Source organism: Streptomyces sp. NPDC111628 (assembly GCF_055635195.1).
Genome location: NZ_JBVKBZ010000006.1, coordinates 386652 through 443831 on the forward strand (window position 1 = coordinate 386652; position 57180 = coordinate 443831).

52 protein-coding genes (1 of these 52 cut by a window edge) are annotated in these 57180 nt (G+C 72.2%); 27 read left to right on the forward strand and 25 right to left on the reverse strand.

Annotated elements, in window-relative coordinates:
- Positions 1-759: 759 nt before the first annotated feature.
- The 11 genes from ACZ7MF_RS31150 (at position 760) to ACZ7MF_RS31200 (ending at position 9692) form a co-directional block, all read left to right on the forward strand.
- Positions 760-1251 (forward strand): DUF2975 domain-containing protein, encoded by a 492-nt coding sequence (locus ACZ7MF_RS31150; RefSeq protein ID WP_471481601.1) that lies wholly within the window; start codon positions 760-762, stop codon positions 1249-1251.
- Positions 1251-1496 (forward strand): helix-turn-helix domain-containing protein, encoded by a 246-nt coding sequence (locus ACZ7MF_RS31155; RefSeq protein ID WP_471481602.1) that lies wholly within the window; start codon positions 1251-1253, stop codon positions 1494-1496. Before ACZ7MF_RS31150 ends, ACZ7MF_RS31155 begins: the two co-directional genes overlap by 1 nt.
- Positions 1493-2647, forward strand: a complete 1155-nt coding sequence (locus tag ACZ7MF_RS31160) for an FAD-dependent monooxygenase (protein WP_471481603.1) — start codon at positions 1493-1495, stop codon at positions 2645-2647. Before ACZ7MF_RS31155 ends, ACZ7MF_RS31160 begins: the two co-directional genes overlap by 4 nt.
- A 175-nt stretch (positions 2648-2822) precedes the next feature.
- The gene (locus ACZ7MF_RS31165) at positions 2823-3776 is read left to right on the forward strand and encodes an aldo/keto reductase (protein ID WP_471481604.1); all 954 of its coding nucleotides are present in this window, start codon (positions 2823-2825) and stop codon (positions 3774-3776) included.
- Between the two features lie 22 nt (positions 3777-3798).
- Positions 3799-4149: a MerR family transcriptional regulator gene (locus ACZ7MF_RS31170; protein WP_471481605.1), complete on the forward strand. Its 351-nt coding sequence runs from the start codon at positions 3799-3801 to the stop codon at positions 4147-4149.
- Between the two features lie 464 nt (positions 4150-4613).
- Complete coding sequence (locus tag ACZ7MF_RS31175; RefSeq protein WP_471481606.1) at positions 4614-5666, forward strand: hypothetical protein; 1053 nt, start codon at positions 4614-4616, stop codon at positions 5664-5666.
- Positions 5667-5756: 90 nt separating this feature from the next.
- Positions 5757-5921: a recombinase family protein gene (locus tag ACZ7MF_RS31180; RefSeq protein WP_471481607.1), complete on the forward strand. Its 165-nt coding sequence runs from the start codon at positions 5757-5759 to the stop codon at positions 5919-5921.
- A gap of 201 nt (positions 5922-6122) precedes the next feature.
- Complete coding sequence (locus ACZ7MF_RS31185; RefSeq protein WP_471481608.1) at positions 6123-7292, forward strand: ABC transporter ATP-binding protein; 1170 nt, start codon at positions 6123-6125, stop codon at positions 7290-7292.
- The gene (locus tag ACZ7MF_RS31190; RefSeq protein ID WP_471481609.1) at positions 7289-7993 is read left to right on the forward strand and encodes an ABC transporter permease; all 705 of its coding nucleotides are present in this window, start codon (positions 7289-7291) and stop codon (positions 7991-7993) included. Before ACZ7MF_RS31185 ends, ACZ7MF_RS31190 begins: the two co-directional genes overlap by 4 nt.
- Positions 7990-8655 carry an ABC transporter permease gene (locus ACZ7MF_RS31195; protein WP_356857040.1) on the forward strand — a complete coding sequence of 222 codons (666 nt, stop codon included), beginning with the start codon at positions 7990-7992 and terminating at the stop codon, positions 8653-8655. The genes ACZ7MF_RS31190 and ACZ7MF_RS31195 overlap by 4 nt, the downstream gene beginning before the upstream one ends.
- Before the next feature lie 74 nt (positions 8656-8729).
- Positions 8730-9692, forward strand: coding sequence for an ABC transporter substrate-binding protein (locus tag ACZ7MF_RS31200; protein ID WP_471481610.1), 963 nt, complete (start codon positions 8730-8732; stop codon positions 9690-9692).
- A gap of 52 nt (positions 9693-9744) precedes the next feature.
- Here the strand turns inward: ACZ7MF_RS31200 and ACZ7MF_RS31205 are convergent, their stop codons facing one another.
- From ACZ7MF_RS31205 to ACZ7MF_RS31225, 5 genes are all read right to left on the reverse strand, one after another.
- Positions 9745-10356: a GTP-binding protein gene (locus tag ACZ7MF_RS31205; protein ID WP_356857036.1), complete on the reverse strand. Its 612-nt coding sequence runs from the start codon at positions 10354-10356 to the stop codon at positions 9745-9747.
- Entirely contained in the window at positions 10343-10702 is a 360-nt protein-coding gene (locus ACZ7MF_RS31210) for a DUF742 domain-containing protein (protein WP_356857034.1), read from the reverse strand. The genes ACZ7MF_RS31205 and ACZ7MF_RS31210 overlap by 14 nt, the downstream gene beginning before the upstream one ends.
- Before the next feature lies 1 nt (position 10703).
- Positions 10704-11123, reverse strand: coding sequence for a roadblock/LC7 domain-containing protein (locus ACZ7MF_RS31215; protein ID WP_003972853.1), 420 nt, complete (start codon positions 11121-11123; stop codon positions 10704-10706).
- A complete protein-coding gene (locus ACZ7MF_RS31220) occupies positions 11120-13753 on the reverse strand; it encodes a sensor histidine kinase (protein WP_471481611.1) in 2634 nt (877 codons plus the stop codon). Before ACZ7MF_RS31220 ends, ACZ7MF_RS31215 begins: the two co-directional genes overlap by 4 nt.
- Before the next feature lie 68 nt (positions 13754-13821).
- The gene (locus ACZ7MF_RS31225; RefSeq protein ID WP_471481612.1) at positions 13822-14835 is read right to left on the reverse strand and encodes a substrate-binding domain-containing protein; all 1014 of its coding nucleotides are present in this window, start codon (positions 14833-14835) and stop codon (positions 13822-13824) included.
- A 345-nt stretch (positions 14836-15180) separates the two neighbouring features.
- On the opposite strand from ACZ7MF_RS31225, the gene cprB reads away from it, so the two are divergent.
- The 4 genes from cprB to ACZ7MF_RS31245 all read left to right on the forward strand — a co-directional run bounded on the left by cprB (position 15181) and on the right by ACZ7MF_RS31245 (position 20197).
- Complete coding sequence (cprB, locus tag ACZ7MF_RS31230) at positions 15181-15828, forward strand: transcriptional regulator CprB (RefSeq protein WP_361006637.1); 648 nt, start codon at positions 15181-15183, stop codon at positions 15826-15828.
- A gap of 169 nt (positions 15829-15997) precedes the next feature.
- Positions 15998-17215: a damage-control phosphatase ARMT1 family protein gene (locus ACZ7MF_RS31235; RefSeq protein WP_471481613.1), complete on the forward strand. Its 1218-nt coding sequence runs from the start codon at positions 15998-16000 to the stop codon at positions 17213-17215.
- Positions 17216-17320: 105 nt separating this feature from the next.
- Positions 17321-19543, forward strand: coding sequence for a germacradienol/geosmin synthase Cyc2 (cyc2, locus tag ACZ7MF_RS31240; protein ID WP_471481614.1), 2223 nt, complete (start codon positions 17321-17323; stop codon positions 19541-19543).
- 75 nt (positions 19544-19618) lie between these two features.
- Positions 19619-20197: a PDZ domain-containing protein gene (locus tag ACZ7MF_RS31245; RefSeq protein ID WP_471481615.1), complete on the forward strand. Its 579-nt coding sequence runs from the start codon at positions 19619-19621 to the stop codon at positions 20195-20197.
- Here the strand turns inward: ACZ7MF_RS31245 and ACZ7MF_RS31250 are convergent.
- Positions 20190-20945 (reverse strand): phosphodiesterase, encoded by a 756-nt coding sequence (locus ACZ7MF_RS31250; protein WP_471481616.1) that lies wholly within the window; start codon positions 20943-20945, stop codon positions 20190-20192. The genes ACZ7MF_RS31245 and ACZ7MF_RS31250 overlap by 8 nt on opposite strands.
- Before the next feature lie 184 nt (positions 20946-21129).
- On the opposite strand from ACZ7MF_RS31250, the gene ACZ7MF_RS31255 reads away from it, so the two are divergent.
- A complete protein-coding gene (locus ACZ7MF_RS31255; RefSeq protein ID WP_471481617.1) occupies positions 21130-22260 on the forward strand; it encodes a M24 family metallopeptidase in 1131 nt (376 codons plus the stop codon).
- A 56-nt stretch (positions 22261-22316) separates the two neighbouring features.
- Positions 22317-23261, forward strand: a complete 945-nt coding sequence (locus tag ACZ7MF_RS31260; protein ID WP_471481618.1) for an aminoglycoside phosphotransferase family protein — start codon at positions 22317-22319, stop codon at positions 23259-23261.
- Between the two features lie 18 nt (positions 23262-23279).
- Here the strand turns inward: ACZ7MF_RS31260 and treZ are convergent, their stop codons facing one another.
- Positions 23280-25025 carry a malto-oligosyltrehalose trehalohydrolase gene (gene treZ / locus ACZ7MF_RS31265; protein WP_471481619.1) on the reverse strand — a complete coding sequence of 582 codons (1746 nt, stop codon included), beginning with the start codon at positions 25023-25025 and terminating at the stop codon, positions 23280-23282.
- Between the two features lie 177 nt (positions 25026-25202).
- Between treZ and ACZ7MF_RS31270 the strand changes: the two genes are divergently transcribed.
- Both ACZ7MF_RS31270 and ACZ7MF_RS31275 read left to right on the forward strand, forming a co-directional pair.
- On the forward strand, positions 25203-25754 hold the full coding sequence (locus tag ACZ7MF_RS31270) for an FHA domain-containing protein (RefSeq protein WP_471481620.1): 552 nt from the start codon (positions 25203-25205) through the stop codon (positions 25752-25754).
- Positions 25755-25971: 217 nt separating this feature from the next.
- Positions 25972-27297: a M14 family zinc carboxypeptidase gene (locus ACZ7MF_RS31275; RefSeq protein ID WP_471481621.1), complete on the forward strand. Its 1326-nt coding sequence runs from the start codon at positions 25972-25974 to the stop codon at positions 27295-27297.
- Positions 27298-27304: 7 nt separating this feature from the next.
- On the opposite strand, the gene treY is transcribed toward ACZ7MF_RS31275, so the two are convergent.
- Both treY and glgX read right to left on the reverse strand, forming a co-directional pair.
- Positions 27305-29725 carry a malto-oligosyltrehalose synthase gene (treY, locus tag ACZ7MF_RS31280; RefSeq protein WP_471481622.1) on the reverse strand — a complete coding sequence of 807 codons (2421 nt, stop codon included), beginning with the start codon at positions 29723-29725 and terminating at the stop codon, positions 27305-27307.
- A gap of 68 nt (positions 29726-29793) precedes the next feature.
- Entirely contained in the window at positions 29794-31902 is a 2109-nt protein-coding gene (glgX, locus tag ACZ7MF_RS31285; RefSeq protein ID WP_471481623.1) for a glycogen debranching protein GlgX, read from the reverse strand.
- Between the two features lie 365 nt (positions 31903-32267).
- Between glgX and ACZ7MF_RS31290 the strand changes: the two genes are divergently transcribed.
- Both ACZ7MF_RS31290 and ACZ7MF_RS31295 read left to right on the forward strand, forming a co-directional pair.
- Positions 32268-33515, forward strand: a complete 1248-nt coding sequence (locus ACZ7MF_RS31290; RefSeq protein ID WP_356857005.1) for an SAV2148 family HEPN domain-containing protein — start codon at positions 32268-32270, stop codon at positions 33513-33515.
- A gap of 114 nt (positions 33516-33629) precedes the next feature.
- Complete coding sequence (locus ACZ7MF_RS31295; RefSeq protein ID WP_471481624.1) at positions 33630-34364, forward strand: exonuclease domain-containing protein; 735 nt, start codon at positions 33630-33632, stop codon at positions 34362-34364.
- Between the two features lie 51 nt (positions 34365-34415).
- Here ACZ7MF_RS31295 and ACZ7MF_RS31300 read toward each other — a convergent pair whose 3' ends face one another.
- A complete protein-coding gene (locus ACZ7MF_RS31300) occupies positions 34416-35282 on the reverse strand; it encodes a phosphotransferase enzyme family protein (protein ID WP_471481625.1) in 867 nt (288 codons plus the stop codon).
- A gap of 161 nt (positions 35283-35443) precedes the next feature.
- On the opposite strand from ACZ7MF_RS31300, the gene ACZ7MF_RS31305 reads away from it, so the two are divergent.
- The 5 genes from ACZ7MF_RS31305 (at position 35444) to ACZ7MF_RS31325 (ending at position 40858) form a co-directional block, all read left to right on the forward strand.
- The gene (locus ACZ7MF_RS31305) at positions 35444-36391 is read left to right on the forward strand and encodes a carbohydrate ABC transporter permease (protein ID WP_471481626.1); all 948 of its coding nucleotides are present in this window, start codon (positions 35444-35446) and stop codon (positions 36389-36391) included.
- Positions 36388-37221 carry a carbohydrate ABC transporter permease gene (locus ACZ7MF_RS31310; protein ID WP_471481627.1) on the forward strand — a complete coding sequence of 278 codons (834 nt, stop codon included), beginning with the start codon at positions 36388-36390 and terminating at the stop codon, positions 37219-37221. The genes ACZ7MF_RS31305 and ACZ7MF_RS31310 overlap by 4 nt, the downstream gene beginning before the upstream one ends.
- Positions 37221-38513 (forward strand): ABC transporter substrate-binding protein, encoded by a 1293-nt coding sequence (locus ACZ7MF_RS31315; RefSeq protein ID WP_471481628.1) that lies wholly within the window; start codon positions 37221-37223, stop codon positions 38511-38513. Before ACZ7MF_RS31310 ends, ACZ7MF_RS31315 begins: the two co-directional genes overlap by 1 nt.
- Positions 38514-38822: 309 nt before the next feature.
- Positions 38823-39605, forward strand: a complete 783-nt coding sequence (erm(O), locus tag ACZ7MF_RS31320) for a 23S rRNA (adenine(2058)-N(6))-methyltransferase Erm(O) (RefSeq protein ID WP_471481629.1) — start codon at positions 38823-38825, stop codon at positions 39603-39605.
- The gene (locus ACZ7MF_RS31325; protein ID WP_471481630.1) at positions 39602-40858 is read left to right on the forward strand and encodes a glycosyltransferase; all 1257 of its coding nucleotides are present in this window, start codon (positions 39602-39604) and stop codon (positions 40856-40858) included. The genes erm(O) and ACZ7MF_RS31325 overlap by 4 nt, the downstream gene beginning before the upstream one ends.
- Before the next feature lie 80 nt (positions 40859-40938).
- Here ACZ7MF_RS31325 and ACZ7MF_RS31330 read toward each other — a convergent pair whose 3' ends face one another.
- The gene (locus tag ACZ7MF_RS31330) at positions 40939-43203 is read right to left on the reverse strand and encodes an MMPL family transporter (protein WP_471481631.1); all 2265 of its coding nucleotides are present in this window, start codon (positions 43201-43203) and stop codon (positions 40939-40941) included.
- Positions 43204-43552: 349 nt separating this feature from the next.
- On the opposite strand from ACZ7MF_RS31330, the gene ACZ7MF_RS31335 reads away from it, so the two are divergent.
- The gene (locus ACZ7MF_RS31335) at positions 43553-44101 is read left to right on the forward strand and encodes a DUF1697 domain-containing protein (protein ID WP_471481632.1); all 549 of its coding nucleotides are present in this window, start codon (positions 43553-43555) and stop codon (positions 44099-44101) included.
- Positions 44102-44145: 44 nt separating this feature from the next.
- On the opposite strand, the gene ACZ7MF_RS31340 is transcribed toward ACZ7MF_RS31335, so the two are convergent.
- From ACZ7MF_RS31340 to ACZ7MF_RS31405, 14 genes are all read right to left on the reverse strand, one after another.
- Positions 44146-44892 (reverse strand): sirohydrochlorin chelatase, encoded by a 747-nt coding sequence (locus ACZ7MF_RS31340; protein ID WP_471481633.1) that lies wholly within the window; start codon positions 44890-44892, stop codon positions 44146-44148.
- A gap of 8 nt (positions 44893-44900) precedes the next feature.
- Complete coding sequence (locus tag ACZ7MF_RS31345; protein WP_471481634.1) at positions 44901-45812, reverse strand: ABC transporter permease; 912 nt, start codon at positions 45810-45812, stop codon at positions 44901-44903.
- On the reverse strand, positions 45799-46593 hold the full coding sequence (locus ACZ7MF_RS31350) for an ABC transporter ATP-binding protein (protein ID WP_356856981.1): 795 nt from the start codon (positions 46591-46593) through the stop codon (positions 45799-45801). The genes ACZ7MF_RS31345 and ACZ7MF_RS31350 overlap by 14 nt, the downstream gene beginning before the upstream one ends.
- Positions 46594-46626: 33 nt before the next feature.
- Positions 46627-47730 (reverse strand): aliphatic sulfonate ABC transporter substrate-binding protein, encoded by a 1104-nt coding sequence (locus ACZ7MF_RS31355; protein ID WP_471481635.1) that lies wholly within the window; start codon positions 47728-47730, stop codon positions 46627-46629.
- A gap of 233 nt (positions 47731-47963) precedes the next feature.
- Complete coding sequence (locus ACZ7MF_RS31360; RefSeq protein WP_471481636.1) at positions 47964-49319, reverse strand: sulfate adenylyltransferase subunit 1; 1356 nt, start codon at positions 49317-49319, stop codon at positions 47964-47966.
- A gap of 2 nt (positions 49320-49321) precedes the next feature.
- Positions 49322-50260 carry a sulfate adenylyltransferase subunit CysD gene (gene cysD / locus ACZ7MF_RS31365; protein WP_356856975.1) on the reverse strand — a complete coding sequence of 313 codons (939 nt, stop codon included), beginning with the start codon at positions 50258-50260 and terminating at the stop codon, positions 49322-49324.
- Entirely contained in the window at positions 50257-50901 is a 645-nt protein-coding gene (gene cysC, locus ACZ7MF_RS31370; protein ID WP_471481637.1) for an adenylyl-sulfate kinase, read from the reverse strand. Before cysC ends, cysD begins: the two co-directional genes overlap by 4 nt.
- A 1-nt stretch (position 50902) precedes the next feature.
- The gene (locus ACZ7MF_RS31375) at positions 50903-51613 is read right to left on the reverse strand and encodes a phosphoadenylyl-sulfate reductase (protein WP_471481638.1); all 711 of its coding nucleotides are present in this window, start codon (positions 51611-51613) and stop codon (positions 50903-50905) included.
- Complete coding sequence (locus tag ACZ7MF_RS31380) at positions 51610-51789, reverse strand: hypothetical protein (protein WP_159328176.1); 180 nt, start codon at positions 51787-51789, stop codon at positions 51610-51612. The genes ACZ7MF_RS31375 and ACZ7MF_RS31380 overlap by 4 nt, the downstream gene beginning before the upstream one ends.
- Entirely contained in the window at positions 51786-53483 is a 1698-nt protein-coding gene (gene sirA / locus ACZ7MF_RS31385; protein WP_471481639.1) for a sulfite reductase SirA, read from the reverse strand. Before sirA ends, ACZ7MF_RS31380 begins: the two co-directional genes overlap by 4 nt.
- 150 nt (positions 53484-53633) lie before the next feature.
- Positions 53634-53798, reverse strand: a complete 165-nt coding sequence (locus ACZ7MF_RS31390; protein ID WP_471481640.1) for a putative leader peptide — start codon at positions 53796-53798, stop codon at positions 53634-53636.
- 68 nt (positions 53799-53866) lie between these two features.
- Complete coding sequence (locus tag ACZ7MF_RS31395) at positions 53867-54439, reverse strand: GNAT family N-acetyltransferase (protein WP_471481641.1); 573 nt, start codon at positions 54437-54439, stop codon at positions 53867-53869.
- 51 nt (positions 54440-54490) lie between these two features.
- Entirely contained in the window at positions 54491-55804 is a 1314-nt protein-coding gene (locus ACZ7MF_RS31400) for a hypothetical protein (protein WP_471481859.1), read from the reverse strand.
- 178 nt (positions 55805-55982) lie between these two features.
- On the reverse strand, positions 55983-57180 hold the 3' portion of the coding sequence (locus ACZ7MF_RS31405; RefSeq protein WP_471481642.1) for a GAF domain-containing protein. Its footprint extends 92 nt past the window's final position; 1198 of the gene's 1290 nt are visible here — the last part of the coding sequence; the start codon falls outside the window, past its right edge — the gene reads right to left on this strand; its stop codon occupies positions 55983-55985.

The following is a 57180-nucleotide window of genomic DNA, read 5'->3' on the forward strand; positions in this document are numbered from 1 at the left end:
TTGGTTGCGCTCACAAGGGGGGGAGAGAGAAGGGGCGAGAAGGGTGCGTCTTCGGCTTCTTCCTCTCCCTCCTTTCCCCCCCCCTCACCCCCCCTCTGGGCCCCTGGTGCCCACGATTTTCTCCCCCCCCCCCCCCTCCACAGTCACCCGCCCCGGCCGCCTGAAGGCGGCCATCACGGGCCCTGACCTGCCTCGGTCCGCTCCGCCTAGGACCGACAGTCCCTGTTGAGGCGTCCGTGGTGGCAGCGAATCGACCACATTGGACCCATGGCGCCCCGAAGCGCGAGCTCGCCGATGTCCTGCGCCGGGCCCGTCCGCCGTCGTCCTCGTCCAGCTCCGGCGCGTCCGGGTCGCGCAGCGGGCGCAGGGCGCCGGATGCCGGGGTGGAGGCCGTGAAGAAAGCCCTCGGCTGCCACGACGAGACCGCTGTCCGCCTCGTCACGGAGGCCGGCGGGACCTGGAGCCGATACTCCTCCCGCGGCCAAGGCCGTGATCGGCGGCCGGGGCCGGAAACGGTTCACGGGCGTGATGGCCGACCGTGCCTGGTCCGTCTCCCGCCTCAACCCCCGCCGTGTTGCCGTGAGGAGATCCCTCTCCCCGGGCCCACCGCTTGGCGCCGGGCTTCCGCCGGTCTCCGGTGCCTTCTTCCTGTTCCCCGGCCCTGGCTGCCACGGGTCCGGACCGGAAGGGGCCACCACACCTTGCCCCTCCTATCGAATATCGATAGATTATCATCGCGTTTCGATCGAAGGAGAGTTGATGGGAAAGATCACCGTGCTGGCGCTGCGTACCGTGCTCGTGGTGTTGCTCGCCGGTTCGCTGTTCGTGCAGACCGTGATGGTCGCGCTGCTGGCCGACGACATGGAGGGCGGGGTGCTCGCGGGCCGGCGCGTGCCGATCCTGCTGATCGTGGTCCTGGGCATCGGCACGGCCCAGACCGTCCTGGTCTGCGTATGGCGGCTGGTGAACATGATGCGACGTGGGAGCGTGTTCTCCGACGGCGCCTTCCGGTACGTGCACATCGTGATCGGCGCCTTCACCGCGGCGGCGCTCCTGGTCTTCGCACTGGGCGTCGTCCTGGCGCCGGGCGAGGCCGTGGCCCCGGGCGTCGTCCTGCTGCTCGGCGGCGTCTCCTTGGCGGTCTTCGCGGTCGCCCTGATCGTGCTCGTGCTGCGGATGCTGCTCGCCCAGGCGGTCGCCCGCGAGGCCGAGGCGACCCGGATGCAGACCGAGCTGGCCGGGGTGATCTGATGCCGATCGTCGTCGACATCGACGTGATGCTGGCCAGGCGCAAGATGTCCGTGGGCGAACTCGCCGACCGCATCGGCATCACCCCCGCGAACCTGGCGGTCCTCAAGAACGGCCGCGCCAAGGCGGTCCGGTTCACCACGCTGGCTGCGCTCTGCGAGATCCTGGACTGCCAGCCCGGAGACCTGCTGCGCTGGGAGGCCGAACGCCCGGCGGACGAGACCACGCCCGCGGAGCGTCGCCTGTGAGTACTCCGACCGGCACCGACTTCCTCGGGCCCACGGCCCGTACCGACGTCCTCGTGGTCGGCGCCGGACTGGCCGGCCTCCACACCGCTACGCTCCTCGCACGGCAGGGCCACGGCGTCCTCCTGATCGACCGGCGAACCAGCCTCGTCGGCGCGGTCCGCACCACGGGAATCTTCGTACGGAAGACGCTCGACGACTTTCCGCTGCCTCCCGAGCACCTCGGCCCACCGATTCGACGGGTCGTCCTCTACCCGCCCGACCTGCGCCGCCCCGTCGCCCTGGTCAGCGGCCGCGACGAGTACCGCGTAGGAGACATGGCGCCTCTCTACACGGCGGCTGCGGCCACCGCGACGACCGCCGGCGTGCGGATCGTCCTGGGCACGCGCTACGCCGGACGCCAGGGCGACACGTTCCACCTGCTCGGTCGCGACGGGCCGACGGCGGTCCGGGCTCGGTTCGTCGTCGGTGCCGACGGAGCCCGCTCCAGCGTCGCCCGCGACCTCGGCCTCGACCGCAACCACCACCTGCTGGTCGGAGCCGAGGAGGTCTTCGAGCTTGCCGGACACGAGGAGCCACCGACCTTCCACTGCGTGCTCGACCCCTCGCTCGCTCCCGGCTACCTGGCTTGGGTGGTCAACGACGGGCAGCACGCGCATGTGGGCGTCGCCGGCTATGCGGACCGCTTCCCGGACGGACTTCGCCGAGCACTGCAGCGGTTCAGCGCGTCAGCGCCCGGGCTGGCCGGCGTGGACCGTCCGGAAGCGGTGGAGCGGCGCGGCGGCCCGATTCCCGTCGGGGGCGTGCTGCGCCGGATCGGCTGCGCCGACGGCCTTCTGGTGGGGGACGCGGCCGGCGCGGTCTCCCCGCTCACCGCCGGAGGCCTGGATCCGTGCCTGCGACTGTCGGAGTTCGCGGCCGAAGTCCTGGACCACGCGCTGCGTACCAGGCGGCCGGATGCGCTGTCCGCCTACGACGGAGCCGCTCTGCGCGCCGCTTTCCGAGGCCGGCTGACCCTGCGCAGGGCACTGGCCCAGGTGCGCACACCGACCGTGGCCCAAACGGCTTTCACACTGCTCCGTACGCCGATCGGCCGGGCCGCGGCGGGCCGGGTCCTGTTCGGCGACAAGTCCTTCCCGACTCCTGCGTCATGAACTGGTACTCCCACTGCCCAAGCGCGTGTCACGCTCAATGGTGGCGAGCCGTGCTTGAGCCGGTAGCAGGCGCGTCTCTTTTGGATCTTGTAGCACATTGGACCCGGCTGCCGGGGCCGCGTTTCGAATCGTCTCCCCAAGCTCTCTTGACCTGGAGCGCGCTCCAGATCTGAGGATGAGGGGCATGGATGTCAACAACACCGACCCTCAGATCGTCCTCGGGACGATGGACTTCGGCACCCGCGTCGGCCAGGACGAGGCTTTCGCGATCCTCGACTCCTTCGTCGGCGAAGGCGGGGTCTGGCTCGACACCGCGAACTGCTACTCCTTCTGGGTCGATCCGAGTGGTCTCGGCGGTGCCAGCGAGCGAGTCATCGGCGCGTGGTTTCGAGCCCGCCCCGATGCGCGGGACGCGGTGCGGATCGCGACGAAGGTCCGGCAGAATCCACGCGTCCCGCACTCCTGGCCACAGAGCGCCGAAGGACTTTCCGCCCCGGCCGTACGCATTGGCGTCGAGGAGAGCTTGGGGCGTCTCGGAGTCGATCACGTCGATCTCCTCTGGGCTCACGCCGAGGACCGCACCGTGCCGCTGGAGGAGACCGTCGGGGTCTTCGGCGAGCTGGTCACGAAGGGAACCGCGCTGCGGATCGGGGCGGCGAATCACGCTGCCTGGCGCATCGAGCGCGCCCGGTCACTCGCCCGGGAGCAGGGCGTGGAACCGTGGACGGCCCTGCAACTGCGCCACTCACTTGTTCAGCCGCGCCCACTCACCCCCCTCGCGGAGGGCGGTCATCGCCTGCTCGCCGACGAGGACCTGGACCTCGCACAGTCGGAGGGGCTCACCGTGTGGTCGTACAGCTCGCTGATGTGGGGCTCCTACGTGCGCGCAGACAAGCCACTTCCGCAGACTTATGATCATCCGGGTACCGCCCGGGTGCTCTCGGTCCTGGACGACGTGGCCGGCGAGCTGGCGGCCACGAGGAACCAAGTCGTCCTCGCATGGCTGATGCGCAGGGGGATCGACCCCATCGTCGGCGTGAGCCGGACGGAGCAGATCGTGGAGGCACTCGCCGCACGCCGTGTGCGGCTCAGCGACGAGCACCTGGCCCGCTTCGCCGAAGCGCGGTAACAGAGACCGGACAAGGAACGCCGTGGCCACCCTCCTTACTCCAGCAGCAGCGTCCGACCGCACCGGTGTCTCTCTCGACACACTGCGCTACTACGAGCGTGAAGGGCTGATCGGACCGATCCGGCGTTCCCCAGGTGGGCGCCGGGAGTTCACCGAGGACGACGTCTTCTGGATCGGCCTGGTCACGTGCCTTCGTGACGCCGGCCTCGGCATCGCCGACCTGCGGGAATTCGTCGCCATTCTGCGCACCGAGCATTCCGTGCAGGACCGGGTTGCCTTCCTCCGCGAGCGTCGTGCCGCCCTGGAGCAGCGCGCGGCGGCGCTGTCCCGGGCCATGGAGGTCCTCGACGACAAGATCGCCTACTACAGCTGATGGTCCGGCCGTTGTAGTCCCGGGCGACACTGCGGAGACGACGACGAACCTGGCCGCTCCCGACATGACCGATGTCGAACACCGGCTGAGGCCGTTGGCCGAAGGCGACCTGTCCTGACGACTTGGCTGATCCTCGTCGGTGATTTCCCTGGCAGCAGGACTCGGCCGTGCGGTGCGCACCACCTTCGCGTGCGACTACCTCGCCAGTCCAGACCTGCGCGCCGACCGGCCCGGACAAGGTGAACACCAACTCGTACGGCCCGTTCCGCCTCGACATGGACAAGCGGCTCGACCTGGCGCTCCTGGCTGTTCCCCGGCCCGACGATCAAGTTCGTGCCGGGCTCGTGAAAGCAGCAGATCGCGCCACGCGCGCCTGGAGCCGTCGGCTTCTCCGGCGAAGCAGTCGCGGCGTGTCGCGAACATGGCGACAATGTCACGACTGAGATGACACACGGGGGTGTCGAGTGAACCAGAACGATCTGGCGGCAATGGCTGCACAGGCTCTGATCTCCGTCCTGGGGGGCGCGGCCAGCACGGCAACATCCCAGCTCATACAAGACAGGTTGAATCACTCCGCTCGCGGTCGTACCGCTCTGGACGGCTTGAGCGTGTCACCCGGCGACCCCGCTGCCCAGCAGGATGTTCAATCCGCTCTCACTGACGAAATCAGCGGCGACGCCGAGTTTGCTGATCGGCTGGCCTTTCTGCTTCACGCATCCACCCAGCAGACCGCCGGAAGCGTGGTCATTACGGGCAGTCGGCTAAAAAATAACCAGATAACGCTGGGCCCTCTGACGATCAACAACACGCCTGTCGGACGAATACTGCTCGCAGCGGCAATCGCATTGGCGCTCATCCTTCTGGCACTCGCCGCGTACGGCGGTGTGAGGTTGGTCAACACCGATGATATGCCGGATAGTCGGACGGCCACTCGGCACGACGCGAGTGATTCCAGCCCCAGTGCTACGACGTCGGCCGCGGGCACTGCCATGATCCGCAAGATGCTCCCCGCACGAAGCGACGTGGATGTAAAACTGTTCCCTGAAGCCGAAGCGCCTCAATTCAAGCCTGCCGCTCGCGTTCCTGCCTGCCAACTGGTGCCGGATTGTCGCAAAGCCACAGCTGCCGGTGGTGTCACGTACGATGGCGTCGAAGGTACCGGTGATTCCGCCGAGTTCCTCCTGTTCGCCTTCCCGGATGCCGAATCGGCCCATCTCGCATATGCGGGTCTCATAGTCAACAACCTCCACCCAAATCACCCGCCGGTGCAGGGGGCCAAGAGAGGTGAAGAGAGCCAGTTCTTCGACTATCAGGAACAGAGCTATTACCACCAGGACGGGAGTCCTGACACCAGATATCCACCGGACTTGATTGGCCGTTACGTCTGGTTCCGTCAGGGTCCCTTCGTCGCAGTTGTTCAGCAGTTGGGCGGCGGCACGGCGCTTCGAGGCTCGGCTCACCTCTTGGAACTGTCCGCAATGTTCGCCGGCCGGATCGCGAAATACCAGGGGCATTAAGGACGGGTGGGTAACGGTCGGCGGGGAGCGCGGGACAGCGCTGCACGTCATCGAGCAGGGCATCGACACCGCCACCGTGGAAGACGGGCCATGTTCGGGATGCTCAGCGTGCTCGCGGAGCTCCAGAAAGAGCTGATCGTGTCGAACACGAACGACGGGCTCGCCTCCGCGCGGGCCCGCGGCCGGGTCGGCGGGCGACGGTCCAAGCTCGAGGACCGAGACGGGTGCCGCCGTACCCGCGCGCCGTGGGGGTGAGTGCCGGATCCGCGACGAATCCCTGCCGCGTCGGCCGCCGTTGTCCCCGGATTCCCCGTGTGAATGCCCGAGCAGCGGGAAGGAGTCGCCCCGGAGCAACGGGGGCCCCGCGGACCAGGCGTCTACACTCGACCGGCGACGGCCCCACCGACCGCGGCCGGAGCGGGCAGCTTCTGCCAGACCCGAAGGGTATTCGGCGTTTTGATACGGATGGACTCAGTCACCAAGCGGTACCCGGACGGCACCGTGGCGGTCGACCGGCTGTCGCTGGAGATACCCGACCGCTCGATCACGGTGCTCGTCGGCCCCTCGGGCTGCGGCAAGACGACGACCCTGCGGATGATCAACAGAATGGTCGAGCCCACCGAGGGAACGATCCTGCTCGACGGTGAGGACCTCCAGCAGCAGCCCGTCACCGCACTGCGCCGGTCCATGGGATACGTCATCCAGAACGCCGGTCTCTTCCAGCACCGCACGATCCTCGACAACATCGCCACCGTGCCCCGCATGATCGGCTGGGGCAAGCAGAAGTCCCGCGAGCGGGCCGCGGAGCTGATGGAACGGGTGGGGCTCGACGCCTCCCTCGCCAAGCGGTACCCGTACCAGCTCTCCGGCGGTCAGCAGCAGCGCGTCGGCGTGGCCCGGGCGCTCGCCGCCGATCCGCCCGTGCTGCTCATGGACGAGCCCTTCTCCGCCGTCGACCCCGTGGTCCGCAAGGGACTCCAGGACGAACTTCTGCGCATTCAGGACGAACTGGGCAAGACCATCGTCTTCGTCACGCACGACATCGACGAGGCCATCAAACTGGGCACCATGGTCGCGGTGATGCGCACCGGCGGCCGGCTCGCCCAGTTCGCACCGCCCGCCGAGCTGCTGTCCGACCCCGCGGACGACTTCGTCGAGGACTTCCTCGGCGCCGACCGCGGCATCCGGCGGCTCTCCTTCTTCCCGTCCGCCGGCCTGGAGCTGACCACCGGCCCGGTCGTGCGCGCCGACGCGACCGCCGAACAGCTCGCCGCCGCCGGCGGCGCCCCCCACCTGCTGGTGACCGACGCGGACGACCGGCCGCTGGGCTGGGCCGAGCCGGGCGACCTGACGGCCGGGGACCTCGCGGCCGGGCGGCTGTTGTCCTACGGGCGGCCGTTCGTGCCCGGCACCGACTCGCTGCGGGCCGCCCTCGACTGCGCCGTGCTCTCGCCCACCGGCTGGGCCGTCGCCGTGGACGCCGACGGACGGGTGACCGGCGTCGTCTCCCAGCAGACCGTCGGCGCTGCGATCCGCTCCGCCCACGGCGCGGGGAGCCCCGGCGCGGTCACCCCCGGCGACGCGCGGGCCGAGGAGCCCGCCGACGTCACGAAGGTCGCCCCGTGAACGGCTTCTTCGACATACCGAGCGACCTCGACAACACCTACTTCGGCCTGATCGGCCTGCATCTGCGCGAGGCGCTGCTGCCGGTCCTGGCCGGGCTGCTCGCCGCCCTGCCGCTCGCCCAGCTGTGCGTGCGCTTTCGCTGGCTGTACCCGCCCGTGCTCGGCGTGACCACCGTCTTCTACGCCGTCCCGTCGCTGGCCGTCTTCGTGGTCCTCATCGACTACACCGGGCAGAGCGAACTGACCGTGATGATCCCGCTGGCCGTGTACAGCCTCGTGGTGCTCGTCCCGGCGATCGTCGACGGCGTGCGGTCGGTGCCCGAGGAGACGCTGGCCGCGTCCACCGCCATGGGCTTCGGGCCCGTACGGCGCTACCTCCAGGTGCAGTTGCCGATCGCCGTGCCCGCCATCCTCGCCGGGCTGCGGGTCGCCGTGTCGGCGAGCATCTCCCTGGTCAGCGTCGGCGCCCTCATCGGCAACCAGGGCGCCCTCGGCAACCTCCTCGCGGACGCCCAGAAGTACGGTCGGCCCGAGCTGGCGGTCAACTCGGTCCTGACCACCGCCGTACTGGCCGTCCTGTGCGACGCGCTGCTCGTCCTGGCCCGCAACCTGCTGACGCCGTGGATGCCGCGCGGCAAGGGCCGGCGCCGCCCGAAGGAGGCCGTCGAGCGGCCCGAACCGCAGGAGGCGGCGACCCGGTGAACGTCCTCGACTTCGTCAACGCGTTCTTCAGCGACAGCGCCCACTGGCACGGCTACGACGGCATCCCCACACGCCTGCTGGAACACGTCCAGTACACCCTGATGGCCCTCGGACTCGCCGCCGCCATCGGGCTGCCCGTCGGGCTGCTGACCGGGCACACCGGACGCGGCGGCAACGCCGTCGCCTTCGTCGCCACCGCCGCCCGCGCCCTGCCCAGCTTCGGTCTGCTGGTGCTCATCGCCGTCGGCATCGGCATCGGCCTGCTGCCCGTGATGGTCCCGCTCGTCGTGCTCGCGATCCCGCCCATCCTCGTGACCACCTACGAGGCGGTGCGCTCCGTCGACCCCTCCCCGGTGGACGCCGCCCGGGGCATGGGCATGCACGAGTCGAGCATCCTCTTCCGGGTCGAACTCCCGGTCGCCCTTCCGCTGGTCCTCAGCGGGCTGCGCTCGGCCGCCATCCAGGTCGTGTCGACGGCGACCATCGCCGCCTACGTCAGCCTCGGCGGCATCGGCCGCTACATCATCGACGGGCTCTACCAGCGCGACTACGAGAAGGTCGTCGGCGGCGCCACCCTGGTGGCCGTCCTGGCCCTGGTCACCCTCGCGGTCTTCTGGGCGGCGGGACGGTTCGTCGTGTCACCGGGGGTGCGCAGGCGTTGAGCGCCCGGGCCGGCGGAGAAACCGTAACCAGGCCGTACTTGACTCACCGGCAAGCGGATCGTTTGGATCGACGGATGACTTTCACCGCGAAGAGCAGCAGGTCCAGGACCAGGCACACCGGCGCGGCGGCCGTCGCGCTCACCGCCGCGGCGGCGCTGCTCGCGGGCTGTTCCTCCGACTCCGACGGCACCTCCGACAACCCCCTCGCGGGTGACAAGGCGGAGGCCGGCACCGTAGTCGTCGGCTCGAACAACTTCGCCGAGAGCACCCTGCTCGCCGACATCTACGGAGAGGCACTCAAGGCCAAGGGCCTCAAGGTCACCTACAAGCACAACATAGGCAGCCGGGAGACGACCTACGGCATGATGAAGAACGGCTCCGTCACGGTGCTGCCGGAGTACAACGGCTCGCTGCTCGCCTACCTCGACCCCGAGGCCCAGCAGAAGTCCGTCGAGGCGGTGAACGAGGCGGCGAAGGCCAAGCTGGACAAGAAGCTGACGCTGCTGGAGTCGTCACCGGCCGAGAACAAGGACTCGGTGAGCGTCAACGCCGAGACCGCCAAGAAGCACGGCCTCACCGCCGAGTCGACCCTCGCCGACCTCAAGGAGGTCGCACCGGACCTGGTGATCGGCGGCTCGCCCGAGTTCCAGACCCGGCAGCAGGGGCTCAAGGGCCTGGAGTCGGTGTACGGCCTGAAGTTCAAGTCCTTCAAGGCGCTCGACGCGGGCGGCCCGCTGACCCAGGCGGCGCTGACCAAGAACGACGTGCAGGCGGCGGACGTCTTCACCACCGACCCGACCATCATCAAGGAGAAGTTCGTCGTCCTGAAGGACCCGGAGAACCTCTTCGGCCACGCGAACGTGACCCCGCTGGTCACCAAGGACGGGCTGAACAAGGAGGGCGTGGCCACGCTCAACGCGGTCTCCGCCAAGCTGGACACCGAGACGCTCCTCGACCTGGACGCCAAGGTCCAGCTGGACAAGAAGGACCCGCTGGACGTGGCCAAGGAGTGGCTGAAGTCCGCGGGTCTCGTCTGACGGACGCCCGAAGACGCCTCGCCACGCCCCACTACGACCCGCTACGACCCCGCTACGACGCCGCGGCCCCGGTCGCGGCGTCGATCAGCTGGTCGATCAGGGCGATGAGGACGTCCCGGCTGGAGGTCCGCTCCCGTGCGTCGCACAGCAGCACCTGCACGTGCTCCGGCAGCGCGAGGGCCTCGCGGATCTCGGCCGCCGGGTACGGGTGCCGGCCGTGGAAGCCGTTGACGGCGACGACGAACGGAATGCCCCGACGCTCGAAGAAGTCGATCGCGGCGAAGCTCGACTCGGGCCTGCGGACGTCGACCAGGACGACCGCGCCGAGCGCCCCGATCGCCAGGTCGTTCCACATGAACCAGAACCGCTGCTGACCGGGCGTACCGAAGAGGTACAGCACCACGTCCCGGCCGATGGTGATCCGGCCGAAGTCCAGGGCCACCGTCGTGGCCCGCTTCTCCTCGATGCCGGCGAGGTCGTCGACGTCCAGGCCCGCCGCGGTCAGCGGTTCCTCGGTGCGCAGCGGGGCGATCTCGCTGACCGACCCGACCATGGTGGTCTTACCGACGCCGAAGCCGCCCGCGATCAGGATCTTCACCGCCTCGGGCGCGGTGGAGCGTGCGGATGCCGTGGGCGTCTCGGCGACGCGCTCAGAGCCGGCCAAGGCCGTCCCTCACTTTCTGCAGCAGGTCCAGGTCGTCGGTGGCGCGGGAGACCGGGTGCGGCGGCCGGGCGGTGATCCGGCCGGCCTCCAGCAGGTCCGAGAGCAGGATGACGACCACGCTCACCGGCAGGTCGAGACGGGCCGCGATCTCCGCCACGGCCATCGGCTCGGCGCACAGCCGCAGGATCCGCAGGTGTTCGGGCTGCGGCCGCGCCGCCCGGGCGGGCTGCGGGTCGATCGCGGTCACCGTCGTGATGAGGGTGAAGTCGGCGCGGCTGGGCCGGGTCCGGCCGCCGGTCAGGGTGAACGGCCGCACGAGCCGGCCCGCAGCGTCGCCTCCGGTCACGTCACTCGCCGGGGCCGGCGGTGGCCCGCGGTGCCGCGCTCAGGTGCTCGCCGATCTTCTTCACCAGCATGTTCATCTGGTACGCCACCACGCCGACGTCGGCGTTCGGTCCGGTGAGCACGACCAGGTGGGCGCCGGGGCCCGCGGAGGTGAGTATCAGGTAGCTGTTGGCCATCTCGATGAGCGCCTGGCGCACCGGGCCGCCCCGGAAGTCCATGCTGACGCCCTTGCTGAGGCTCATCAGGCCCGACGCGGTCGCCGCCAGCCGCTCGGCGTCGTCCCGCAGGAACCCGGTGGACTTGCTGACGACCAGTCCGTCCTCGGAGAGCACCACGGCCTGGTTCACGTCGGCGACCCGCTCCACGAGTCCGGTGAGCAACTGGTCCAGCTCGGTGTGCGTGGCGGGGGAGGGTCGGGTCATCGCGTGTCCTTCGTGGGCGGTCGGCGGTCGGCGGTCGGGGTCGAGTGGGCGGCGGAGGAGAGCGCGTGCCCGTCGGTGGCGCGGTCGTCCGCGCGACCGGCGTCTTCGTCCGCCTCGTGTGCTTCGTGTGCTTCGTGTGCCTCGTCTGTTTCGGCTGGTTCGTCGTTGGTCTGGGCCCGCAGCGTGCCGCGCTGGAAACCGGCGAGGGACGAGGCGGCGCGCTCGGCAGTGAAGTCGGCGTAGTCGTCGCCTGCCGCGTCGTCCGAGCCGTCCCGGCGGCCGCCCGGATCCTCGTCGCGCAGTTCGGCGGCGAGGCTGGTCTGCGGCACCCGGCGGGGCAGCGGCGCCAGTCCGCCGCGCCCGTCGGCGGAGCCGTGGGAGGAGTCGCCGAAGTAGCCGCCGGGAGAATCCGCCGCGGCTGCGGACGGGCTCGCGGGCGCCGGCCGGGACGACCGTACGGGCCGCACCGGCCCCGGGCCGCCGGCCGGGTCCCCGTCCGCTGCCGGGGCCGTGGCGGACCCTCCGGCCGTGGCGGGCCCTCCGGTCGAGGCGGTCGAGGCGCCCGGGTCGGCTGCGGTGGCCGGACCGGGCTCGGCGCCCGGGGCGGCCGGACCAGTGCCGGTGACCGGTCCGGCGACCCGGGGGCCCCGTGCGCCCGCCGCGGCGCCATCAGTGCCGTCCGCCCCGCCGACCGGCTCGCGCACCACGATGTCGTGCGGGATCAGCACGATCGCCGTGGTCCCGCCGTACGGCGAGGGGCGCAGCGTGACGGTGATGCCGTGCCGGTGCGCGAGGCGGGCGACGACGAACATGCCGAGCCGCAGGTCGTCGGCGAGTGCCACCACGTCGAACTGCGGCGCCACCGCCAACTGGGCGTTGAACGACGCGTAGTCCTCCTCCGACAGGCCGAGCCCGCGGTCCTCGATCTCGACGGCCAGGCCCTTGGCCACCAGCGCCGCCCGCACCCCGACCGGGTTGGGCGCGGGGGAGTACGCCGTCGCGTTGTCGATCAGCTCGGCCAGCAGGTGGATCACGTCGGCCACCGCGGGCGGGGCGAGGGCCACCTCCTCGTCGGCGTGCAGCTCCACCCGCTGGTACTCGGCGACCTCGCCGACGGCGCTGCGCAGGATGTCGACCAGCGACACGGGCTCGCGCCAGGTGCGCCGGGGCTGCTCACCGCTGATGATGACGAGGTTCTCCTCGTAGCGCCGCAGCTGACTGGCCGTGGAGTCCAGTTCGTACAGGCCCTTGAGGATCTCGGGGTCCGTGTGCTCGCGCTCCAGGGCGTCCAGCTTGCCGAGCTGCATGTTGACGAGGTTCTGGCTCTGCCGCGCGATGCCCAGGATGACCTTCTGGAAGCCGCGCCGGGTGTCGGCGAGTTCGACGGCGGTGTGCACGGCGGTGCGCTGCGCGGTGTTGAACGCCTGTGCGACCTGGCCGAGTTCGTCCCGTCCGTAGTCCAGCGGCGGCGTCGCGGACTCCACGTCGACCGTCTCGCCCCGCTCCAGGCGGGCCACCACGTCGGGCAGCCGCTCCTCGGCCAGGCTCAGGGTGGCCAGCCGCAGCCCGCGCAGCCGCCGGGACAGCGAGCGGGTGATGCGCCAGGACATCACGATGCAGAGCAGCAGCGCGATCAGGCCGCCCGCGCTGAGGACGCCGGCCTTGATCAGCAGGCCCCGGGCCTCCTCGGCGCTGCGGTCGAGGAGCCCGTCCGTCTGCTGCCGGATGAGCTGCCCGTACTGGGTGGAGATCTTCTCGAAGGCGGTGATCCAGCGCTGCCGTGCGTCCGGCAGGTCGATCCGGTCGTCCCCGCCCGCCGAACGGGCTTCGAGCACCTGGTCCTCGACGTCCTGCATGGACTTCCACTCGGAGCTGGCGAGGATCCGCTCGGTCTGGGTCTTCGCACTGCCGGTCAGCGAGGGGACGATCTGGTCCTGCACCAGCCAGCGGCGGGTGTGCACCAGCTGGGCGAACCGGGACCACTGCTCCTCCTGCATCCGGTCGGACGGCCAGGCCAGCGTGAGCCGGGCGTCCTCCTGGGAGACCAGCTCGGCGGCGTGCTCCAGGGCGACCAGCGGACCCGCCTGGGAGGTGAGGTCGCCGTCGTCGACCTGGGAGAGCTCCTGGAAGGCGTGGATCTGCTCGTCGACGATCGAGGTGTACTGGTCGAGCGCCTGCTCGGCGGTGATGTCGCTGGGGTCGTCCACCTGGTTGCGGTAGTACTCCAGGCTGCCCACCGAGCCGAGTACCGAGTACAGCCGGTCCGAGACCCGGGAGGGCGCGCTCTCGATCGCGTCGGACTGGCCGACCAACTGAGCGACCGCCTCGTCCGTCTTCTTCCGCTGTGCGTCCAGTTCGGTCCGGTCGCCGTCCGGTGCGGCCAGCCAGGCGGCCGACAGGCTGCGCTCCTTCTGCAGGGCCAGGGTGGCCTCGGTGCCCATGGCGCCGGTGTCGCGGCTCAGCTCCGTCTGCGCCCGTAGCCGCAGGCCCTCCGAGAACATCTGGATCGTCGTGACGCCCCACACGGCCGCGAGGGTGACGCCGGGGACCAGGGCCAGGAGGATCAGGGAGAGACGTATGGAGCCGAGGCGGCGCCGGGCACCCTTCTTCCGTGACTTCCGTGCAGGCATCGTCGTCCTAGGCGATCAGTGGGGCGGGGTGGCGGGGGTGCGGAGGTACCGGCGGCCGCGGGGCCCGGTCACCGGGTGCCGCCCGCGGCGAACTCGGCGACCGAGTCGGCGTTCGTCCGGGTCACGAACGCGGGGCCGGTCAGCACGGGGGCCACGCCGCCGCCGCTGACGTTGCCGTTGGTGCGGTACAGCCAGAGCGCGTCCACCGCGAGATAGCCCTGGAGATACGGCTGCTGGTCCACGGCGAACTGGACGTCCCCGCGTTTGACGGCGGCCACCAGGTCGTTGTCGAGGTCGAAGGTGGCGACGTGCGCGTCGCTGCCCGCCGCGTCGACCGACTCGACCGCGGTGAGGGCGAACGCCGCGCCGTTCATGACGACTTCGTCGATGCTCGGGTCCTGCCGCAGCCGGGCCGTGACGGCCGCACCGACCGCCTTCATGTCGGTGCCCTCGACGTAGAGCATCTCGGTCTCGCCGCCGAAGGTCTTCTTCACACCGGCGCAGCGGGCCTCCAGGGCGACGTTGCCGCGCTCGTGGATGACGCACAGGGCGTGCTTGGCCTTCAGGTCGTTCAGCTTGTCGCCGACGGCCCGGCCGGCGACGCTCTCGTCCTGCCCGAAGTACTCCAGGAGCCCGGTGGAACGCCAGGCGTCGATGCCGGAGTTGAGGCCGACCACCGCGATCCCGGCCGCCTTGGCCTCGGCGACCGGAGCCTTCATCGCCTGCGGCTTGGCCAGGGTCACGGCGATGCCGTCGGCCTTGTCACGGATGGCGTCCCGCACGAGGTCGGCCTGGTCGGCGGTGTCGGCGTCCCCGGCGTAGGTCAGGTCGACGCCGTCCTTGGCGGCCGCCGCCTCGGCGCCCTTGCGTACCCGGTCCCAGAAGGCGTCGCCCTCACCGCCGTGGGTGACCATGACGATCTTCATCCGGTCGCCGCCGGACCCGCGCGCGGCGTCCGCCGCCGAGCCGTCCTCGTCCCCGCCGAGGGCGGAGCAGCCGGCCACCAGCAGACAGACGGCCGCGGTGAGGGCCGCGGCGCGCAGGGGTCCGGGGGAGTGGGTGGGCGGGGGAGCTGTACTCATGGGGGCGGGGGCACCTCGCTGTGCGGCCGAGCAGGAGGAACGGGGCGGGACGGCCCGGAGCCGCGGGTCAGTGCGCCAACCGGGTGAAACTCGCCTGGCCGGAGCAAACCGTGTGTGACCGCTGGTAGTCAAGTGACCAGCCAACTCCTGTGAGTTGTCGGTGCCGCATCGTGATGAACGGAGGTGGCGAAAGCGGGCCGAAGCGGAATGCCGGGCGGTATGCCCGGCGGCGTGCCTCCTTGCGCAGGGTGGATCTGATGGTCAGTTAGGCCGTGAGTTATCGTGTACGGGGGGTTAAGACAGGCGGCACGGTCTGTTGAGTTCCAGCCCAGGAGAGTCCAGCCGATGGCGAGGCAGCTACGCGCCGAGCAGACCCGCGCGACGATCGTCGGTGCGGCGGCCGACCTGTTCGACCGCCGCGGCTACGAGTCGACCAGCCTGAGCGAGATCGTCGCCCACGCCGGGGTCACCAAGGGCGCCCTGTACTTCCACTTCGCGGCGAAGGAAGACCTCGCGCACGCCATCATGGAGATACAGTCCCGCACCTCCCGGCGGCTGGCGAAGGACCTGGACGGGCGGGGCTACTCCTCGCTGGAGGCGCTGATGCGCCTCACGTTCGGCATGGCCCGGCTCTGCGAGGAGGGGCCGGTGCTGCGGGCCGGGCTGCGGCTCGCCACCGCGGGCGTACCGGTACGGCCGCCGCTGCCGCACCCCTTCACCGAGTGGCGGGAGATCGCCACGTCCCGGCTGCTGAACGCGGTGCGGCAGTCCGACGTGCATCCGGACATCGACGTCGACTCCGTCGCCCACACCCTCGTCTGCTCCGTCGTCGGCACCCGCGTCGTGAGCAGCACGCTCGAACCGGCCGGGCGCCAGCCCCGTCGCCTCGCCGAGATGTGGTACATCCTGATCCGGGGCATGGTCCCGGTGACCCGGCGCGCCCGCTACCTCACCCTCGCGGCCCGCCTGGAACAGGAGACGGGCGCGGCCTGACCGCCCGGCACGGGATGCGCGGCCTGACCGTCCGGGCACGGGGGACGCGCGGGGTCCGACCGTCCGGCTCGGGGGACGCGCGGGTCCGACCGTCCGGGCACGGGGGACGCGCGCGGCCCGACCGTCCGGCACGGGGGACGCGCGCGGTCCGACCGGTACGGTGACGCGCATGTCCGACACCCCGTCCGCGACCGCCCCCGTCATCCTCGGCGACGAGCCCGGTTCCTTCCCGTACGGCGTGCTCGCCGAGCGGCACCCCGCCGTCGTGCGGCAGGTGCGGGACGCCTTCCCCTTCGACCCCGAACGGCGCCGCGCGCTCGACGCGTTGCTCGCGAGCTGCGCCGACGGCGTGGTCGAGCCGCTGCCCGCCGACGCCGACCCCACCGGCCGCGACCGGGACCGCTGGGCGCGGTGGGGCATGGACGCGTACGCCGGCCGCTCCTGGTACGACGTGCCCTGGCTGTGGGCCGAGAGCCACTTCTACCGTCGGCTCCTCGACGCCGTCGGCTACTTCGGCCCCGGCGTCTGGCAGGGCGTCGACCCCTTCCGTCCCGCCAAGCTGGCCGAACTCGACGCGCCGGAGACGGACGAGGAACTCGCCGCGCTCGACGGCCTCGACGAGTTGCCCGCCGAGGAGCGGACCCGGGCGCTGCTGCACGGCTCGCTGTGGGGCAACCGCGCCGACCTCGGCTTCCGCCTCTCCGACCGGGGCTCCGGCACCGAGGGCGCGGTGGAGGCACTCGTCGCCGACGACAGCGACACCCTCTGGTCCCTGCTCCCGGCCCCCGGAACGGGACCCACGGGCCGCGGTCCGGCCACGCTGTGTCTCGTCGCCGACAACGCGGGCCGCGAACTCGTCCCCGACCTGCTCCTCGTCTCGCACCTCCTCGCCGAGGGCCGGGTCGACCGGGCCGTCCTGCACGTCAAGCCGTACCCGTACTACGTCTCCGACGCCACGCCCACCGACCTGCTCGACGCCCTGCGGCGGCTGGTCGCGGCGGGCGGTGCGGCCGCGGCCCACGGCGAGCGGCTCTGGACCGCGCTGACCGACGGCCGCGTCACCGTCCGCGCCCACCCCTTCTCCTGTGCCCCGCTGCCGTACGCGGACATGCCCGACGACCTGCGCGCGGACTTCGCCGCGGCCACCGTCACCGTGCTCAAGGGCGATCTGAACTACCGGCGTCTGGTGGGCGACCGGTGGTGGCCGCCGACCACCTCCTTCGCGCGGGTCACCGCGTACTTCCCCGGCCCGGTCGCGGCGCTGCGCACCCTGAAGTCCGACGTGGTCACCGGGCTCGACGCGAAGACCGAGGCCGCGTTGGAGGCGAGCGGCGAGCGACGCTGGCGGACGAGCGGGACGCACGCCCTGATCCAGGTCAGGCGCTGAAGGAGAAGGAGGGAGAAGTTCCCGCATTCCGGGCTGATTCACGCGATGGTGTGATCATGTGCGGCCCGGCGGATGCGGCCGAAGGGCCGTGGGTAGGGCCGGGCCATGACGCAACAGCCCTTCCAACTCCCGCACTTCTACCTGCCGCACCCCGCACGGCTCAACCCGCATCTCGACGAGGCCCGCGCCCACTCGACGACGTGGGCGCGCGAGATGGGCATGCTGGAGGGCTCCGGGGTCTGGGAGCAGTCCGACCTCGAAGCCCATGACTACGGCCTGCTCTGCGCCTACACCCACCCCGACTGCGACGGGCCGGCGCTCTCCCTCATCACCGACTGGTACGTGTGGGTCTTCTTCTTCGACGACCACTTCCTGGAGAAGTTCAAACGCAGCCAGGACCGCCTCGCCGGCAAGGCCCACCTGGACCGGCTCCCGCTGTTCATGCCGCTCGACGACGCCGCCGCGATGCCCGAGCCGCAGAACCCGGTCGAGGCCGGCCTGGCCGACCTGTGGACCCGCACGGTGCCCGCGATGTCGGCCGACTGGCGCCGCCGCTTCGCCGTCGCCACCGAGCACCTGCTCAACGAGTCCATGTGGGAGCTGTCCAACATCAACGAGGGGCGCGTCGCCAACCCCGTCGAGTACATCGAGATGCGCCGCAAGGTCGGTGGTGCCCCGTGGTCGGCGGGGCTCGTGGAGTACGCGACCGCCGAGGTGCCCGCCGCCGTCGCCGGGTCGAGGCCGCTCAGGGTGCTGATGGAGACGTTCTCCGACGCCGTGCACCTGCGCAACGACCTCTTCTCCTACCAGCGGGAGGTCGAGGACGAGGGCGAGCTGAGCAACGGGGTGCTGGTGCTGGAGACCTTCTTCGGCTGCACCACCCAGGAGGCCGCCGAGTTGGTCAACGACGTCCTCACCTCGCGGCTGCACCAGTTCGAGCACACCGCGTTCACCGAGGTGCCCGCCGTCGCCCTGGAGAACGGCCTGACCCCGCCGGAGGTCGCCGCCGTCGGCGCGTACACGAAGGGGCTCCAGGACTGGCAGTCCGGCGGCCACGAGTGGCACATGCGTTCCAGCCGCTACATGAACAAGGGGGAGCGGCCCCTGGCCGGCTGGCAGGCGCTGACCGGCCCCGGCACCTCCGCCGCGGACGTCGGCGCGCTGCTCGCCGACGCGGTCGCCCGGCGCGCCCGCTCCTACAGGTACGTGCCGTTCCAGAAGGTCGGCCCGTCCGTCATCCCCGACATCCGCATGCCCTACCCGCTGGAGCTGAGCCCCGCGCTGGACGGTGCCCGGCGGCACCTGTCCCGGTGGTGCCGGGAGATGGGCATCCTCAGCGAGGGCGTCTGGGACGAGGACAAGCTGGAGAGCTGCGACCTCCCGCTGTGCGCCGCCGGACTCGACCCGGACGCCACCCAGGACCAGCTCGACCTCGCCTCCGGCTGGCTGGCCTTCGGCACCTACGGCGACGACTACTACCCGCTGGTCTACGGCCACCGCCGGGACCTCGCCGCCGCCCGGCTGACCACCGCCCGCCTGTCGGACTGCATGCCGCTCGACGGCGAGCCGGTCCCACCGCCCGGCAACGCCATGGAACGCTCCCTGATCGACCTGTGGGTGCGCACGACGGCCGGTATGACGCCCGAGGAGCGGCGCCCGCTGAAAAGTGCCGTCGACACGATGACCGAGGCCTGGGTGTGGGAGCTGTCCAACCAGATCCAGAACCGGGTCCCCGACCCCGTGGACTACCTGGAGATGCGCCGCGCCACCTTCGGTTCCGACCTCACCCTGGGCCTGTGCCGCGCCGGACACGGCCCGGCGGTGCCGCCCGAGGTCTACCGCAGCGGCCCCGTCCGCTCCCTGGAGAACGCGGCGATCGACTACGCCTGCCTGCTCAACGACGTCTTCTCCTACCAGAAGGAGATCGAGTACGAGGGCGAGATCCACAACGCGGTCCTCGTCGTGCAGAACTTCTTCGGCGTCGACTACCCGGCCGCCCTGGGCGTCGTGCAGGACCTGATGAACCAGCGCATGCGCCAGTTCGAACACGTCGTCGCGCACGAACTCCCCGTCGTCTACGACGACTTCCAGCTGTCCGAAGAGGCGCGGACCGTCATGCGCGGCTACGTCGCCGACCTGCAGAACTGGATGGCCGGCATCCTCAACTGGCACCGGAGCGTCCCGCGCTACAAGGCCGAGTACCTGGCGGGACGCACCCACGGCTTCCTCCCGGACCGGATCCCGACCGCGCCCGTGCCCACGCGGGGCGCCGCGCCGATCGCCGCGCCGATCGCCGCGCCGGGGAGCAGTCCCGCCCTGACGCACTGACCGACGTTCAGTCTCACTCTTTCGTGGCTCGTCACGCGCCGGTGCGCCGGGTAGAGCACCTGCCGGAGGCGATCCATGGAACAGACAGCGTTGCGTCCCAAGCCGATGCCCGGCCGGGACCCGGGGCCCGGCACCGAGCCCGACGGCGCCCGGCGCCCCCACGCCGGCCGTCGGCGCCGCCGGCGGCTCACCACCCTGCTCCTCGGCGTGCTCGCCGCGGCCGTCCTGCTCCTCGCGGGCGTGGGCCTCGGCACGGTGGGCGCCACGGTGATCGGCATGAGCAAGCTGGCGGAAGTGCAGCAAAAGGCCGCGGCGACGGGCACCCGTGGCGCCCCGGCGCAGCCGTCGGCCGGTCCGTCCGCCGGCCGGTCCCCCTCCCCGGCGCCGGCCGGCGCGACCCTCGGGGTGGAGGCCGTGGACGACGAGAAGCCCGGGGCCCGGGTCGTGGGCGTCCACGTGCCGGGCCCGGGGTACACGGCGGGCCTGGTACGGGGTGACGTACTGCTCGCCGTCGGCACGACCCGCGTCGACTCGGCGGCCGACCTCGCGCACGCCGTGGCCCGCGCCAGACCCGGCAAGGAGGTCAAGCTCACCGTGCGCCACCGCAGCGGCGGCTACCAGCAGCTGACGGCCGTACCCGGCGTCGTCACGTGACCGTGCGGAAGTGGCTGGTGAGCCGTCCGGCGTCGTCCAGCACGTGGAAGGCGAGCCCGACCGGCGCGTCCCGGTCCGCGACCTGCTCGCCCTCCCACGGCAGCCGCAGCGTCCACGTCACCCCGGGTCCCACCACCAGCGGCCGCCCGGCGAACACGGTGGCGGCGGGCGAGTGGGCGTGACCCGTGATCAGCCCGGCGATCCCGGGTCTGCGCTCCAGCAGTGCGGCCAGACGGTCGGGGTGGCGCAGCCGGTAGGAGTCGGGCAGGGGATGGTGCACGGCCGTGGGCGGGTGGTGGAAGGCGAGCAGGGCCGGAACGCCGTCGTCGAGTCCGTCGAGCGAGGCCTCGATCCAGTCGTACGTCTCCCCGTCCAGCTCCCCCTCGTCGCTGCCCTGGATGCTGGAGTCGCACATCAGGACCGCGCCGCCGTCGAAGACGTGCACGTCGTTGACCGGGCCGTCGGCGGCGGGGGCGCCGAGCAGGGCCTTGCGGTAGGGCGCACGGCTGTCGTGGTTGCCCGGGCAGGTGAGCACCGGGAACGGCGCGGAGCCGTCGCGCAGACCCAGGAGGCGGGCGGCCTCCTCGTACTCCGCCTCCGTGCCGTGGTCCGCGATGTCCCCGGTGACCAGCAGCGCGTCCACCCGCCCCGGCAGCCGCCACAGCCTCTCGCGCACCCGCTCGGCGCGCTCCGTCGCCCGCGGGCTTCCGTCCAGGTGCAGATCGCTGATGTGCGCGAGTACGAGCACGGTGTCGGCCTCCTCCGGGCGCCCGGACCGCGACGCCCCCGATGCTAATGCTAGAGGCGCATACAACCATTAGTCGTGAGGGTCGATCAATGCCAATCGGCTCGCGTCGCCCCCGTCCTGCGGGCAGGATGCTGCCCGTGGTCCCTTCACTCCTCAGCCCACTCTTCCGCCCCGGGAGGCCCGGATGACCGGCAGCAGCCCCGCCGCTTCCTTCACCGCCGACGACTACCGGGCCCGTATGGAGCGCGCCGCGCGTGCGGCCGCCGACGCCGGACTTGCCGGGCTGCTGGTGGCCCCGGGCCCGGACCTGGTGTGGCTGACCGGCTACGCGCCCACGGCGGACACCGAACGGCTCACCCTGCTCGTCCTCGCCCCGGACCGCGACCCCGTGCTCGTCGTCCCGACGCTCGAGGCCCCCGACGCGGCGAAGGCGGCGGGCGCCCCCGCCCTGACCCTGCGCGACTGGACCGACGGCAAGGACCCCTACGCGGCCACCGCCGCCCTCCTCGACGGATCCGGACGCTTCGGCATCAGCGACAACGCCTGGGCCATGCACCTGCTGGCCTTCCAGCGCACCCTGCCCGACACCTCGTACGCCTCCCTCACCGAGGCGCTGCCGATGCTCCGCGCGGTCAAGGACGCGGCCGAGCTGGAGCTGCTCGCGGCGGCGGGCGCGGCCGCGGACGCCGCCTTCGAGGAGATCCGGCGGGTCCGCTTCGGCGGGCGCCGGGAGTCCGAGGTCGCCGCCGACCTGGCCGGGTCGCTGCGCCGGTCGGGGCACTCCCAGGTCGACTTCACCATCGTCGCCTCGGGACCCAACGGCGCCAACCCGCACCACGAGGTCGGCGACCGCGTCATCGAGGACGGCGACATGATCGTCCTCGACTTCGGCGGCCTCAAGGACGGCTACGGCTCGGACACCTCCCGCACCGTCCACGTGGGCGAACCCACCGACGAGGAGCGCCGGGTGCACGACCTGGTCCGTGAGGCGCAGGAGGCCGGTTTCCGGGCGGTGCGGCCCGGCGCCGCCTGCCAGGACGTCGACCGGGCCGCCCGCGCGGTCATCGCCGACGCCGGGTACGGCGAGTACTTCATCCACCGCACCGGGCACGGCATCGGCGTCACCACGCACGAACCGCCGTACATGATCGAGGGCGAGGAGCAGCCCCTGGTGCCCGGCATGTGCTTCTCCGTCGAGCCCGGCGTCTATCTGCCCGGCCGGTTCGGGGTACGCATCGAGGACATCGTCACCGTCACCGACGACGGCGGCAGGCGGCTCAACGACACCACCCGGGAGATGGTCGTCGTCGAGTGACCGGTGACGGACCGACCCCGAACGCCCCGGCAGACCCTTCAGGACGACGGCGCGACATGACCCAGGCACCGACACCCACCGCGGACACCGTCCGCCGACTGGTCCGCTCCCTGCTGGGCGGGAGCACGGAACCCGACGTCCGGCCGGTCGCCGGGGGCACCGGACCCGGCACGTGGTGGGTCGGCCCCCGGCACGTACTGCGGCTGGCCCCCGACCGGGAGAGCGCGGTGCGCGGACGCCGCGAACTGCGCCTGCGCGAACTGGTCCGGCCGTACGTCCCGGTGGCGCTGCCGACCAGCGTGGCGCACGGGGAGTGGGCGCCAGGACTCGCGTACACGCTGGACGCCAAGGTGGCCGGCGGGTCGGGCGAGGACCACGACGTGTCGGCCCTGGGCGAGGCGGACCTCGCGGCGCTGCTCACCGGCCTGCGCGAGGTGCCGGTCCGGCAGGCCGAGACGCTCGGCGTACCGCGGGCGGCCCCGCGCTCCCTGGGGGCCCTGCGCCAGTCCGCCGAGCGTGCCGCCCACCGCCTCGCCGCGGCAGACGAGTTCGACACCGCGCGGCCGGAGCGGCTCACCCGGGAGGCGGCGGCCCAGCTCGGCGTCCAGCCGGGCGCGGCGGTCCTCGTCCACCACGGGCTGACCGGCGGGCACCTCGTGGTCAGCGCCGACGGCCGGGTGCGCGGCGTCCTCGGCTGGAGCGACGCGGTCCTCGGCGACCCGGCCGAGGACATCGCCGGGCTCGCCCTCTCCGTGGGTTCACCGGCCGCCGTCCGCGCGGCCACCCTCGCCGGCTACGGCGCCCGGCCCTGCCTGCGCGGCCTGTGGCTGGCCCGCTGCGACGCGGTCGTCCACCTCGCGGAGGCACTCGACGGCCACTCCGGCGGGCCGCTGCCCGCGGCCGTGCCGCTGCTCAGGACCCGGCTGCGACGCGCCTGGGAACCGATCCTCCTGGAACGCGTGACGGAGCTGCGCGACGACGGCCGGGACGACACCGGCTGACGGCCTCGAACCCCCTGCTCACTCCTGGACCAGCACCACGCTCGACTCGGCCGGTACCCGCAGTATTCCGTTCGCGCCCGGACCCTCCACCGGTTCCCACGCCGCCAGCACCCGGGCGGGCCGGTTGCCCAGCGGGATCGCCGCCGGTTCGGTACCCAGGTTGACGGCCACCCGGATGTCGCCGCGCCGGAAGGCCAGCCAGCGCCCCGTGCCGTCGTAGGCCACCCTGGTGTCGGCCAGGTCCGGGTCGGTCAGGTCCGGCTGCTCGGCGCGCAGGGCGATCAGCCGCCGGTACCAGTCCAGTACGCGCGCGTGCGGCTCGCGTTCCGGCTCCGACCAGTCGAGGCAGGAGCGCTCACGCGTCGCCGGGTCCTGCGGGTCGGGCACGTCCTCCTCCCGCCAGCCGTGCGCGGCGAACTCCCGCCGTCTGCCGCGCCGTACCGCCTCCGCCAGCTGCGGATCCGTGTGATCGGTGAAGAACTGCCACGGGGTGCCCGCCGCCCACTCCTCGCCCATGAACAGCATCGGCGTGAACGGCGCGGTCAGCGTCAGGGTGGCCGCGCAGGCGGCGAGGCCGGGGGAGACCAGGGACGCCAGACGGTCGCCCCGGGCCCGGTTGCCGACCTGGTCGTGGGTCTGGCTGTAGCCGGTCAGCCGGTGCGCGGCGACCCGGCCGCGATCCAGCGCACGGCCGTGCGAGCGACCCCGGAAGCCGGAGTACGTACCGTCGTGGAAGTAGCCCCGGGTCAGCGTCTTGGCGAGCGCCGCCAGCGGATCGCGGGCGAAGTCGGCGTAGTAGCCCTGCGACTCCCCGGTCAGCGCGGCGTGCAGAGCGTGGTGGAAGTCGTCGTTCCACTGGGCGTGCACGCCCAGACCGCCCTCCGCGCGCGGGGTGATGATCCGCGGGTCGTTCAGGTCGGACTCGGCGATCAGGAAGAGCGGCCGCTCCAGGGCGCCCGCGAGATCGTCCACGGCGGTCGACAACTGCTCCAGGAAGTGGCACGCGCGCGTGTCGGCCAGCGCGTGCACCGCGTCCAGGCGCAGCCCGTCGATCCGGTAGTCCCGCAGCCACGCCAGCGCGCTGTCCACCAGATACGCCCGCACCTCGTCGGAGCCGGGCGCGTCCAGGTTCACCGCCACGCCCCACGGTGTGTGGTGGGTGTCGGTGAAGTACGGGCCGAAGGCGGGCAGGTGGTTGCCGGACGGACCCAGGTGGTTGTGCACCACGTCCAGGACCACGCCGAGCCCGAGAGTGTGCGCCCGGTCGACGAACCGTTTCAGCGCCTCGGGCCCGCCGTACGGCTCGTGCACCGCCCACAGCGAGACCCCCTCGTAGCCCCAGCCGTGCCGCCCGGGGAAGGGGCACAGCGGCATCAGCTCGACGTGTGTGACGCCCAGTCCCGCCAGGTGTCCGAGGCGCTTGGCGGCGGCGTCGAGCGTCCCCTCGGGGGTGTACGTCCCCACGTGCAGCTCGTACAGGACGCCGCCGGGCAGCGGACGTCCGGCCCACGGAGCACGCCATGCGTACCGCCCGTGGTCGACCACCGCGCTGAGCCCGTCGGGACCGTCCGGCTGGCGGCGCGAGCGCGGGTCCGGCAGCACCGGACCGTCGTCCACCGCGAAGCCGTACCGCGAACCGTCCCGCGCCGGAGCCTCACCGCACCACCACCCCGGCCGCTCCGGATCGCGCTCCAGCGCGCGCGTGGCGCCGTCGCACTGCAATGTCACTCGGCCGGCCTGCGGTGCCCACACCTCGAACTGCACGGACGGTTCCCCTTCGTCTGCTCACCGTGATGTAGCGCGTCCATGTTCCAGCACGAGGGGATCATTCCGCTGAGGATTGCCCTCGCTCGCGGCGGGTGTCGTGACGCCCGCGCGCCGGGCGGGTGCCGTTTTCCCGTCTTCTGGACACTCCGGCTCCGCTGACCGACAATCAGCTGCGTGACGTCGTCCTTCGAGTTCCCCACGTACCCCGCGCGGTTGTCCGACGCGGAGCGCGACAAGGCGCTGAGCGTGCTCCGGGACGGCGTCGCCATGGGGCGCCTGTCGCACGACACGTACATCCGCCGGATGGAGCTGGCGCTCGCCGCCCGCCGCCTGGAGGAGCTGGCCGTGCTCACCGCCGACCTGCCCACCGAGAGCCGGCTGTCCCGGCTGGTGTTCGGCACCGTCGAGGCGGTGTCCGGATTCGGCGTACGACTCGGCCGGGCGTGGCGGGCCGAGCGCCTGCCCAAGCTGCTGCTGCCCCATCCCGGCGCCGGACATCCGCTGCGCATAGGGCGTGATCCGGCCAGCGGACTGCGGCTGAGCCACGAGACGGTCTCCCGGGTGCACGCGGAACTCATCCTTCAGGGCGGCATGTGGGTCCTGCGCGACCTGGGCTCCACGAACGGCACCACGGTCAACGGGCGGCGGGTCATCGGCGCGGCCGTCGTCCGCGAGGGCGATCAGATCGGCTTCGGCGGAATGTCCTTCCGCCTCGCCGCGAACTGACGCGACCCGGCGACCCGGCAGCGGCCCTCCGGGTAGATCCATGGCCTGCGCTTCACTCGCAGTCGTGACCGTCTCCGTGGCTCAAACCGCTTTGCTTTTCACGGTGTTGACGTACCCCGCAAGTCGTGACTGACTGTGCGTACACCGCGCACACCAGGTGAATCGACGGCTCGCTTCGTGGAGGTGTGCCCTGCCGCCCCTCCTGCGCTACCCGACCGTGGACGAGCTGGGCGCCCGGGCCGCCGCACTCGTCGCCCGGTACCCCCGACACGCCCGGCTGCGCCGCGTCGGCACCTCCCGCGCGGGCAGCCCGCTGCTGCTGCTCTCCGTCGGCCACGGCAGCCGCCAGGTCCTCGTCGTCGGCGGGCCGCACGCCAACGAGCCCGTGGGCGGCGCCACCGCCCTGCGGCTGGCCGAGCGGGCCGTGGCCGACCCCCGGCTCACCGAGGGCGCCGACGCCACCTGGAACCTGCTGCTCTGCATCGACCCCGACGGCCTGCGCCGCAACGAGGGCTGGCTCACCGGCCCCTACACCCTCGGCCGCTACGCCCGGAACTTCTTCCGCCCCGGCTTCCTGGAGCAGCCCGAGTGGCTGCCCGACGGCCCGGACCGCGCCACGCTGCCCGAGACCCGCACCCTGCTCGCGCTCCAGGACGAACTGCGGCCCTTCCTGCAGTGCTCCCTGCACGGCGTGGACGTCGGCGGCGGCTTCGTCGAGCTGACCCACGAGCTGCCGGGCCTCGCCCAGCGCATCTCCCACACCGCGGCCCGGCTCGGCATACCCCGCGAACTCGGCGCCTACGACACCCTGTACTGGCCCGACCTCGGACCCGCCGTCTACCGCATCCCGCCGCCCCGCCGCGGCGACCTCACCGCCGCCATCACCGAGGCCGCCGTGGACTCGACGTGGTGCCACCCCCGGCGCCACGGCACCGTCACCGCCGTCGTCGAGGCGCCCATGTGGGGCGTGGCGGCCGTGGCGGACGACTCGCCCCCGGTCGACCGCGACGGGGTGCTGCGCACCGTGAGCCGCACCCTGCGCCACGACACCCTCCGGCTGCGCCGCGTCCTCGCCCGGCTCAGGCCCCACCTCGCCGCCGTGCCCGAGGCGGCGCACCTGCTGGCACCGGTCGACGACTACCTGCTGGTCTGCCCCCGGCTGGCCGACGAGTGGGACCCCGACACCGACGACGGGACGGGCCGCTCACTGCCGCCGATGAACACGTCCCACCTCGTGGCGCTGCGGCTGGCCGGACGCCGCCTGTCGCTGCGCACCGCGGGACTGCTGCACCAGCTGGTCACCCGCACCGGGGGCGATCCGGCAGGCGTCCTGTCCGAGCTCGACCGGCTCGTCGACGAGGGCTGCGCCGACTACCGCGACGGCTGCGGGGCGCACTGGATACCGGTCGGGCGCCAGGTGGAGTACCAGACCCGGGTCGTGCTCGCCGCGTTCGAACTGGCCGGACGGCGTACCGGTGCGGGCGCCCGCCCGGGCGAGCCCGGCCGGGGATCCGAGGCCGCGGTGCCGATGCACCGCGACTGACCCGCGATCAGACTCCGTCCCCCCGTGTTCCGGCCGCCGCCTCCACCCGTTCCAGGAGCGCCACCGGCCGGTCCGCGAAAAGGTCCGCCACGCGCGCGTGGCCCGCGAACTCCCGTCCGGGCGCCAGCGCGTCGGCCCATCTGCCGGGCGGCAGCGGCAGCGTCGTGCCGCGCCAGCCTCCCGCCTCCGCCAGCCGCAGCGACAGCCGGGTCACGGCGGTCACGGCCCGACCGGAACGGACGAACGCCACGCAGTGTGCCGCCGCCGGGCCCTCGGCGGGCAGCGGCTCGTACGTTCCCGTGTCGCCGAAGACGCCGGGCCGCCGGGCCCGCAGCGCCAGCGCCGCCCGCGTCACGGCCGCCTTCGGTCCGGCGCCCCCGGCCCAGCCCTCGTCCCCGGCGGCGGGGAAGTCCACCGCGCGGCGGTTGTCCGGGTCCACCAGGGCCAGGTACTCGTGCTCGGTGCCCTGGTAGAGGTCCGGTACGCCCGGCATCGTCAGGTGGACCAGGGCCGTGCCGAGGACGTTGGCCCGGATGTGCGGCGCGAGCGCCTCGCGCAGGGCGGTCACCCGCGCGCCCGGCGCGCCGCCAGGACCCGCGGCCACGAACCGGGCCACCGCCTCCTCGTACGAGGGGTCCTGCTCCGTCCAGGTGGTGTGCGTGCCCGCCTCGCGCACGTGCTTCAGCAGCGCCTCCCGTACGCGTTCCCGGTCCGCCGGGCCCAGACCGAACACCGTCTGCCAGGCCGCCCACGCCAGCTGCCCGTCCGGCGGGCCCCCGTCCGTGCCGGTGGCCCCGGTGGCCCCGGTCAGGACGTCCGCCCACCGCTCGGGGCACTGGGTGAGCACCGCCAGCGCGGCGCGCACGTCGGCGCTGCGCTTGGTGTCATGGGTCGACACGACCGTGCCCGTGGCGGGCCAGTCGCGCTGCACGCGCGCGCAGTAGGCGTGGAACTCCGGCAGCGACACGGCCGGACGGCCCGGGTCGCCGCCCACCTCGGTCGCCGACAGCAGCGGCACCCAGCGGTAGAAGGCCGTGTCCTCGACGGACTTGGCGCGCAGCGCCGACGCGGTCTGCGCGAACCGCGTCCGGAACTCCACGTGGTCGGGACCGTCCCCGTAGCGCCCCAGCACCAGGCCCCGTACGACGTCCACCGCGCCGGCCTCCTCGGGCACCGTGAAGGCGAGCCGGGCCCCGGCCGCCGCCTCCTCGGTGACGACCGTCGCCGCGTCCACCGGGGTGTACGGCCGGTACACCTCCAGCCGCACCAGCAGCTCCACCAGCGCCGTGCGCAGCGCCCAGGGCGCCCGGTCGCGCAGCGCCGGGTCCGGCGCGGTGGTGCACAGGCGGTGCGCCACCCGGGTCAGCCGGTCCAGCTCGGTGGCCAGCTCGTGCGTGAGCACCTCGTACGCCGCCCGCCGCACCGTCGTCGCCCAGTCCCCGCCCAGGTCCCCCCGCGGGGCGGCGAACCGGCGGTACTCGTCGAGCAGCTGCCCGTACCCGGCGGGGTCCGTGAACAGCCCGTCGACGTGCCGCAGGGCGTCGTAGCCGGTCGTGCCCGCGACGGGCCAGGCGGCGGGCAGCCGCTCCCCGTCCGCGAGGATCTTCTCCACCACCGTCCACCGGCCGTCGCTCGCCCGGTGCAGCCGCTCCAGGTACGCGTCGGGGTCGGCGAGGCCGTCGGGATGGTCGACGCGCAGTCCGTCGACCACGCCCTCGTGCAGCAGCCGCAGGATCGTGCCGTGCGTCGCCTCGAACACCTCCGGGTCCTCGACGCGCACGCCGATCAGCTCCGAGATGCTGAAGAAGCGCCGGTAGTTCAGCTCGGTGCGGGCCAGCCGCCACCACACCGGGCGGTACCACTGCGCGTCCAGGAGCCGTGGCAGCGGCAGGTCCGCGGTGCCCTCCCGCAGCGGGAAGGCGTGCTCGTGGTAGCGCAGCACGTCGCCGTCGACCCGGAGGTCGTCCAGCACCTCGCCGACCGGGGCGCCCAGCACCGGCAGCAGCAGCCGGCCGTCCTGTGCCTGCCAGTCGATGTCGAACCACCGCGCGTACGGCGACTCCGGCCCCTCGCGCAGCACCTCCCACAGGGCGTGGTTGTGGCGCGGCGACATCGCCATGTGGTTGGGCACGATGTCCACCACCAGGCCCAGACCGTGCTCCCGCGCGGTGCGCGACAGCGCCCGCAGCCCCTCCTCGCCGCCCAGTTCCGCACGCACGCGCGCGTGGTCGACGACGTCGTAGCCGTGGAGCGAGCCCGGGACCGCCTCCAGGACGGGGGACAGGTGCAGGTGCGACACGCCGAGCGAGGCCAGATACGGCACGGCCGCCGCCGCGGCCTTGAACGGGAAGGACGGCTGCAGCTGGAGCCGGTAGGTCGCCGAGGGGACGGAGGCGGGGGAGGCGGGGCTGGGTCGCTCAGGTGTCATGGAACCCTACGTACCCGCCCCGCCGCCATTCCTGTCACCGTCCCCCGCACGGGTGCCGCGCGAGACCCCTACACCGGCCGCTGCAGCACCGTCAGGCTCCGGTCCACCAGGGTCAGCCGGTCCCCGGCCTGCACCTTCGGGCCCGTGCCCGCGGGCACCCCGGCCGTCAGGGCGGTGTCGACGACCACCTCCCACTGCCGGCCGTGGTCGACCGGCACCACGAAGTCCAGCGGCCTCGGCGCGGCGTTGAACATCAGCAGGAACGAATCGTCGGCGATGCGTTCCCCGCGGGTGCCGGGCTCGGAGATCGCGTTGCCGTTCAGGAACACCGTGAGCGCGGAGGCCCGTGCCGAGTTCCAGTCCCGCTGGGTCATCTCCGCGCCCTCCGGCGTGAACCAGGCGATGTCCGACAGCTCGTCGTGGGTGCCCTGCACCGGGCGCCCGTGGAAGAAGCGGCGCCTGCGGAAGACCGGGTGGTCCTTGCGCAGCCACACCATCGCGCGGGTGAACTCCAGGAGATCGTGGTCGTCCTCGGGCCAGGCCACCCACGCCAGCTCGTTGTCCTGGCAGTAGGCGTTGTTGTTGCCCCGCTGGGTGCGGGCGAACTCGTCCCCGTGGCTGAGCATCGGGACGCCCTGGGACAGCAGCAGCGTCGCGGCGAAGTTGCGCATCTGCCGCGCCCGCAGCTCCAGCACCGCGGGATCGTCGGTGTCGCCCTCGACGCCGCAGTTCCAGGAGCGGTTGTGGCTCTCGCCGTCCCGGTTGTCCTCGCCGTTGGCGTGGTTGTGCTTGTCGTTGTAGGCCACCATGTCGTGCAGGGTGAAGCCGTCGTGGCAGGTCACGAAGTTGATCGAGGCCAGCGGGCGGCGCCCGTCGTCCTGGTAGAGGTCGGACGACCCGGTCAGCCGGGACGCGAACTCCGCCAGCGTGCGCGGCTCGCCGCGCCACAGGTCCCGCACCGTGTCCCGGTACTTGCCGTTCCACTCGGTCCACAAGGGCGGGAAGTTGCCCACCTGGTAGCCGCCCTCGCCCACGTCCCAGGGCTCGGCGATCAGCTTCACCTGCGAGACCACGGGGTCCTGCTGCACCAGGTCGAAGAACGACGACAGCCGGTCCACCTCGTGGAACTGCCGGGCCAGGGTGGCCGCGAGGTCGAAGCGGAACCCGTCGACGTGCATCTCGGTGACCCAGTACCGCAGCGAGTCCATGATCATCTGGAGTACGTGCGGGGACCGCATGAGCAGCGAGTTCCCGGTCCCCGTGGTGTCCGTGTAGTAGCGCGGATCGTCGGCCAGCCGGTAGTACGAGGGGTTGTCCAGCCCCTTGAAGGACAGCGTCGGGCCCAGGTGGTTGCCCTCGGCGGTGTGGTTGTAGACCACGTCCAGGATCACCTCGATCCCGGCCTCGTGCAGCGCCTTGACCGCCGACTTGAACTCCAGCACCTGCTGGCCGCGGTCGCCCCAGGAGGCGTAGGCGTTGTGCGGGGCGAAGAAGCCGACCGTGTTGTAGCCCCAGTAGTTGTTGAGCCCCATGTCCACCAGCCGGTGGTCGTTGACGAACTGATGGACCGGCATCAGCTCCAGCGCGGTCACCCCGAGCCCCGTGAGGTGCTCGATGAGCGCCGGGTGCGCGAGGGCCGCGTAGGTGCCGCGCAGCTCCTCCGGCAGACCCGGGTGGCGCATGGTCAGGCCCTTCACATGGGCCTCGTAGATCACCGTGTGGTGGTACTCCGTCCGGGGGCGGCGGTCGTCGCCCCAGTCGAAGTACGGGTTGACCACGACCGACGTCATGGTGTGCGGGGCCGAGTCGAGGTCGTTGCGCCGTTCGGGTGCGCCGAAGTGGTAGCCGTACACCTCCTCGCCCCACTGGACCTCCCCGCTGATCGCACGTGCGTACGGATCGAGGAGCAGCTTGGCGCTGTTGCAGCGCAGTCCGCGCTCCGGGGCGTACGGGCCGTGCACGCGGTACCCGTACCGCTGCCCCGGCATCACGCCCGGCACGTACGCGTGCCGCACGAAGGCATCGCTCTCCCGCAGCTCGACCGCCGTCTCCGAACCGTCGTCGTGCAGCAGACACAGCTCTACTCGGTCGGCGGCCTCCGTGAAGACCGCGAAGTTGGTGCCGGCGCCGTCGTACGTGGCACCCAGTGGATACGCCTCTCCAGGCCAGACCTGCATGAACACGACTCTTTCAGGTGTGGGGCGCCGGTGCGGACGCCTTGGCTCCGAGTCCCCCGGAAGTCTCCCCGAAAGTGAGGCGACCACCTAGCACTCACGTCCTCCTACCCACCCGGGAGGCGTTCCCTCGGCTCGGCCCTCAACGCGGGCACGGGGCCACCCTTCCGGTACCCGGCCACGTCACCGCTATGAATCCGCTCACTCCCCGGTGTGAGCACGAGCGGAACGCGCCTGCGGATCAAGGAGGTTGGCAAAACCGGCCCGTCCATCGGGCTGCACCGCGGACCGCTACCGGAGTACCCTTCCTTGATCGTTGGGACGGGGTGTCCCCGGCAGTGTCCGGGGGAGCGGAAGGCGGTACTCGGGTGGGCTCGGGAGGGCTGGAGCTGCCTCCTGGTGACGACGGTCACCAGGGGAACTCCACGGACGTCCCGCCCGGTGCGGTGTCCCTGGCGCGGCCGATGAACGCGGGCGCGATCGGTCCGGAGCTGGACTGGGACGCGGGGGCCTGGCACGAGGTGCGCACGCGTGCGCAGCGGGCGGGCCGGGCCTACATCTGGCTCAACCTGGTCGAGCAGCGGCTGCGCGCGGTCGTGGCCGCCGTCCTGCGGCCGGTCTACGAACCGGTCCACGGCGACGACTGGGTGGTCGCCGCCGCCGGACCCGCCGGCCAGGAGTGGGTGCAGCGCGCGGTCGCGGTCCGCGAGGTCAGTCGGCGCAAGGGCTACCTGCTCGACCCGGCCGACGACAACGTCCTCAGCTTCCTCACCCTGCCGCAGCTGCGCGAGCTGATGGTGCAGCACTGGCCCTGCTTCGAGCCCTACGTGGACGAGCGCCGCGACGTCGAACTCGCCCTGGACGAGCTGGAGGTCACCCGCAACGTCGTCTCCCGCAACCGGGCCCTGTCCGAGGCGGTCCTGAACCAGGCCGAGCGGGCCTCGGCGCGGCTGCTCGAGGTGCTCGGCGCGGGCAGCGACGTGCCGTCCGCGCGCCGGCTGCCGGTGGACGCCGTGGAGGACCTGGTCGGGGACCGCTACGCCGACGTGGTCGCCGTGCACTCGGACCGGGTGCGGCTGCTGCGCCAGTTCCCGGCCGAGGACCTGTTCGGCAGCGCCCGCCGCGTGGACGCCCTCGGTATCGGCCTCAACCTGCTCGTGCAGAACTTCTCCGGCCGCCGCCTGCTGCGGATGGCCGAGGGCGGCGGCCGGGTACGGCTGCTCTTCCTGAACCCGGCCTCCAGCGCGATCAAGCGCCGCGAGCGAGAACTGGGCATCAAGCGGGGCGAGCTGAGCCGCGCCGTGGAGATGAACATCCTGCACATGCGCCGCGTGCGGGCCCGGCTGCGGGACCCGGGCGCCTTCGAGATCCAGGTCTTCGACGAGACGCCCCGCTTCACGGCCTACCTCGTCGACGGCGACGGCGCCGACGGCATCGCGGTGGTGCAGTCCTACCTGCGCCGCACCCGGGGCATGGAGGCGCCGGTCCTGGTCCTGCGCAACGGGCGCAACGGGGGAAAGGTCGTGAAGTCGGACCGCGTCGACGAGGTCGGACTTTTCCCCACCTACCGTGAGGAATTCGAGCTGATGTGGGCGGATTCGAGGCCGGTGTCGTGAAGGCGGGCCCGGGGTCGGTGCGGGCGTAAGCGGAATGCGATCCTCTGATTGTCAGTGGCCCGTGCGAGGGTGGAGACCACTGGGGGAACGCACCACCAAGAAGGGGGACCGCCCATGGGCTGGCACCGGGAGCTGCTGATCGGCTTCGACCTGGAGACGACGGGCACCGATCCGCGCGAGGCGCGCATCGTCACGGGAGCCGTGATCGAGGTCAGGGGCTCGGAGCCGCTCGGCCGGCGGGAGTGGCTGGCCGACCCCGGAGTGGAGATCCCGGCGGACGCGGTCGCGGTGCACGGCATCAGCAACGAACGAGCGGCCCGTGAGGGCCGGCCCGCCGACCAGGTCGCGGACGCCATCGCCACGGTCCTCGTGGACCACTGGAAGGCGGGCGTCCCGGTCGTCGCCTACAACGCGGCCTTCGACCTCACCCTGCTCTCCGCCGAACTGCGGCGCCACGCGCTGCCGTCCCTGCGCGAGCGGCTGGGCGGCCTCGACCCCGCCCCGGTCATCGACCCGTACACCATCGACCGCTCCGTCGACCGCTACCGCAGGGGCAAGCGCAACCTGGAAGCGGTCTGCCGGGAGTACGGGGTCCCGCTCGACGCCGCCCACGACGCCACGGCCGACGCCCTCGCCGCGGCCCGGCTCGCCTGCGCGATAGCCGGCCGCCACCCCAAGGTCGCGGCCCTCGGCCCGGCGGACCTGCACCGCCGCCAGATCGAGTGGTACGCCGAGTGGGCGGCGGACTTCCAGAGCTTCCTGCGCCGCAAGGGCGACGCCACGGCCGTCGTCGACGGGACCTGGCCGCTGCGCGAGTTGGCCGGGGAACCGGCCGACGAGCGGGTCTGACCCGGCCCGTCACCGCCCGGCCCGGCGCGCCCCGGCCCGGCGCACCCCGGGTCAGAAGGGGTACCAGCGCACCTCGGGGTCCCCGTCCCGCAGCGACGCCACCCTGCGTTCGAACTCGGCCAGCGCCTTGGGGTTGCTCGGCGCGTGCTGGGCCACCCACGCGCAGCTCGCGGTCTCCCGGGCGCCGCGCAGCACCGCGCAGCCGTCCCACTCGCGCACGTCCCAGCCGTAGGTCGCGGTGAAGGCGTCGTACGCCTCGGCGGGCAGCCCGTAGCGGTCCCGGCTCAGCGCCATGACCACCAGGTCGTGCTCGCGCAGGTCGGCGGAGAAGGTCTCCAGGTCGATCAGGACCGGCCCGTCGGGACCGACGTGCACATTGCGGGGCAGCGCGTCCCCGTGGATCGGACCCGGCGTCAGATGCGGGGTGAGCGCGGCGGCCGCCGACGCGAAGCCGTCCCGGCGCTCACGCAGATAGGCGGCGTCCGCCGGGTCGATCACGTCGCCCGCCAGGCGCAGCCAGCGTTCCACACCGCCCAGCAGCTCGCGGGGCGGCAGCCCGAAGGAGGAGGGGAGGGCCAGCTCGTGGACGAGCCGGAGCAGCGCGGCCACGTCCCGGGGCTCGGTGGGCCGCACCGGTTCGGGCAGCCGCCGCCACACCGTCACCGGGTGCCCGTCGACGAACAGGGCCGTCGGCTGCGCCGCCCGCACCGCCGGGACGCCCGCCTCCTCCAGCCAGAGGGCGACGGCCAGTTCCCGGCGCGCCCGCCCGAGGAGTTCCGCGTCGCGGCCCACCTTGACCGCCAGGTCACCCGCGGCGAACACCGCGTTCTCGCCGAGGGCCAGCAGCCGCGCCTTGGACGCCGGGCCGGGCAGCACCCCCGCCGCGGCCAGCACCTCCCGCGCCCGTGCCTCGTCCATCGTCTCGTGCCTCCGTGTTCATGCTGTTCATGCCGGTTCCCGCCATCCGTGGGTCAGTGTCCCATTCGCACAGGTGGGGGCATGTCCCGGGCCCTTGACGGGACGCGGTCACTTCACGACCATGACCAGGCCCGTCCGAGCCGCGCATAGGGGTTGATTACGTGACATTGGTGACCGAGCCGAGACGACCGGCGCGCCGTGCGCCCGGCCCGGACGCCCCGCGGGGCGCGCCGGACCACGGCGCCTGGTTCCTGGTCCTGCCCGCGCTGATCCCGATCCTGGTCCTCAGCGTCGGGCCGCTGCTCTACGGCATCCTGCTGGCGTTCACCGACGCCCAGTCGGGCCGCACGGAGCCCACCGAGTGGGTCGGCGCCCTGAACTTCCAGGACCTGCTGCACGACACGCTCTTCTGGGAGTCGTTCCGGATCGGCCTGGTGTGGGCCGTCGGGGTGACCGTGCCGCAGTTCCTGCTCGCCCTCGGTCTCGCCCTGCTGCTCAACCAGAACCTCCGGCTGCGCTGGCTGGCCCGGGCGCTGGCGATCATCCCCTGGGCGATGCCCGAGGTCGTCGTCGGCATCATGTGGCGGCTGGTCTACAACGCGGACGCGGGCATCCTCAACGAGACCCTGCGCGACCTCGGCCTCGGAAACGGCCACGACTGGCTCAGCGGCCTCGGCACCGCCCTGCCCGCCGTCGTCGTCGTCGGCGTCTGGGCCGGTATGCCGCAGACGACGGTCGCCCTGCTCGCCGGCCTCCAGAACACCCCGCGCGAGCTGCACGAGGCGGCCGCGGTCGACGGCGCGGGAGCCTGGCGCCGCTTCCGCACGGTCACCTGGCCCGCCCTCAGACCGGTCGCGCTCGCCATCACCGCGCTCAACCTCATCTGGAACTTCAACTCCTTCGCCCTGGTCTACGTGCTGACCAACGGCGGCCCCGGCGGCCGCACCCGGCTGCCCATGCTCTTCGCCTACGAAGAGGCCTTCCGCTACGGCCAGTTCGGCTACGCGGCGGCGATGGGCTGCGTCATGGTCGCCGTGATCTCGATCCTGCTGGCCGTCTTCCTCGTCGGCCGGCTCCGGGGCGAAACCAAGGGAGGTGACGAGGCGTGAGGACCTCCACCGCGGCCCGCACGGGCCAGTACGCGGCGCTGCTGGGCTATCTGGTCTTCCTGGCCTTCCCGTTCCTCTGGCTGATCTCCATCGCGTTCAAGCCACCGCGCGAGCTGGCCAGTCTGCACCCCACCTGGATCCCGGAGAACCCCACCCTCGACAACTTCCGGCAGGCCTTCGACGAGCAGCCGCTGCTGCACGCCGGGCTCAACTCCCTGCTCGCCGCGCTCGGCGCCGCCGTGATCGCGGTGCTGATCGCGACCCCGATGGCGTACGTCATGGCCCGCCGCCGCGGCCGGCTCGCCAAGGCGGCCACCGGGTGGGTCGTGGTGAGCCAGGCCTTCCCCTTCGTCCTGCTGATCATCCCGCTGTTCCTGGTCCTCAAGAACCTCGGCCTGATCAACTCCGTCCCCGGCCTGGTCATGGTGTACGTCGTCTGGTCGCTGCCGTTCGCGCTGTGGATGCTCGCCGGATACGTCCGCGCCGTGCCGCGCGAGCTGGAGGAGGCGGCCGCGGTCGACGGCGCCGGACGCCTGCGGACCCTGGTCTCGGTGACCGCGCCGCTGCTCGCGCCCGGCATCGTGGCCACGGCCCTGTTCGCCTTCATCACCGCGTGGAACGAGTTCTTCTTCGCGCTGGTGCTGCTGAAGACCCCGGAGAAACAGACCCTGCCCGTGATCCTCACCCACTTCATCGGCGCCGAGGGCGTCGCCGACCTCGGACCGCTCGCCGCGGCGGCCTTCCTCGCCACCCTGCCCTCGCTGCTGGTCTTCGCCCTCATCCAGCGGCGGATCACGGGCGGCATGCTCGCCGGGGCGGTGAAGAGCTGATGACACGGACACCCACGAGGATCCTCACCCTGTTCGCCTGTGCCGTCCTGCTGCTCGCGGGCTGCTCGGGCGGCGGCGACGGGGCGGACGACGGGCGGATCACCCTCCGCTTCCAGTCCCTGGCCTGGCAGGACGAGTCGGTGAAGGCCAACAAGGAACTGGTGCGGGAGTGGAACGCCACCCACCCGGACGTGCGCGTCGAGTACGTCCAGGGCAGCTGGGACAGCGTCCACGACCAACTGCTCACCTCCTTCGAGGGCGGCGAGGCACCCGACATCATCCACGACGCCTCCGACGACCTCGCCGACTTCGCCTACGGCGGATACCTCGCCGACCTCACCGATCTGCTGCCCGCGCGGCTGAGGTCGGACATACCGGAGCGCAGCTGGGAGACGGTCACCTTCGACGACGGCGTCTACGGCGTGCCGTTCCTCCAGGAGCCGAGGGTGCTGATCGCCAACGCGACCCTGCTGAAGAAGTCCGGGGTCCGGATCCCGACGCCCGAACACCCCTGGACCTGGCCGGAGTTCCGGCAGGTGACGAAGGAGCTGAGCGGCGACGGCACCTACGGGGTGGCCTGGCCGCTCAAGGAGCCCGTGTCCGCCACGCTCAACCTCTCCCTGTCCACCGGCGGAAAGCTCTTCCACCGAGGCGCCGACGGCAAGGTGACCGTCCGCTTCGAGGACGGCGACCAGGTGGTGCCCCGCACCATCCACGACCAGGTCGACACCGACCGCAGCGCCTCGCCCACCACCCTGGGCAGCGGCGGCTCCGACACCCTGCCCGGCTTCCTCGCGGGCAAGTACGCGATGGTGCCGCTCGGCTTCTCCTACCGCCAGCAGATCGAGCAGCAGGCACCCGAGGGCTTCGACTGGCAGGTGCTGCCCGCCCCGGCCGGCGCCGACGGGCTCGCCCAGGGCGTGAGCCCGCAGACCCTGTCCATCGCCGAGGACAGCCCGCACAAGAAGGAGGCGGCCGCGTTCGTCGACTTCCTCCTCCAGCCGGAAAACATGGTGCGCCTCGCGCTCGGCGACTGGATGCTGCCCACCGGGGAGCAGGCCCTGAAGGACCCCGCCCTGCACACGGCCGAGCGCGGCTGGGCCACCGGCACCGCGCTCGCCGCCCACCTGCGCCCGGCGCCCGCGCAGTCCGTGCGGGGCTACGCCGAGTGGAAGGACAAGGTGGCGACCCCGGCGCTCCAGGAGTACTACAGCGGGGCGATCGGCATGGGCGAACTGCGCCACAGACTGGAGGAGGACGGCAACCTGGTACTCGCCCGCTACCAGCGCTGACGGCCGCCGCGCGAAAACGGTTTGCCCGCCGGGCACCCGCGCGCCTAGCGTCGCCTCCGTGGCAGCTTTCAACGCGATCTTCAACTCCGGTCTCGGCCGGGGCTGCACGTACTCCATCAGGATGCGTCGTGGCCCCGGAGCCCTGACCGGCCCGGGGTCCCCCCGCCGCTGACGCACTCGACGCGTCCGACACGCCCGACGCGCGCGCGGCGGGGCTGAGCCTCCGCATTCCCTTTTGCCTTCGTCTTCCGGTCAGGGCCTTCGGCTGCCCTTTTCCCCTCCTGTCACGGAAGACAAGGACCGCAGGCCATGGCCCGCCCCACCCAGCGTGCCCGCACGCTCTCGCAGAACTTCCTCGCCGACCGCGCCACCGCCGAACGGGTCGCGCGGCTCGCCGCCCCCGACCCGGAGCGCCCGCCCCTCCTGCTCGAAGTGGGCGCCGGCAACGGCGCCCTCACCGAGCCGCTCGCCCGCCGCAGCCGCGAGCTGTACGCCTACGAGATCGACCCCCGGCTCGTGCCCGGGCTCCGTACCCGATTCGCGCGCACCCCGCACGTCCACGTCGTCGCCGGTGACTTCCTCGCCGCGCGGCCCCCGCGCACACCCTTCTCGGTTGCCGGGAACGTGCCGTTCTCGCGCACCGCCGACATCGTCGACTGGTGCCTGTCCGCGCCCGGCCTCGCCGACGCCACCCTCCTCACCCAGCTCGAGTACGCCCGCAAGCGCACCGGCGACTACGGCCGCTGGACCCTGCTCACGGTCCTGACCTGGCCGCGCCACGACTGGCGGCTGGTGGGCCGGGTGGGCCGCCACCGCTTCCGCCCGGCGCCGCGCGTCGACGCCGGCATCCTCCGCATCCAACGCCGCCCCGCCCCGCTGATCACCGGCGCCGCCGCCCGCCGCACCTGGGCGGACCTGGTCGAGCTGGGCTTCTCGGGCGTCGGCGGCTCGCTGCACGCGTCCCTGCGCCGGGCCCGGCCGCGCCGCCGGGTGGACGCGGCGTTCCGGGCCGCACGACTGGATCACGGCGTGCTCGTCGGCGAGGTCGCCCCCGACCGGTGGCTGCGGCTGCACGAGGAGCTGACGGCATGAACGGAAACAAGTTGCACGAGACGTATCGTCTCGCATACGGTGCGGACATGACCAGTCGCCCCGCGCACATCGCCATGTTCTCCATCGCCGCCTACGGCCACGTGAACCCCAGCCTGGAGGTGATCCGCGAGCTCGTCGCGCGAGGGCACCGGGTGACGTACGCGATCCCGCCGCTCCTCGCCGAGAAGGTCGCCGAGGCGGGCGCCGAACCCAAGCTGTGGAACAGCACCCTGCCCGGCCCCGACGCCGACCCCGAAGCGTGGGGGAGCACCCTGCTGGACAACGTGGAGCCCTTCCTCGACGACGCGATCCAGTCGCTGCCCCAACTCGCCGAGGCGTACGAGGGCGACGAACCGGACCTGATCCTGCACGACATCGCCTCCTACCCCGCCCGCGTCCTGGGCCGCCGCTGGGGCGTGCCGGCGATCTCCCTGTCGCCCTGCATGGTCGGCTGGGAGGGGTACGAGCAGGAGGTCGGCGAGCCGATGTGGGAGGAGCCGCTGAAGACCGAGCGCGGGCAGGCGTACTACGCCCGCTTCCGCGCCTGGCTGGAGGAGGACGGGATCACCGAGCACCCCGACTCGTTCCTCGGCCGCCCGGACCGTTCCCTGGTCCTGATCCCCAAGGCGCTCCAGCCCAATGCCGACCGGGTGGACGAGAAGGCGTACACCTTCGTCGGCGCCTGCCAGGGGGACCGCACCGCCGAGGGCGACTGGACGCGCCCCGAGGGCGCGGAGAAGGTCGCGCTCGTCTCCCTCGGGTCCGCCTTCACCAAGCAGCCGGCGTTCTACCGGGAGTGCGTCCGCGCCTTCGGCGAGCTGCCCGGCTGGCACACGGTGCTCCAGGTCGGCCGGCACGTCGACCCCGCCGAGCTGGGCGACGTACCGGACAACGTGGAAGTCCGTACCTGGGTGCCGCAGTTGGCGATCCTTCAGCAGGCCGACCTGTTCGTCACCCACGCGGGCGCCGGCGGCAGCCAGGAGGGACTGGCGACCGCCACCCCGATGATCGCCGTACCGCAGGCCGCGGACCAGTTCGGCAACGCCGACATGCTCCAGGGCCTCGGCGTCGCCCGCAAGCTCCTGACCGAGGAGGCCACCGCCGAGGCGCTGCGCACCGCTGCCCTCGCCCTGGTCGACGACGCGGAGGTGGCGGGGCGCCTGACGGAGATCCAGGCGCAGATGGCCGAGGAGGGCGGCACCCGGCGGGCCGCCGACCTCGTCGAGGCCGAACTGGCCGCCGCGCGGGGCTGACCCGGACACGGAGAAGGGCCCGTCGGTTCCCCCGGAACCGACGGGCCCTTCGGCCGTGGTGGCGTGCAGACCGGAGCCGGTCAGACGCCGACCGGTTCTCCCCGCTCCCCGCGCTCGCCGTCCCGCTCCGGCGAGGCGATCGCCTCGGGCGACTCGTCGTGGGTGAGGTCCGGCAGCCGGTGCAGCCACTTGGGCAGGTACCAGTTGCGCTCGCCGAGCAGGGACATCACGGCCGGCAGCAGCACGCCCCGGATGATCGTCGCGTCGATCAGCACCGCCGCCGCCAGGCCCACGCCCATCTGCTTCATCGACTGCATGGACAGCGTGCCGAAGATGGCGAACACCGCGACCATGATGACGGCGGCGCTGGTGACGACCCCGGCCGTGGTGACCACACCGTGCTGGATCGCGTCCCGGGTGGAACGCCCGCGCAGCCGCGCCTCGCGGATCCGGGAGACCACGAACACGTGGTAGTCCATCGACAGGCCGAACAGGATCACGAAGAGGAACAGCGGCAGCCACGTGATGATGGCGCCCACGCCCTCCGCGCCCACCAGCGAGGCGCCCCAGCCGTGCTGGAAGACGGCGACCAGGATGCCGTACGCCGCGCCCACCGACAGCAGGTTGAGCACGATCGAGGTGAGCGCGACCGTCAGCGAGCGGAAGGACAGCAGCATCAGCAGGAAGGCGAAGACCACGACGAACACGAAGACCGGCAGGACCGAGCCGACGAGCTGGTCGTTGAAGTCCTTGTTGCCCGCCACCTGACCGGTGATGGGCGCCTCGACGCCCTCGACCTTGCCCAGCGTCGCCGGCCGCACGTCGTCCCGCAGCCTGTCCAGGCTCTCGCCCGCCTTGTCCTGGTCGGAACCGCCGACCAGCGGCACGTACACCAGCGCGACGTTCTGCTCGTCGTGCATCGTGATGTCCACCGGCCCGCGCGAGGCACCCGAACTGATCGCCCGTTCCCGGAAGTCGTCGAGCGCGGCCCGCACCTCGGGCGCGTTGATGTCGTCCGCCTTCACGACCACCTCGGCCGGGTCCGAACCGCCGGGGAAGGCCTCGTTGACCCGGTTGTACGTCTGCACGATGGGCAGCGAGTCGCCGAACTCCTGGTCCAGCGTGAGGTTCTGCGTCTTCATGCCCAGGGCGGGCGCGGCCACGGCCAGCAGCGCGCCCACGGCCACCACCGCCGCCAGCAGCGGCTTGGCCAGGACCCGCTTCAGCACGGCCGTCCAGAACCGGCTGCCCTCGCCCGCGGAGCCGCCGGGACGGCGCCGGCGCAGGAACGGCAGACGGCCCTTCTCCACCCGCTCACCCAGCAGGGACAGCAGCGCCGGCAGCACCGTCACCGAGCCGACCATGGCGACCGCGACCACCATGAGCGAGGCCAGGCCCATCGCCTCGAACTCGGCGATGCCGGTGAACAGCATGCCCGCCATCGCCACGCACACCGTGACACCGGAGACGACGATCGCCCGGCCACTGGTGGCGGCGGCGATCCTCAGCGCCGTCTGCGCGTCCCGTCCGGCGGCCCGCTCCTCGCGCTCCCGGCGCAGGTAGAACAGGCAGTAGTCGACGCCGACGGCCAGACCGACCAGCAGCATCACGGAGTTGGCGGTCTCGCTCATCGGCTGGAAGTGGCTGACCAGGCCCATCAGACCCATCGTCGCCACGATCGCGGTGATCGCCAGCGCCACCGGGACCAGCGCCGCCACCAGCGCGCCGAAGGCGACGAGCAGGATGCCCAGGGCCACCGGCACTGCCGAGTACTCGGCCTTCTTGAAGTCGTCGCCGAACGCGTCGTCGAACGTCTTCATCATGCTGGCGCCGCCGATCTCCTCGATCCGCAGCGACTCGTGCTCCTTCTGGACCCCCTCGACCGCCTTCAGCACCGGCTCGACCCGCTCGCCCGCGGTGTCCGCCTCGCCGCGCATGTCGAACTGCACCAGCGCGCTGCGGCCGTCCTTCGAGATCGTCTTCGCGTCGTAGGGCGAGGTGACGCCCGTGACCTTCCCGGTGCCCTCCACCGCCGTGACGACCGCGCCGACCGCGGCCCGGAACTCGGCGTCCGTGGCCTTCACCTCACCGGACCTGGCCTGGATCAGGACCGTCTCACTGGCCGGCTCGTCGATCCCGGCGTCCTCGACGATCCGGGCGGCGGTGTGCGTCTCGCCGCCCATCTGGTCGCTGTCCTTGACGTCGACCCGGCCGGCCGCCGAACCGAGCCCCATCGCCAGGACGACGAACAACACCCAGATCCCGACGGCGGCCCATCGGTGCCGGGCACTCCAGCCGCCCGCCCGGGCGGCTATGCCCCGCACCCGTGTCTCTCGGTTCCGCATGACCGGCCTGCCCCCTCATGAGCGGTGCCGGCCCCCTGCCGCCACCTTGCGTTTCGAAGGTATGGGCCGCGTAAGGCCGTCGCGTCGTGCTCCTCGGTGACGTGCGGCGGCGTCGTCTCATCCCTCCGTATCGCCGCCCTCACCGCTGAGGAGGATCCCCGCCCCTTACATCTACCGGGGGTGCCGGACAGCGAGGACTTTCCGAAGAGTTGTTGATTAAGTCACAGGTGCGTGTAGCTGTTGAACCCCGCACACCGCATCGGCGAGAGTGGCGCGCACGTCCGCCCCGCGCGGACCAGGCCGTCGTGCCCACCCCCACGGGGCACGACGGCCGTTCTATGGTGTGCCGATGACGACGATGTACGCGGCGCTGCTGCGCGGGATCAACGTGGGCGGCAGCCGGAAGGTCCCGATGGCCGACCTGCGCACGCTGCTGACCTCCCTCGGCCACGACGCCGTACGCACCCACCTGCAGAGCGGACAGGCCGTCTTCGCCTCGGCCCACGGCGACGAGGACTCCCTGGCCGCGGAGCTGGCGGAGGCGATCGAGAAGCGGTTCGGCTTCCCGGTGGACGTGATCGTGCGCGACCACGCCTACCTGAGCTCGGTCGTCGAGGCGTGCCCCTTCCCGGCCGCCGAACTGGAGGCCAAGCAGCTGCACGTCACCTACTTCTCCGCACCGGTCGACGCGGACCGCTTCGCGGCGATCGACGCACCGGCCTTCCACCCCGAGGAGTTCCGCCTCGGCGACCGCGCCCTGTACCTCTACGCGCCGGACGGGCTGGGCCGCTCCAAGCTCGCCGAAGCCCTCGCCAGGCCCCGCGTCAACAAGGGGCTGATCGCCACCAGCCGCAACTGGAACACGGTCACCAAGCTCGTGGAGCTGACGCACCCCTGACGCACCCCCGCCGCACCCTGACGGGCCCCGACGGTTCGTCGACCTCAGGCCCCGACCGCCAGCGCCACCGGCACCCGCGCCGCGTCGTACCGCTCCAGCAGGACCCGCGCCACCTCCGGTGCGGGACCCAGGACGTCCGCCAGCACGTCCGCCCCGGCCGCGCCCCGCGCGATGCGGTCCGGCAGGAAGCCCGGCGCCAGGACGTACGGGGCGACGGCGACGCGCGCACAGCCGAGCTCGCGCAACTGCCGCACCGCGTCCTCGGTGCGCGGAAGGGATGCGGAGGCGAACGCAGGCCGCACGGCGCACCAACCGGTGAGCCGCCACTCCCGCGCGATTTCAGCGATCACTGCGATCGCCTCCGGGTCGGAGGACCCCGCCGAGGCCAGCACGACCCCGGTCGAGGACTTGTCGGCGGGCGTCAGGCCCGCCTCGTACAGGCGCCGCTCCAGCGCCGACAGCAGCAGCGGTGAGGGGCCGAGCACCTCGGCCTGCCGGATCCTCAGCCGCGGCGGCGCCGCCGCCAGGACCGCGGGGATGTCCGCCTTGGCGTGGAAGGCGCGGGTCAGCAGCAGCGGCAGGGCCACCACGTCCCGCACTCCCTCCGTCTCCAGGGACTCGAGGACGCCCTGCACGGAGGGGACGTTGAAGTCCAGGAAGCCGGTCTCCACCCGCACGTCCGGGCGCAGCGCCCGCACCCGGCGGACCAGGGCGTGCACGGTCGCGGCGTGCCGCGGGTCGCGGCTGCCGTGAGCGACGACCAGGAGGACGGGGCGGACCGGCGCGGACATGGCGTACCTCAGCCCTTCACCAGCAGACCGCGGCTGCGCAGCACCCAGCGCTCCAGCGGGCTGAAGATGATCAGATCGATGGCGATGCCGACGACCAGGATGAGCAGGATGGCCTCGAAGACCATGGCCATGTCGCTGGCGTTGCGCCCGTTCTCCAGCAACTGCCCGAGGCCGACGCCCAGGTCGGGGAAGGAGGCGATGATCTCGGCGGCCATCAGCGAACGCCAGGAGAACGCCCAGCCCTGCTTGAGACCGGCGACGTAGCCGGGCAGCGCGGCCGGCAGCACGATGTGCCAGGTCCCCTTCAGCCCCGTCGCGCCCAGCGTGCGCCCCGCCCGCAGGAAGATCGGGGAGACCTGGTCGACGCCGGACACCAGGCCGTTGGCGATGGAGGGCACCGCGCCGAGCAGGATGACCGCGTACATCATCGAGTTGTTCAGACCCAGCCAGATCACGGCCGGCGGCACCCAGGCCACCGACGGCAGCGACTGGAGGCCGGACAGGATCGGGCCGATCGCCGCCCGCACGAACTTCACCCGCGCCACCAGCAGCCCCAGCGGAGTGCCGATGATCAGCGCGAAGCAGAAGCCGAGCAGACCGCGCGAGACGCTGGTCCAGATGTAGCCGAGCAGTTCGCCCTGGAGCCAGGCCTGGTGCAGCACGTCCCACACGTCGGACGGGGCGGGCAGCTTGGTCGGGTCGTCGACGATCTTGAAAGTGACCAGTGCCTGCCAGACCGCCAGCACCAGCAGGACCGCGACGGTGGGCGGCAGCACCTTCTCGACCAGGGTCTGCCGCAGCGGTGTGCGCCCCTGCTGCACCGACTCCAGTGCGTCCAGGCCCGCCTCCAGACCGGCGAGGTCGCCGCCGTCCTTCGGGCCCGCGCCCCCGGCGGGACGCGTCGTGTCAGTGCTGGCCATGTCGGCGGATCTCCCCACGCAGTTCTTCGGTGATCTCGACGGACAGCTCCGCCACGGCGGTGTCCTCGATACGGCGCGGCTGCGGAATGCCCACCGTCCACTCGCGCGCGATGCGCCCGGGACGGGAGGACAGCAGCACCACCCGCTCGGCCAGCCGCACGGCCTCGCGGACGTTGTGCGTCACGAACAGCACGGACACCTGCGTCTCGCGCCAGATGCGGGTCAGCTCGTCGTGCAGCACGTCCCGCGTGATGGCGTCCAGCGCCGCGAACGGCTCGTCCATCAGCAGCAGCTTGCTCTCCTGGGCGAGCGCCCGGGCCATCGCGACCCGCTGGCGCATCCCGCCCGACAGCTCGTGCACCCGCTTGCCGTACGCGCCCTTCAGGCGGACGAGTTCGAGCAGCTCCTCCGCCTTGTCGCGGCGCTCGGCCTTGGGCACACCCCGCAGCCTCAGGGCGAGTTCGATGTTCTTGCCCGCGGTCAGCCACGGGAACAGGGCGTGCTCCTGGAACATCAGGGCCGGCCGCCCGTCCGTGCTGATGCCGCCCGCGCTGGGCCGGTCCAGGCCCGCCACCAGGTTCAGCAGCGTGGACTTGCCGCAGCCGGAGGCTCCCAGGAGGGTGACGAACTCGCCGGGCGCGACATCGAGGGTGATGTCGTCCAGGACGAGCTGCTGCCCGGCGGGGCCCGCGAAGGACTTCGAGACGTGCTCGATGCGGGCCGCGTACTCGGCCGACTCGGTGCCGTCGGCGGCCTTGGCGAGGGTCGTGGTCGTGGCCATGGTCGTCACCTCCTGGGTGGTCGGATCCGGGCTCTACTCGACGCCGAGTCCGGCGTCGTCGACCGCGGGCTTGCCCTTGGCCTTGAGGACCTTGTTCAGCGGCGTCAGGTCGTAGATGCCGTTCAGGTCGGGCTCCTCCAGCAGACCGGCCTTCACGGCGTGCTCCGCCTGGGCGTCGAGGGTGGAGGCCAGCGGGTCGTCGGTGAGCCTGATCGACTCCCAGGCCGGGTCCAGCACGTCGGCGGGCAGCGCCTTGCCGGAGTCCTTCTCCAACTGCGTGTTCGCCGCGGTCTTCGCATCGTCCGGGTTGGCCGTGATCCACTCGTTGGTGTCGACCGACGCCCTGAGCACCGCCTCCACGGCCTTCGGGTGCTCCTTGAGGAACTTCTGCGACACGATGATGTTCGTGATCACGAACTTCTCGTCGGGCCACAGCGTCGACTCGTCCAGGAGCACCTTGCCGCCCTCGGCGACCAGCTTGGACGCGGTGGGCTCGGGCACCCAGGCGCCGTCCAGGGAGCCGGACCTGTAGGCGTCCGGGGTGACCTTGTTGTCGCTGCGGACCACCGTCACGTCGCCCTTGCCGCTCTGGGCGTCGACCTTCCAGCCCTGTTCGGCGATCCAGTTGAGGAACGCCACGTCCTGCGTGTTGCCGAGCTGCGGGGTGGCGATGCGCTTGCCCTTGACGTCCTTCAGGGACTTGATCTTGTCCGGGTTCACCACGAGCTTCACGCCGCCCGAGGCCGAACCGCCGATGATGCGCAGGTTCTTGCCGTCGGACTTGGCGTAGCCGTTGACCGCCGGGGACGGGCCGATCCAGCCGATGTCGATCGAGCCGGAGTTCAGCGCCTCGATCTCGGACGGCCCCGCGTTGAAGACCGCGTACTTGGCCTCGGTCGCGCCCAGCGCCTTCTGGAAGAAGCCCTTCTGGTTGGCGACCAGCGGGGTGGCGTGCGTGATGTTGCCGAAGTAGCCGATCCGGACCGAGTCGAGACCGTCGATCTTCTCGGCGCCCTCGGCGACCTTGGCGGTGTCGTCGTCCTTCGCCTGGGAGCCGTAGCCGCAGGCGGCCAGGGTGAGCAGCGGAAGGGCGGTTATGACCGCCAGGGTGCGGCGCAGGGCGGTGGTGGCAGGCACGGGAGGTGTTCCTCTCGTTGGTCCGGCACGCACGCCTGTCGGTTGGTCCGAGGTGTCAGGGCGTGGCCGGGAGGTCGGCAGGTCTTCGGCTGCGGGGGGTGAGGGCGCGCGAGCGGTGCGCGTACGTCAGCGCACACATCGCGCCACTCCGCCCTGCCCGCTGCCCAGGGCGCCGCTGCCGACGCGGCCGCCCTCCTTGGCGAACGTGGAGTAGAAGTCGGGGGAGGACATGCTCAGAAGTCCCACCCGTCGGCGTCGGCCGCGTCCTTGACCGGCTCCGGCGCGGCGAAGGACTCGCCGACCATGCCGGCCGTGAGCGTGGTGCCGTCGCTGGGGTCGATCAGGATGAACGAGCCGGTGCGCCGCGAGTCGGCGTAGGAGTCGGCGGGCAGCGGCTCGGCGGTGCGGACCTTCACGCGGCCGATGTCGTTGGCGACGAGCTGCCCGGGGTGCGGGTGCAGGGACAGGTCGTCCAGCGTGAGCCGGGCCGGGATGTCCTTGACGATCGCCTTGACGGTACGGGTGCCGTGCTTGAGCAGGACCCGGTGGCCCACGGTGAGCGGCGCGTCGGCGACGTGGCAGACGGTGGCCTCGACGTCCTGGCTGGTGGCCGGGGCGTCCTCGCTGGGCACGATCAGGTCGCCGCGCGAGACGTCGATGTCGTCCTCCAGGAGCAGCGTCACCGACTGCGGCGTCCAGGCCGCGTCGACCGGCTCGCCGAGCACGTCGATGGCGGACACCTTCGAGGTGCGGCCCGAGGGCAGCACGGTGACCTCGTCGCCCACCCGGAAGGTGCCGGCGGCGATCTGCCCCGCGTAGCCGCGGTAGTCGGGGTGCTCGGCGGTCCGCGGCCGGATCACGTACTGCACGGGCAGCCGGGCGTGGCAGTGCGCCAGGTCGTGGCTGACCGGGACGGTCTCCAGGTGTTCCAGCACGGTCGGGCCGCCGTACCAGTCCATGACCGCCGACGCCTCCACCACGTTGTCGCCCTCCAGGGCCGAGATGGGGATCGCGGTGACCTCCGGGACGCCCAGCTCGGTGGCGTACGCCGTGAACTCCTCGGCGATCGCCGCGAACACGGACTCCTGGTAGTCGACCAGGTCCATCTTGTTGACGGCGAGGACGACGTGCGGGACGCGCAGCAGGGCGGCGATCGCGGCGTGCCGGCGGGTCTGCTCGACGACGCCGTTGCGGGCGTCGACCAGGATCACCGTCAGCTCGGCCGTGGAGGCGCCGGTGACCATGTTCCGCGTGTACTGCACGTGCCCGGGAGTGTCGGCCAGGATGAACCGGCGGCGCGGGGTGGCGAAGTAGCGGTAGGCCACGTCGATGGTGATGCCCTGCTCGCGCTCGGCCCTGAGGCCGTCGGTGAGCAGCGCGAGGTCCGGGGCCTCCTGGCCGCGGCTCGCGGAGGCGCGCTCGACGGCCTCCAGCTGGTCGGTGAGGACCGACTTGGAGTCGTGCAGCAGCCGGCCGACCAGCGTGGACTTGCCGTCGTCGACCGAGCCGGCGGTGGCGAACCGCAGCAGGGTCGTCTCCGACAACTGCCAGACCGACAGCGGCTCGACGGGTTCAGTGGTGCTGGTCATGTCTAGAAGTACCCCTCGCGCTTGCGGTCTTCCATCGCGGCCTCGGACATCTTGTCGTCGGCGCGGGTGGCGCCGCGTTCGGTGAGCCGGGTGACGGCGATCTCGGCGATGACCTTCTCGATGTCGTCGGCGTCGGAGTCGACGGCGCCGGTGCAGGACATGTCGCCGACGGTGCGGTAGCGGACCCGGCGCTTCTCGGTCGTCTCGCCGTCCTTCGGGCCGCCCCACTCACCGGCCGTCAGCCACATGCCGGAGCGGGCGAAGACCTCGCGCTCGTGGGCGTAGTAGATCTGCGGCAGCTCGATGCCCTCGCGGGCGATGTACTGCCACACGTCCAGCTCGGTCCAGTTGGAGAGCGGGAAGACCCGGACGTGCTCGCCGGGGGCGTGCCGGCCGTTGTACAGGTTCCACAGCTCGGGGCGCTGGCGGCGCGGGTCCCACTGGGAGAACTCGTCGCGCAGCGAGAACACCCGCTCCTTGGCCCGGGCCTTCTCCTCGTCGCGGCGCCCGCCGCCGAAGACCGCGTCGAACTTCTCCGCCTGGATCTTCTCGGTCAGCGGCAGCGTCTGGAGGGGGTTGCGGGTGCCGTCCGGGCGCTCCTTGAGCACCCCGCGGTCGATGTAGTCCTGCACGGAGGCGACGTGCAGCCGCAGCCCGTGCCGCTCGACCGTGCGGTCGCGGTAGTCGAGGACCTCGGGGAAGTTGTGCCCGGTGTCCACGTGCAGCAGGGAGAACGGCACCGCCGCCGGGGCGAACGCCTTCAGCGCCAGGTGGAGCATCAGGATCGAGTCCTTGCCGCCGGAGAAGAGGATCACCGGCCGCTCGAACTCGCCCGCCACCTCGCGGAAGATGTGCACGGCCTCCGATTCGAGTGCGTCGAGGTGGGAGAGGGCGTACGGGCCCGCCGTACCCTCCCGTGCCGCTTCGGCGGTCGTCGTCATGCCAGTCCCCTTTCGGTGAGCAGCGCGTGGACCGCCGCGGCGGACTCCTGCACGGTCTGGTCCTGCGACTCGATGCGCAGGTCGGGCTTGACGGGCTCCTCGTACGGGTCGTCCACCCCGGTGAGCCCCGTCAGCTCGCCCGCGGCCTGCTTGGCGTACAGGCCCTTCACGTCGCGCACCGAGCACACCTCGACCGGCGTGGCCACGTGCACCTCGACGTACGCCGTGCCGTTCGCCCCGTGCCGCTCGCGCACCGCGTCGCGGCTTTCCGCGTACGGCGCGATCACCGGGACCAGGGCCGTGACGCCGTTGCGGGCGAGCAGTTCGGCGACGAAGCCGATGCGCTGCACGTTGGTGTGCCGGTCCGCGCGGTCGAAGCCGAGGCCCGCGGAGAGGAACTCGCGGATCTCGTCGCCGTCGAGCAGTTCGACGCGCCGGCCCTCCTCACGGAGGCGGTCGGCCAGCTCGCGGGCGATGGTGGTCTTGCCGGCGCTGGGCAGCCCCGTGAGCCAGACGGTGGCTCCGGTCGTCACGTGGTTCTCCCTGGATCTCGATGGTCCGGTGGTGGCCGGTCCCGGGTTGGTGGCCGGTCCCGTGGTGGTCGTCGGTCCCGTGGTGGTCGGTCCGGTGGTCGTCGTCATGTCAGCCGTGCAGTCCGCACTCGGTCTTCGAGCGGCCCGCCCAGCGTCCGGCGCGGGCGTCCTCGCCCTCCAGCACACGACGGGTGCAGGGCGCGCAGCCCACGGAGGCATAGCCGTCCATCAGCAACGGGTTGGTGAGGACGCCGTGCTCGGTGACGTACGTTTGCACATCTTCCTGTGACCACTTGGCGATGGGCGAGATCTTCACCTTGCCCCGCTTCTCGTCCCAGCCGACGACCGGCGTGTTCGCCCGGGTCTCCGACTCGTCGCGGCGCAGCCCGGTCGCCCAGGCCTGGTAGCCCTTCAGGCCCTCCTCCAGCGGCTTCACCTTGCGCAGCGCGCAGCACAGGTCGGGGTCGCGGTCGTGCAGCCGCGGGCCGTACTCGGCGTCCTGCTCGGCGACCGTCTGCCGGGGCGTGAGCGTGATGACGTTCACGTCCATCACGGCCTCGACCGCGTCGCGGGTGCCGATGGTCTCCGGGAAGTGGTAGCCGGTGTCGAGGAACACCACGTCCACGCCGGGCAGGGCGCGGGAGGCCAGGTGGGCGACGACCGCGTCCTCCATGGAGGAGGTCACGCAGAAGCGGGCGCCGAAGTTCTCGGCCGCCCACCGGAGGATCTCCAGCGCGGTGGCGTCCTCCAGCTCACGGCCCGCCCGCTCGGCCAGCGCCTTGAGGTCCTCGGCCGTACGTTCTTCCTGAACCGCCGTCATGTCGGTTCCCCTCCCGTGGAGTCGGACTGAAGGCCCCGGGCGAGCAGCCCGAGGAACTTCAGCTGGAAGGCGCGGTTGCACGCCCCGCATTCCCAGGCGCCGTGGCCCTGCTCACCCGGACGCAGGTCCTCGTCGCCGCAGTAGGGGCAGTAGAAGGGCGCGGCGCGCTCGCTCACGACAGGGCCTCCTCGGAGGCCCGGGACGCCCAGGCGGCGAAGCGCTCGCCGTCCTCGCGTTCGGCCTGGAAGCGGGTGAGGACGCGCTCCACGTAGTCCGGCAGCTCCTGGGCGGTGACCTTCAGGCCGCGCACCTTGCGCCCGAAGCCGGCCTCCAGGCCGAGGGCGCCGCCCAGGTGCACCTGGTAGCCCTCGACCTGCTCGCCGTGCTCGTCGAGCATGAGCTGGCCCTTGAGACCGATGTCCGCGGTCTGGATGCGGGCACAGGCGTTCGGGCAGCCGTTGAGGTTGATGGTGAGGGGCTCGTCGAAGTCCGGGAGGCGGCGCTCCAGCTCGTCGATGAGCGAGGCGCCGCGCGCCTTGGTCTCGACGATGGCGAGCTTGCAGAACTCGATGCCGGTGCAGGCCATGGTGCCGCGCCGGAAGGTGGAGGGCCTGGCGGTGAGGTCCAGCGCCTCCAGGGACTCGACCAGCGAGTCGACCTGCGCCTCCTCGACGTCGAGGACGATCATCTTCTGCTCGACCGTGGTGCGCACCCGGCCCGAGCCGTGCGCCTCCGCCAGGTCGGCGACCTTGGTCAGGATCGTGCCGTCGACGCGGCCGACGCGCGGGGCGAAGCCGACGTAGTAGCGGCCGTCCTTCTGGCGGTGCACGCCGATGTGGTCCCGCCAGCGGCTGCTGGGCTCGGCGGGTGCCGGGCCGTCGGTCAGCTTCCGCTTCAGGTACTCGTCCTCGAGCACCTGGCGGAACTTCTCCGCGCCCCAGTCGGCGACCAGGAACTTCAGGCGGGCGCGGTTGCGCAGCCGCCGGTAGCCGTAGTCGCGGAAGATGGAGATGACGCCCTCGTAGACGTCGGGTACGTCGTCGATCGGCACCCAGGCGTTCAGCCGCACGCCCAGCTTGGGGTTGGTGGACAGGCCGCCGCCGACCCACAGGTCGAAGCCCGGCCCGTGCTCGGGGTGCTCGACCCCGACGAACGCCACGTCGTTGATCTCGTGCACGACGTCCTGCACCGGCGACCCGGAGATCGCGGTCTTGAACTTGCGGGGGAGGTTCGAGTACGCCGGGTTGTTCAGGACCCGGCGCTTCATCTCCTCCAGCGCCGGTGTGCCGTCGATGATCTCGTCCTCGGCGATGCCCGCCACGGGGGAGGCGATCATCACGCGGGGCGTGTCGCCGCAGGCGGTCACCGTGGACAGGCCGACGCCCTCCAGGCGGTTCCAGATCTCCGGCACGTCCTCGATCCGGATCCAGTGGTACTGGACGTTCTGCCGGTCGGTGATGTCGGCCGTGCCGCGTGCGAACTCCTGCGAGATCTCGCCGACGACCCGCAGCTGAGCCGTGGTCAGGGCGCCGCCGTCGATGCGGACGCGGAGCATGAAGTAGCGGTCGTCCAGCTCCTCCGGCTCGAGGATCGCGGTCTTGCCGCCGTCGATGCCCTGGCGACGCTGGGTGTACAGCCCCCACCAGCGCATACGGCCGCGCAGGTCGCCGGGGTCGATCGAGTCGAAGCCGCGCTTGGAGTAGATCGTCTCAATACGTGTCCGAACGTTGAGACCGTCGTCGTCCTTCTTGGTCTGCTCGTTGCCGTTGAGCGGGGTGAAGTGTCCGGCCGCCCACTGGCCCTCGCCGCGGTGACGGCTCACCTTGCGGCGCGGGGTCGCGGCAGCGGAGTCGGGCGGGGTGGCGGCCATGGGTGACACGTCCTTTGGTGACAGGCGAAATGCGGCTCTGACCTGCGCGCATGGCGCGTGGCACTACGTGGGCATACGTGAGACACGCGTGCGCGTCATTGCGCGGGAGCGAGGCGAATGCGGGGAATCCGGAGGTGCTGGAGGGTGCTCTCAGCGGCCCGGACAGATGGCGCTGGACATGCGGCCGAGGTCGACGTGCCGCCGACTCACCAAGGCAATTCCAGTTCCAGGCATGACGGAAGCGTGGCACGGCGATCTGTAGCTGGTCCAGCTTAATCCAAAATGTGGACACCCTTGTCTCGTGGAGCGAGACATGGGTGTCGTTGGTCACACGTGCGGTGAGCGGTCGGCCGGACGGCCGAAAACCGACGTGTCGGCGCAGGTCAGGCGGGGAAGGCCCCGGGCCACGGCCCGGGGGTGGCCACGTCCGCCTCCTCCTCCACCTTGGTGTCGAACAGCCGGAAGCCGCGGCGCTGGTAGTTGTCCATGGCGAACTCGCCGTCCTTGCTGCAGGTGTGCAGCCACACCCGCTTCGTGACGGCCAGCCCCGGCCAGCGCTCCGCCAGGTCCCAGGCCCGGGCGGTGCCGTACGAGAGGAGGTGGCCGCCGATGCGCCGGCCGCGGAAGGCCGCGATCAGGCCGAAGTACTCGATCTCCACGACCCCGTCGTCGCCGGGCGTCAGCTCCACGTATCCGGCGGGCGTGCCGCGGTCGTGGGCGACCCAGGTCTCCACGCCCGGCCGCTCCAGGTGCTCCCGCCACCGCGCGTGGCTCCAGCCGAGCCGGTCCGTCCAGCGGATGTCGCCGCCGACCGAGGCGTACAGGAAACGGCTGAACTCGGGGGAGGGCACCTCGGCGCGGACGATCCGGACGTCCCCCTCCGGTGCGGCGGCCGGCAGCAGATCGGTGGGCGCCGTCTGCTCCAGGGACCACGTGGTCACGGCGATGTTGGTCATGCCGGTCAGGGAATCATCCGCTCCGCGGATCTGTCGATCCCGCCCGGCACCTCAGTCGAGCGCGTCCTCGATCGACGTCAGCGGCAGCGCGAACAGCATGCGGCCGGACTGCGACCAGACCTCGCCGGTCCGCTCCGAGTACGACATCGAGCCCGCCGGTCCGCTCCAGCACTGCTGCGACCGGTCCGCCCCGCACTCCGCGGCCCGGGCGCCCTCCGTGTCCTGGCGCCACAGGGTCCCGCGCCCGTCCTGCCCGCCGGCCGCGCGTCCCACGTACCAGTGGGACCGGGTCGCGCCGGGCGGCCGGTACGACAGCACGCCCCCGACCTCGGCCGCCCCGGTCTCGTACGCCTCGACCGCGTCCACATGGCCGGCGGAGTCCGTGGCGGGCAGTCCGGTGCGGCCGGGATCCGTGGCCGTGCGCAGCGCGTAGCGCCACAGGCGGGTGGGCCGGTCGCCGTCCGCGGCCACGTGCTCCGTGGCGACCAGGCTGTCGGGGGTGGTGCCGCGGTCCAGGGAGATCGCGCCGGGGCGGGCCGCGCCGTCGGTGTCGGGCAGCCGGTAGGAGGCGATGGCGGGCAGTACGTACCGGTGGCCGCCCGCCGCCCAGCCGCCGGGCACCCGCCCGACGGCGTCCGCCGCGGTGGTGGCGCGCTGGACCCGCTCCACGTCGTACACGTACAGCGCGTCGCGGTCCCCGGCGGCGGTGGTGACCAGCAGCTTGTCCTGGTACCAGACCATGCCGGTGACGGGCGAGGCGAGCCCCCGGTAGTCGTGGCCGCCGTCGACCGGGACGGCGAGGAGCGCCGAGGTGTAGCCGAGTCGGCCGGGGTCGTCGGCGTCGACGAAGGAGACCCGGGCGAGGCCGCCCTGGGGCGTGCCGTCGTCTCGGGACCAGGCGGAGAGGATGACGCGGTGGGTGCCCCAGCGGCCGTCCTCGTCGGCGTCCCCGGAGGTGGTGACCGCGCCGGGGCTCCAGCCCGCGGTGTCGGCCTCGTCCCAGCAGTAGGCGCGGGTGGCGGCGGGGGAGACCGGCAGTGCCTCGCGCTCACCGGCCGTGCAGTCGGCGGCGTCGCGCAGGGTGTGGTCGGCGGACTCGAGGACGGTGTCGACGCCCACCGGGTCGCCCATCGCGGCGGAGAGCCGGTCGAGCCAGGTCGTCGGCACCCGGTGCTCGGTCAGGCGCAGTGCGTCGGTCTCGGCGGCGGAGGTGAGGGGCTTGAGGGCGCCGGGGTCGTCGGCGACCGTGGCCTGCGAGGCGCTGATCAGCGTGGCAGCACCGGTCAGTGCGAGGGCGGCACCCGTCAGGGCGGCGCGCAGTGCCCTGCCCCGTCTGCGCCGGCGGTGTCTGCCGCGCTGCTTCATCGATCCTCCACGGACGCCGGACCAACTGCGCTCGACGGTGGTCGCGTTGCCCGAGGAGCGGATGGGACGGTCCATCAAGGATGCTACGGCAGACGGACCCCCCGGCGGACGCAGACGATGCAAATATGCGAAATCAACCTGCCTTTACGGCCATCCGGGGCGCCCCCCCGACGCCCCGTCACGGCACCCCCGGCGACACCCGCCGCCGCGCCACCGCCGGAGCCGTGGAGTGGGGGAGCAGGTCCTGGAGGTCGGCCGGGAGCAGGATCTCCACTTCCGCGTCCTCGCAGAAACGATACGGCCGGTGTTCCAGATACGCCCCGAGGTACCTCCGCACCCGCGACATCTCGGCCCGTACCGTCACCGTGCGGGCCGGGTCGCCGAACATGTCCCCGGCCAGCCCGGCGGCACTGCGGCCACCCCGGTGCACCGCCAGCAGGTACAGCAACTCCGCGTGCCGCGGACTCAGTTCCCGCGCCCAGTCCTCCGCGCCGCCCAGCACCCGTACCGACCAGCGGCGCGGCTGCGCGAGGTCGAGCACGATCCGGGTCGCGTCCTGCGGCACCGGCCCCGCCGCGGCCCGCACCAGCCAGCCCTCGGCCAGCGGCTCCACCGTGCACGCCCCGAACGCCGGCAGCCACCGCGTGCCCGCCTCCGGCGACTTGGGCAGCACCACCCGGTCCAGGTAGGGCATCCCCGTCACGGCCGCCGTCCAGCCGTCCCGGTCGGTGACCAGCGCCCGCCCCTCCAGCCGGGCCAGCGTCGGAGCCGCCACGGCCCGCAACCGGTCAAGCGAGCGCGTGTGCAGCTCCCGCAGCCTGGCCTCGGCCAGCTTGGCCACCGAGTCGACCCAGGCCAGGGTCGCCGGGTGCATCGTCTCCAGCGGGCCGCTCACGTCGACCACGCCGAGCAGCCGCCCGCTGCGCGGGTCGGTGATCGGCGCCCCGGCGCAGGTCCAGGTCGCCTGCGACCGCACGAAGTGTTCGGAGGCGAAGACCTGTACGGGCCGCCGGGTCACCGCCGGCGTCCCCACGCCGTTGGTGCCGACCACCTCCTCGCGCCAGTCCGCCCCGAGTTCGAACCCGAGCCCGTCGGCACGGCGCAGCACCCTCGCGCTGCCCTCGCGCCACAGCACCCGGCCGTCCTCGTCGGCGACCACCATGATGTGGTGGGCCACGTCCGCGACCGACAGCAGCGCCTCCCGCAGCACCGGCAGGACGTGCCGCAGCTCCGAGCACGCGCGCCGCCGCAGCACCTCCTCCGGCGTCAGCAGGCCGGAACGGAAGTCGTGCTCCGGATCGACGCCGCTGCGCAGCATCCGGTCCCAGGACTGCTCGATCACCGGACGCGGCGCCACCGGAGCCCGCCCGCCCGAG

Coding starts and splice junctions, on each gene's coding strand:
- ACZ7MF_RS31150 (WP_471481601.1), top strand. CDS start 760: ATGGGAAAGATCACCGTGCTGGCGCTGCGTACCGTGCTCGTGGTGTTG.
- ACZ7MF_RS31155 (WP_471481602.1), top strand. CDS start 1,251: ATGCCGATCGTCGTCGACATCGACGTGATGCTGGCCAGGCGCAAGATG.
- ACZ7MF_RS31165 (WP_471481604.1), top strand. CDS start 2,823: ATGAGGGGCATGGATGTCAACAACACCGACCCTCAGATCGTCCTCGGG.
- ACZ7MF_RS31180 (WP_471481607.1), top strand. CDS start 5,757: ATGTTCGGGATGCTCAGCGTGCTCGCGGAGCTCCAGAAAGAGCTGATC.
- ACZ7MF_RS31200 (WP_471481610.1), top strand. CDS start 8,730: ATGACTTTCACCGCGAAGAGCAGCAGGTCCAGGACCAGGCACACCGGC.
- ACZ7MF_RS31215 (WP_003972853.1), bottom strand. CDS start 11,123: ATGACCCGACCCTCCCCCGCCACGCACACCGAGCTGGACCAGTTGCTC.
- ACZ7MF_RS31220 (WP_471481611.1), bottom strand. CDS start 13,753: ATGCCTGCACGGAAGTCACGGAAGAAGGGTGCCCGGCGCCGCCTCGGC.
- ACZ7MF_RS31225 (WP_471481612.1), bottom strand. CDS start 14,835: ATGAGTACAGCTCCCCCGCCCACCCACTCCCCCGGACCCCTGCGCGCC.
- cprB (WP_361006637.1), top strand. CDS start 15,181: ATGGCGAGGCAGCTACGCGCCGAGCAGACCCGCGCGACGATCGTCGGT.
- ACZ7MF_RS31235 (WP_471481613.1), top strand. CDS start 15,998: ATGTCCGACACCCCGTCCGCGACCGCCCCCGTCATCCTCGGCGACGAG.
- cyc2 (WP_471481614.1), top strand. CDS start 17,321: ATGACGCAACAGCCCTTCCAACTCCCGCACTTCTACCTGCCGCACCCC.
- ACZ7MF_RS31245 (WP_471481615.1), top strand. CDS start 19,619: ATGGAACAGACAGCGTTGCGTCCCAAGCCGATGCCCGGCCGGGACCCG.
- ACZ7MF_RS31255 (WP_471481617.1), top strand. CDS start 21,130: ATGACCGGCAGCAGCCCCGCCGCTTCCTTCACCGCCGACGACTACCGG.
- ACZ7MF_RS31260 (WP_471481618.1), top strand. CDS start 22,317: ATGACCCAGGCACCGACACCCACCGCGGACACCGTCCGCCGACTGGTC.
- treY (WP_471481622.1), bottom strand. CDS start 29,725: ATGACACCTGAGCGACCCAGCCCCGCCTCCCCCGCCTCCGTCCCCTCG.
- glgX (WP_471481623.1), bottom strand. CDS start 31,902: ATGCAGGTCTGGCCTGGAGAGGCGTATCCACTGGGTGCCACGTACGAC.
- ACZ7MF_RS31295 (WP_471481624.1), top strand. CDS start 33,630: ATGGGCTGGCACCGGGAGCTGCTGATCGGCTTCGACCTGGAGACGACG.
- ACZ7MF_RS31300 (WP_471481625.1), bottom strand. CDS start 35,282: ATGGACGAGGCACGGGCGCGGGAGGTGCTGGCCGCGGCGGGGGTGCTG.
- ACZ7MF_RS31315 (WP_471481628.1), top strand. CDS start 37,221: ATGACACGGACACCCACGAGGATCCTCACCCTGTTCGCCTGTGCCGTC.
- ACZ7MF_RS31325 (WP_471481630.1), top strand. CDS start 39,602: ATGAACGGAAACAAGTTGCACGAGACGTATCGTCTCGCATACGGTGCG.
- ACZ7MF_RS31330 (WP_471481631.1), bottom strand. CDS start 43,203: ATGCGGAACCGAGAGACACGGGTGCGGGGCATAGCCGCCCGGGCGGGC.
- ACZ7MF_RS31335 (WP_471481632.1), top strand. CDS start 43,553: ATGACGACGATGTACGCGGCGCTGCTGCGCGGGATCAACGTGGGCGGC.
- ACZ7MF_RS31340 (WP_471481633.1), bottom strand. CDS start 44,892: ATGTCCGCGCCGGTCCGCCCCGTCCTCCTGGTCGTCGCTCACGGCAGC.
- ACZ7MF_RS31345 (WP_471481634.1), bottom strand. CDS start 45,812: ATGGCCAGCACTGACACGACGCGTCCCGCCGGGGGCGCGGGCCCGAAG.
- ACZ7MF_RS31350 (WP_356856981.1), bottom strand. CDS start 46,593: ATGGCCACGACCACGACCCTCGCCAAGGCCGCCGACGGCACCGAGTCG.
- ACZ7MF_RS31360 (WP_471481636.1), bottom strand. CDS start 49,319: ATGACCAGCACCACTGAACCCGTCGAGCCGCTGTCGGTCTGGCAGTTG.
- cysD (WP_356856975.1), bottom strand. CDS start 50,260: ATGACGACGACCGCCGAAGCGGCACGGGAGGGTACGGCGGGCCCGTAC.
- cysC (WP_471481637.1), bottom strand. CDS start 50,901: ATGACGACGACCACCGGACCGACCACCACGGGACCGACGACCACCACG.
- ACZ7MF_RS31375 (WP_471481638.1), bottom strand. CDS start 51,613: ATGACGGCGGTTCAGGAAGAACGTACGGCCGAGGACCTCAAGGCGCTG.
- sirA (WP_471481639.1), bottom strand. CDS start 53,483: ATGGCCGCCACCCCGCCCGACTCCGCTGCCGCGACCCCGCGCCGCAAG.
- ACZ7MF_RS31390 (WP_471481640.1), bottom strand. CDS start 53,798: ATGTCTCGCTCCACGAGACAAGGGTGTCCACATTTTGGATTAAGCTGG.
- ACZ7MF_RS31395 (WP_471481641.1), bottom strand. CDS start 54,439: ATGACCAACATCGCCGTGACCACGTGGTCCCTGGAGCAGACGGCGCCC.
- ACZ7MF_RS31400 (WP_471481859.1), bottom strand. CDS start 55,804: ATGAAGCAGCGCGGCAGACACCGCCGGCGCAGACGGGGCAGGGCACTG.